The organism is Flavobacterium procerum (genome assembly GCF_042431625.1).
GTDB classification, from domain to species: Bacteria; Bacteroidota; Bacteroidia; order Flavobacteriales; family Flavobacteriaceae; genus Flavobacterium; species Flavobacterium procerum.
Genome location: NZ_JBHLYW010000003.1, coordinates 173,015 through 230,685, shown reverse-complemented (window position 1 = coordinate 230,685; position 57,671 = coordinate 173,015). Strand labels below are relative to the sequence as shown.

Below are 57,671 nucleotides of genomic sequence, written 5' to 3'. Positions count from 1 at the left end.
GCTTACTTTTAGATGAATTGCTGGCATACTTCAAATTTTTAGATTGAAGCACAAAATTCAGCCTAAATAATTTTTTATTTATTGATGTATGTTAAGAGTTTTATTCTACTTAAGGATTCTGGTTTTATTCCGAGATAAGAAGCAATATGATATTGAGAAACCTCCTGCTCTATTCCGGGATAAGTTTGATATAATGTTTGAAGTCTTTCCTTTGCTGAATTTTTCAAAAACGAAGTTTCTCTCCTACATTTTCTAATAAAAAATAAATCCGAAATATATTTTGCCAGTTTTAAAAACGCAAAATCTTCTTCAATTAATTTATCAAACTGGGAAAGCGTTATATAATGAATTTCGGCATCAGCCAAAGCTTCGATATTACAATTGGTTGGATTTTGAGTCAGATAACTTGTGTAAGCACTTACAAAACTGTGTTTCAGATAAAAATCATTATTAAATTCGGCGTCTTCATTCTGCACGTAGGAACGGAGTTTTCCAGAAACGACAATTCCAATAAAATTACATACAGAACCTTCCTTAATCAGAAATTCTTTTTTCTTCAGAACTTTAATTTGAATGTTATCCCTGAATTTTTCAAAATGATGCATCTCCAAACCCAATTCCTCAATAAAAATTTTTCTAAGAAACTCCATTGCAGTTTTGTTTAGTTCTGTCAAAGATAAAAAAGATATCCATAAAATGCTTTTGTTCATTCCTTTGAAAAAAACGGCACAATGACACATAAAAAAAGCCTCCCAGAAATTGGAAGGCTTTTGTATGATTTAAAACAGCTATTATTTTTTAGCGTGTTTTGCATATTTAGTTTTGAATTTATCAATACGTCCTGCAGTATCGATAAGTTTAGATTTACCAGTATAAAAAGGGTGAGATGTTCTAGAAATCTCCATTTTTACAACTGGATACTCAACTCCGTCAACTTCAATTGTTTCTTTTGTATCTGCAGTAGATTTAGTGATAAAAACGTCATCATTAGACATGTCTTTAAATGCAACTAATCTGTAATTTTCTGGGTGAATTCCTTTTTTCATCTTTTCTTTATATTTATTGTTTGGAGTATTTTTATTTTGAAGCTTTTTCATGATTAGAAAAAGGTGTAAACAAATGATACTCTTTTTGTTTAAAAATTTTTAATTATTTTTGAGTGTGCAAATTTACAATTCTTTTTTAATAAACAAATCTTTAGCTCACTTTTTTTTAGATAAATTCGAAATGCATTTTATATCTGTATAAAGTCGGAATTGCTATATTTGTGGATTAATTTTAAAACATATAGAAAATATGATTAATGAAGTTATAAAAAAGAATGGTATCAATTATGGTGTAATCATCGGAATTGCATCTGCATTAATAACTGCAACAATCTATGCAGTAGACCTTAGCTTATTTACCGCGTGGTGGATGGGACTTTTAGGAATAGCGATAAGCATTACAATTTCTATTATCTTAATGTCTAAAACAAAAAAGGAATTAAAGGGCATTTTCCCTTTTAAAGAAGCTTTTACTACCTATTTTATAGCTGCTGTAATTGGTATTTTAATCTCCACAACTTTTAACATTATCTTATTTAACGTTATCGATCCGGGAGCAAAAGAAACAGTAAACGAATTGATGATCAAATATACTGTCGGAATGTTGCAGAAATTTGGAACTCCGGCATCTGCAATCAATGAGACTATTGCAAAAATGAAAGCCAACAGTCCGTATTCTACAATTGAATTGATTAAAGGTTCTGTATTTGCAATTGTTTTCAGCGCTATTTTCGGATTAATTTTCGCAGCATTTTTTAAGAGCAAAACTACTCAAGAATAAAAACATAAATGAATTTATCTATACTTATACCGCTTCTAAACGAGGAGGAATCACTTCAAGAACTCTATACATGGATTATCAAAGTGATGCAGTCTCACAATTATTCTTATGAAATCATTTTTGTAGATGATGGAAGTACAGATAATTCTTGGACAATTATTGAAGGTTTTTCAAATGAGAATCCGAATGTAAAAGGCATTCGTTTCATGAAAAATTTTGGAAAATCACAAGCCCTTCACGCCGGTTTTGCCAAAGCAAAAGGCGACGTTATTATAACTATGGATGCCGATCTACAAGACAGTCCCGACGAAATTCCGGAATTGTACGAAATGATTACGGCTCAAAAATACGATCTGGTTTCGGGTTGGAAAAAGAAACGTTACGATTCTGTCGTAGCTAAAAACCTGCCATCAAAATTATTCAATTGGGCTGCCAGAAAAACTTCGGGTGTTGAATTAAATGATTTTAACTGTGGCTTAAAAGCCTACAAAAATGTTGTTGTAAAAAACATTGAAGTTTCGGGCGAAATGCATCGTTACATCCCGGTTCTGGCAAAAAATGCAGGATTTGGAAAAATTGGCGAAAAAGTGGTGATTCACCAAGCCAGAAAATACGGTGAAACTAAATTTGGAATGGAGCGTTTTATAAACGGATTTCTTGATTTAATTACCATTTGGTTTTTATCCCGTTTCGGAAAAAGACCAATGCACTTATTTGGCGCCATGGGATCTATTATGTTTATCATCGGATTTTTATCTGCCGGATATATCGGGGTTTCAAAATTATACCATTTGTACAACGGAATGAAATACACTCTTGTAACAAACAATCCGTGGTTTTATATTGCTCTTACAACAATGATCCTAGGAACACAATTATTCTTAGCTGGTTTTTTAGGTGAAATTATTTTAAGAACAAAACACAACGAAGAACGCTATAAAATAGCCCGAGAAGTTAATTTCTAATTGAAACTCCTTGACCCAACAAGGAAAACACACAAGAACTAAGCATCCTGATTAATTTTTTCAGGATGCTGATTTTTCTTCTGAAAAAATTATACCTTTAAATTAAAGATCTAAACCAAACATTTACATTTAAAAAAAGACATTTAAAATGAATATTGCTCCTAACATATTAGACACTGTAAACGAATGGCTTACACCAACATTTGACCAGGAAACACAAACAGCAGTTAAGGAATTAATGACAACCTCGCCAAAAGAACTAGAAGAGAGTTTTTACAAAAACCTTGAATTTGGTACGGGCGGTATGCGAGGCGTAATGGGAATTGGAAACAATAGAATCAATAAATATACACTGGGTAAAAACACTCAGGGATTGTCTGATTATTTGCATAAAGTTTTCCCAAACGAACCTTTGAAAGTTGTTATTGCTTACGATTGCCGTCATAACAGCAACACTTTAGCAAAAGTAGTTGCTGATGTTTTTTCAGCAAATGGAATTCAGGTTTATTTATTTTCTGATTTAAGGCCAACTCCCGAATTATCTTTTGCACTAAAATATTTAAAATGTCAGTGCGGAATTGTTTTAACCGCTTCTCATAACCCACCTGAATACAACGGTTACAAAGTTTACTGGCAAGATGGCGGACAAATTGTCCCTCCACAAGACAAAGAAATCGTTAATGTGATTGAAAGTCTAAGTTACGACAAAATCAAATTCAATGCAGACGAAAACTTAATTCAATATATTGATACCGAAATTGACAAAGCTTTTGTAAAATCATCTATCGAAAACGCAAGTTTTAATACTCCGGCCGAAGCCAAAGACAATCTGCATATTGTTTTTACTTCATTGCACGGAACTTCTATAAAATCTATTCCAGACGTTTTATCTCAAGCGGGCTACAAAAATGTACATATTGTACCTGAACAAGCTATTCCAGACGGAGATTTCCCAACTGTAAAATCTCCAAACCCAGAAGAACCAGAAGCTCTAACAATGGCTTTGGCTTTGGCAGACAAAACAAATTCTGATATCGTTGTGGGAACAGACCCTGACTGCGATCGTTTGGGCGTAGCTGTTAGAAACAACGACGGAAAAATGATTTTGCTTAACGGAAACCAGACAATGGTTTTGATGACTTCTTTCTTATTGAAACAATGGAAAAAAGCAGGCAAACTTAACGGAAAACAATTCGTAGGATCAACAATCGTTTCAACTCCTATGATGATGGAACTAGCATCTAGTTATGGTGTTGAATGCAAAGTTGGATTAACCGGATTCAAGTGGATTGCAAAAATGATTGTAGACTTTCCAGAACTTCAATTTATTGGAGGAGGAGAAGAAAGTTTTGGTTTTATGGTAGGCGATGCAGTACGCGATAAAGATGCTGTTGCTGCTACCCTATTAATCTGCGAATTTGCCGCTCAGGCGAAAGCCGCAGGAAGTTCTGTTTACAAAGAACTTCTGCAATTGTATGTAGAAAATGGTTTTTACAAAGAGTATTTGGTTTCTTTAACAAAAAAAGGAATGGAAGGCTTGGCAGAAATCAATCAGATGATGATTAATCTTCGTGAAAATCCGCTTAAAGAAATCAATGGCGAAAGAGTAATTATGGTTGAAGACTATCAATCGTCTGTTGCTTTGAATTTATTAACTGGCGAAGAATCAACAATGGACATTCCTAAATCGAATGTTTTGATTTACTATACTGCTGATGGTTCTAAAATCTGTGCAAGACCAAGTGGAACTGAGCCAAAAATCAAATTCTATATCAGCGTAAATGCTGAAATTGAATCTGTTTTGGATTTTGAGGAAGCAGAAAGTTTCTTAGATCAAAAAATACAGAATATCATTGCCGATATGCAACTGAATTAAGAAAAAAAAAAGCGAAAAATACCTAAAAATAAACACATTACGATTGTGCACAAAAGACGAGCACAATGAACAAAGTCAATATTTTAAACTCTGATTTGTATTTTACTAATCCAAATCAGAGTTTTTTTTTATAAAAAAAAGCAAAAAGAAATTGAAAACACCTCAATTGGATTAATTTTGTGCGGTGAAAAACTACATAACTAAATACTCAAAAGAGTCATTGCAATAAAAGAAATCAATATCAAAAAAATAAATGAGTAATTTCAAAAAAATAGTTCCTTTTATATATCCATATAAAAAATACGCATTCTTAAACATCTTTTTTAACGTATTGTATGCGCTTTTTAGCACACTTTCGTTTATGGCATTGATTCCAATGCTTCAGGTTTTATTTGGCAAAAGCAAGAAACTTACCACCATGCCAGCTTATGAAGGAATTACCCATATAAAAGAATACGGCGAAAACTACCTTAACTATTACATTACAAAAAACAACGACCCAAACAATCCAGGTTTTATACTTTCTGTAATGGTCGGAATAATCATTTCGATTTTCTTATTAAAAAATTTAGCAGACTATCTTGCTATGTTTTTCATCAACTTTTTAAGAAATGGGGTTTTAAGAGATATGCGAAATGCATTATACAAAAAAACACTAGAACTGCCTTTGGCCTTTTATTCTGAGAAAAGAAAAGGAGACGTTATTTCAAGAATTGCAGGCGATGTAAACGAGGTACAAACTTCATTTTTAGCCATTCTCGAACTCATTGTAAAAGAACCTTTGACGATTGTATTTACGATAATAGCAATGTTAATCATTAGCGCTAAGCTTACATTATTCGTATTTATCTTTATTCCGGTTTCGGGATACATCATTTCTTTAATTGGAAAACAGCTTAAAAAACAATCTTCAAAAGCACAAGAAGAACAAGGTACCTTCCTTTCTACTATTGAAGAGACTATAGGCGGACTAAAAGTGGTAAAAGGCTATAATGCTGAGAATTATTTCAATAATGTTTTCAGAAACTCTACAGAACGCTTTTTCAATTTATCTAACAGCATCGGTAATCGCCAGAATCTAGCCTCACCTGCTAGTGAATTTATGGGAATTACGGTTATTGCGATATTACTTTGGTACGGAGGCCAAATGGTTTTAATTGACCAAACTCTAGAAGGCGCTTCGTTTATTGCTTACATGGGATTAGCATATAACATCCTGACTCCTGCAAAAGCAATTTCTAAAGCCTCTTACGGCGTAAAAAGAGGAAATGCGGCAGCAGAAAGGGTTCTTGAAATTTTAGATCAGGAAAACACTATTACCGACAAAGAAAAAGCTTTAGACAAAACTTCATTTGATAATAAAATAGACATTCAAAACATCAACTTTAGGTATGAAGAAACAGATGTTTTAAAAGATTTTTCTCTTCAAATCAAAAAAGGACAGACTGTTGCGCTTGTTGGACAATCAGGAAGCGGAAAAAGTACGATTGCCAATTTATTGACGCGTTTTTATGATGTTAATGAAGGAATAATTGCAATGGACGGCATCAATATTAAAGATATGACATTGCATTCACTACGTGGCTTGATGGGATTGGTAACACAAGACAGTATTTTATTTAATGACACTATAAGAGCCAATATTGCATTAGGAAAATTAGATGCAACTGATGAAGAAATCCTTGAAGCTTTAAAAATCGCCAATGCTTACGAATTCGTAAAAGACCTTCCGCAAGGAATTTACACCAACATCGGCGACAGCGGAAACAAACTTTCTGGCGGACAGCAACAACGTTTGTCTATTGCTAGAGCGGTACTTAAAAACCCACCAATCATGATTTTAGATGAAGCAACTTCTAATCTGGATACCGAAAGTGAAAAATTTGTTCAGGTTGCTTTAGAAAACATGATGCAAAACAGAACATCAATTGTAATCGCGCACCGTTTATCAACAATACAAAAAGCTGATGTAATTGTAGTAATGCAAAAAGGACGCATCGTAGAACAGGGAACTCACGAAGAACTTATTGCACACAACGGCATGTACAACAAACTGGTTACAATGCAGTCTTTTGAATCTTAAGACAAAACAACATTCATAAAAAAACACAGATTAAGGAATGATTAAAACTAATTTTAACCTCTTTAATCTGTGTTTATTTTTTTAACTTTAGGCAAACAACAACTGAAAATCATTAATGCCTTAAAATGTATCTTCACAATACGAATATAAAGCTTCCTGACAATCCGGACACAATCGTTTGGAAATACTTAGATTTATCTAAATTCTTGGATTTACTGCTTTCGAAGAAACTTTTCATGTCACGATCAGACAAATTTGAAGATCAGTACGAAGGCACTTTCAGCGAACCGACTTACGAAGAGATTAAAAAACTTGCGATTGACAATCCCGACTTTTTACAATATTACAAAACACAACGCGAACAGGTTGCCGTAAGCAGCTGGCATATTAATGAATATGAATCGTATGCAATGTGGCAGATTTTTACTCAAAACAGCGAAGGAATAGCGATTCAGTCTACAATCAGCAGACTTCAGAAAGCTGTAAAGCCAGAAAATAATTTTGACCAATATATAGGCGAAGTCAATTATATCGATTACAAAAAGGAATATATTCCGTTTGACGATTTATTTTTCCCATTTTTATTCAAGCGAAAAAGCTTTCAGTATGAACGCGAAGTCCGCATTCTAACTGACACTTCAAAAAGCAATATAAAACTAAATGACGGAATAAAAATCAACGTTGACATAAATCAGTTGATTGAGAAAATATATATTCATCCAAAATCTGAAAACTGGTATAAAAAACTAGTCATAGAATTAGTTGAACGACTCGGATTTGATTTTGAAATCGAGAAATCAGATTTAGAAAGTGATATATTGATTTAAGACACTAAGGTTCTGAGTTACTGAGATTCTAAGTTTTTTTTTAGCCACAGCTTAAAGAATTAATAGGATTTCTATATGCTTTAAAAAATAAAACCTGCTAATAGATAACTTAGCAGGTTTTGTTTTTTTTCTCAAAAGTTAAAAAACTTAGTATCTCAGAATCTTAACATCTTAGCAACTTAAATAGGCTTATAACCTTTAACCTCCCATTTTTTAGAAGTCAGATCTATATAATTATAATGCAGTACGTCATTTTTATCAAATTGACCATTTTGATTGGTATCTTCAATAGTTCTGAAATACAAACGGTTTTTAGATTCAATTAAATTCCAATCTACCAATTCTTCTAAATCAGCAGAAACTTTGGTAAAATTTTCACCGCTAATATCACTTAAATACAACGTTTTTATATCGCTTGTATCAATTTTACCATCTTTATTTGTATCAGAATCTGTTAAGGTATAAACCATAACTTTGTTCTGGGTTTTGTCTGCCACTGTTTTTAAATAAGTAGCTGTAAGGATCAAAATTGGCTTGTCTGACAAAGGACGGATAGAATCTGAATCGACTTGCTGGAATTTCAAATTCTGTAGATAACCCGTTATTTCGTATTCACCCAAATTAGAGATTGTAAAACTTACATCGTTTACACTCGAAGAGCCGTAACGTGCTTTTGAGCCTCTTTCAAAAACTCTTAAATCTCCAACTGGATGAATCAAATAATTGGTTCCTTCCATTTGAATTGGCAAATCAGCAATTTCAATTTGAGTTGTATCGGTTTTGGCAACACTTACTTTATTTGACGCACCGTAACTTACTTTTGGTTTTTGAACTTCTTCACGACAGCCTATTGCTGTTGTAATAATGGCTAAGGCTATATATTTAAAATACTTTTTCATCTACACTGATTCTATTCGATTATCAAATATACTATTTTTGATTGTATTTTTGGTTTTTATTGAATTTTACTAAAGCGAAGAGATTCAGAAGCACCAAACCTAAATAGCCCGCAAACAGAATCCAATTCTTTTTAAACAAAGCGATATTGCGTTCTAATTGCGCTTTTCTTTCTTCTTCCAGAAAATATTCTTTATTCGATTCTCCGTAACCGCATGTCCATATCATTTTTGGGGTGTAGGTTTTTTTTATCTTTCTTTTCCCCAAAATATACATATCATCATCATAGTAAATATAACTTTCTCCTCCTTCTTCGATTACTGCATTTAGTGTCTCGATATAAGTATCATAATCCATTTTTGGACCGAAATGCACTTTAGCTCCATTAATCGTATCATAATTTTTCATCAATCCACGAACATAAAAACGAAACTCTTTTAATTGATTCAGTTGTTGCCATTTTTCGTTATTAAAACTGAACTCTTTATATTTTCGCAATTGCCTAACCTCTTCTTTCGTAATCGATTTTTCATCTGGCAATGAAAAACTAATAAGACTGTAAACCTTAAAAGCATCAACTTTATAAAAATGATAAAAACAAAAAATCGGAATCAAAACCAAAGAGATCATTCCGGGAACGTAAAAAATCTTTTTCCTTTTTTGAGCCATATTATCCTTTCTTCAATTTGAATAACGCAAAAATATTCAAAAGCACCAAACCAAAATAAGCTACAAACAAAACCCATTGTTGCTTAAGAAACTGAACTTGAAAAACCTGAAGCCTTTCTTTTCTTTCCTCTTCTCTCATTCGAATTGTGTTTTGTTCTGAATATTTTGAGGTGCCACAGACAAAACGACGATCTGAAGACTTCGGTTTCGGATTTCCCATTGCATATATATCATTAGAAAACAATCCCCAAATAGGCACATTTTCTTCCTCAATAATATTTAACACACTTATAAAGACATCATAATCTGTTTTGGCGCCAAAACAGATTTTTGCTCCATTACTTATATCGTATTCTTTTACTAAACCACGAACAAAAAATCTTAATTCTTTTAATTCCTGCAACCCGTTAGATTTCTTTTTATTGAAATCAAAAACTCTATACTTTCTTAAATCTTCTATTTTATACTTTTGAAAATCTTCTTGATTGGAAATCGTAAATTCTAAAGCACTATAAACCTTAAAAGCTTCTATTTTATAAAAATGATAAAGACAAAAAATCGGAATCAAAACCAAAGAGATCATTCCAGGAACGTAAAAAACCCTTCTTCTTTTTGCTTTCTCTTTTATCATAAATATTGCTGTCTATTTAATTTCACTAAAACAAAAACATTAAGAAAGACAAGACCAAGATATCCTAACGAAATCAATTTCCATTTTTCTTTAAAAAAAGTAATTTTAAATTGATAGGCTTCTTCTTCTTTTTTATGTTTGGTCTCAAAATAAGCTTGTCTTGCCATTAATTCTCCTGTCATGCAATTCATCATGGGAGCAACTAAAGTATCACTTTTAACTTTCTTTAGTGTATTCAGGGAGCCAAAAATATAAACATCATTTTCATTTATTGCCCAAGCGGGAGCTTCCTCTTCAGCCAGAAGATCTATCGTTTTAATAAAAACATCGTAATGCGTTCCAGAACCATAGTGTAGCTTTATTCCGTTAATGGTGTCTTTTTTATTCATTAAATTTCGGAGATACAACTTTACATTGTTTAGCTGTTCTTTTGCTGTAAATTCATTTTCATTAAAATTAAAAGTCTTATACTTTCTTAAAGAAGCTATTTTGTACTTAATGAAATAATCTTCCTCATAAGGCAAATGCAAGTCAAGACCTCCATAAACCTTAAAAGCATCAACTTTATAAAAATGATAAAAACAAAACAAGGGAATCAGAACGAGAGAAATCATTCCGGGAACGTAAAAAATCTTTTTCCTTTTTTGTCGTTTTTCAATCATAACCTCGCATTAAACTTAATGTTAAAAACTCTTGAAGTCATATAATTCGGAATTGCGTACTGATTTTTAGAATACACATCGCGCACCCAAGTATTCGTAATAGCATTTTGATTATTGAAAACATTAAAAATCTCCACACCAAGCGACAATTCTCTAAATTTTCTCAACCAACCTGTTTTTTCAGATTTCGTATTTTCGTCAACAAATACCTTAGCAAAACCAATATCCGCACGGCGATAATCCTTAAGACGGTTTTGATACAAATACGGATCAGAATAAGCTGGCGAACCACCCGGAAGACCTGTATTATAAACCAGATTCAAATACACTTTCACACTTGGAATATTTGGCATATAATCCTGAAACAACATCGCAAATTTTAAACGCTGATCTGTTGGTCTCGCAATGTAGCCTTTGTTTTCGTAATTTTCTTCTGTTTTTAAATATCCAAAACTCACCCATGATTCTGTTCCTGGAACAAATTCTCCGTTGAGTCTAAAATCTAAACCTTGCGCGTAGGCTTTCGCATTATTGTTTGCCGCATATCGAATCCTTACATTATCAATTGAATAAACATTGACATCAGAAAGCGATTTATAATAGATTTCAGTTACCCACTTAAACGAGCGGTTCCACATCTTAAAATTATAATCATTCCCCAAGACGATATTTACAGACTGTTGCGCTTTTACATTCGGATTGACTTCTCCCTCCAAATCTCGAAGTTCTCGATAAAACGGAGGCTGATAATACAATCCGGCCGAAAGCCTAAAAATCATATCTTTATCCCAATCAGGTTTTATAGAAAACTGACCGCGCGGACTAACAACCGCCTGAGTTTTTCCTTTTTCTGAAGTTCCAGCTACATTCCACGCCTGAAAACGAGCGCCCAAAGTGTACCAAACCTGACTTGAGCCAATCAACGTTTGTTTGTTCCATTGTGCATAACCCGAAAAGCGGTTTATTGTATTAAAATTGATTGCTCTTATATTTTGATAAGGTGCCAGCGGACCAGTGTACGGCTGATAAGGCTCATTATTCTTAGAAAGAATAACAATTGGCGGATTTATAGAAAATCCAGCAGAATCTATTACCTCCCACTCTGCAACTCGATCACGAATAGATTCGCGCGTGTATTTTAGTCCAAACTCCAGCTGGCTTTCTTTCCAATCTTTAAAACCCTTAAATTCGATATTTGCGATTAGAGCATCCAAATCATTTCTGGCGTGATTCAGTTGCGAACCGATTCCACGAGTAAACTCAACATCTTCGATTGCTGTTCCTTGGTCGGCATTTGCATTTCCAAGACGGTATTGGGCCAAAATATCAAAATGTTCTTTTTCTGTAGTATGAAATAATGATCCGATTAGTTTTACATTAAAGCTCGGAGAAACTTTATAAGTGGTTTTTAAAGCGCCAAAATAAGTATCGTATTGGTCTTTTTCCTGCCCTTCATAATAAATTCCCAAAACCATTGGTTGCTCTGCTGTTCCGAATCTCGTTTCGCGCGTAAGAGGCTGATACAAATATTTATTCTGTGAAATATTTCCAAGAAAACTCAACTGCCATTTTTCAGAAACATCATAATTAATATTCGTTTGAATATCGGCAAAAGTCGGGGTATAATTGGTCTGTGTATCTTGGCTATTCACCAAAAGACTGTTGTTCCTGTAACGAACTCCGGTAACGGCTGACCATTTTTTGTTTTTGGAAACCAAATCGACAGAAGCGCTTCCGCCGAGAAAACTTGCTTCAAAAGAAGCTCCAAAACGAACCGGTTTTCTGTAGGTAATATCTAAAACAGATGATAATTTATCGCCGTATTTTGCCTGAAAACCACCCGCAGAAAAATCTACATTTTGCACCAAATCGGTATTGGTAAAACTTAAACCTTCTTGCTGTCCTGAACGAATTAAAAACGGACGATAAACTTCGACTTCATTAACATAAACCAGATTTTCGTCGTAATTACCACCACGAACCATATACTGTGTGCTTAATTCGTTATTTGAATTTACACCGGGAAGCGTCTTTAAGATATTTTCAATTCCGGCATTGGCGCCTGGAACTTTTTTTATGGCATTTTCATCAATTGTTGTAATTCCTTGAACTCGTTTTTTATTTTTAGAAGAAACAAAAACCTCTCCCATCTGCTCCTGCGAATTATTCATTACAGGATTAAAAATAAAAACCTCTCCCGGTTTCAAATTGACTGTAAGACTCATCATTTTTAACGATACGTGTGTAAAAATCAGCGAAATCTTTTTATTTGAAGGAATTTCAATTTCAAAATAACCATTTACATCAGACTGAATCGTTATTCCCGAAGAAGAAACATTCACATTTGCAACAGCATGTTTTTCTTCATCTAAAATCACGCCTTTTACATAAGCCTTTTGAGCAGACAAAACGCAGCTAAAACATAAAAACAGAAAAGCGGATATTATTTTACTGGAATTCAACTATTTGGGGTTTTTATTTTTTTTGACTTCTAAAAAATCGAGTTTCAAAGATAGCAGTATTTCCTACATTATCAACAACTTCTATTTTTAAAACGTTTTCACCCTCGTTTAATAGAGCGTCATCAAAAACATGCGTAATCCTTCTGGCTTTGTTTTCATATTCAAACAAAACCCAGTTTCCGTTAATAAAACCGTTATATGATTTGATTCCTGACAAAGAGTCTCCAATAGTAAGGTCAATTTTCTTTTGATCGCTGATCCATTTCCCTTCAATTGGTTTTGCGATTTTTATAACTGGCGAAATCGTGTCTAGCACCAAACCGTAAGTGCCCAATATTTTTGATTTTGCGGTAAAAACATCACCTTTTCTAATGGTTCCGTAAAAACTGGTGCCTTTCGCGATATAAACTTTTTCCCTTAAAGATTCTGGATACAGCGTGTCCTTTATCGTAATCGTAAAATTGGAATGAACAGGAACGGTATCATCATGAATATAAATTTTTCTATTTTTGACATCAAAATTTAAATTAAAATCATCGTAAAAAGTGCCGGCAGGAAAAAATACCGACATATTGTCTTTTTCAAAATTATAATCCTTATTCGCTTTTATAAAATATTTTGAATTTATAGGCACTGCCTCAACAATCGGAGTTGAGCCATCAAACTCAATCGGAATTGTGATGGAATTCTGGTTTCCAAAATAATCAGAAACTTCAATTTGGTAAGATGCAGCCAGATTAGGTTCTGCTTTTATAATACCTCGAAGCGAATCTGTTTTGATAATGCTTAATGCAAAAGGAGTTTTCATGAAAAGTTTCTGCACACGCTGTCCTGTTTTTTTGTAACGCTGATAATCAATTAGTGCGTTGATGTAGCGCATTTCGTCGAACGAATATGTATTGAACTGATAGTTATAATTCTGCGTACCGTTTAAAAAAGTCGAAACATTAAAAACCCCATTTTTATTGTAAGACACATCATCGGTGTCGACAGCATTGATTCCAAAACCAATTTTTCCGTTTGTTTTTACTTTTCCGGCCAAAAATGTTCCATCTTTTTGAAGCGTCATATTTATAAGCAAAGGCTGTTTTGATTGATTGACTGTAGCATTATCAAGCGGATAAACATACAAACCTGAAATCGTTGGTTTTTTGGTATCCTTGATGTTCTGATCAAAACCAAAAAACAAAGGATTGATTACAAACTCGGTTTTAGTATCGCGAAATTCAAAATGCAGATGCGGACCTTCAGACGAACCTGTATTTCCCGAAAGTGCAATCAGCTGTCCTTTGGTAACAGGTAATTCGTTGGGTTTAGGAAACACTTCGATTTCGTAGGCTTTTGCTTTGTAATGTTCTTTTGTAACATATTCCTGAACAGCGCCGACTGTAGTCTGCAAATGTCCATAAACAGAAGTAAACCCGTTAGGATGTGTGATGTAAATACATTTTCCGTTTCCGAAAGTAGAAATTTTGATTCTTGAGATGTAGCCATCAGCAACAGCATATACATTAAGACCTTCGCGTTGATTGGTTTTTAGATCAAAACCTGCATGAAAATGATTGGGTCTAAGTTCTCCAAAATTACCTGAAAGTTGCATGGGAATATCAAGTGGAGCTCGAAAATAATCTTTAGGATATTGCGTCTGAGCAAAAATAAAATTAGAAAACAAAAGGGCAAGTACAGGAATTCTCATAAGCAACATTTTTGCTAAGATAAAAAAATAACAGGCCAAAACCGAAGATAAATCAATAAAAATACAATTAATTGAATTTCATTAGTTTGGTTATTTTTAATGTAAAAAAATCGATAAATAATTGCATTAATAAAAAGGAATACTAACTTTGTAGGATTAAGTAATGAATAGGATTTATAATGAGTGTAATTGCCGAAATAATTGATGCTCTTGAATATAAAGTCGAAAAGCTTTTTGAAAAATCAAAAGGTTTGGAGAAAAACAATGAGGTATTACAATTAGAATTAGCCAAAGCCGTGCAAATTATCCAGAAACAATCTGAAGAAATGGAGGCTTTGAAAAAGCAATATGAGACACTTAAGATAGCCAATTCGTTGCTCGGCAGCGACAATAACAAGAGAGAGACAAAGCTTAAAATAAATTCATTAATTCGCGAAATAGATTACTGTATAGCACAATTATCTGATTAGAAACATGGACGGAAAGCTTAGAATTAAAATATCAATTGCGGACCGCGTTTACCCACTAACGGTTGAACCTACTCAGGAAGAAGGACTTAGAAGTGCTTCTAAAAAAATTGATGCGATGATCAAGCAGTTTGAAGAAAACTATGCCGTACGTGACAAACAAGATGTACTGGCTATGTGCGCTCTGCAGTTTGCATCGCAGACAGAACAAAAACAGATTGATTACGCAATCGATGGCGAAGAAACTATTGAAAGAATTAAGAGACTAAATACGCTTTTAGATCAATATCTCGAAAAATAACGTTCTTTACAGAAACTAAGATACTGCCTACATTAGTTCACAATTGGTAAACTCAACACTAACAATTTAGAATGAGCGAATCATCGCTACTATAGTATGCCCTGCTCTGGCTGGGAAACTTGAACAGTGAGTTAGCTCAAAACTTGTCTTTACGAGTTTATTCAAGCAATTAATGTAGGCTTTTTTTATATATAAACCCTAAATAAACATGGACATCATAACAATCATTATTGGTATTGTAGGTATTGCGGCAGGTTTTGCAATAGCTAAAATTATCGAGAAAAGCAATATTTCGAACCTAATCAAAAACGCTAAAAAAGAAGCCGCTTCTATTTTAAAAGACGCTAATTTAGAAGCAGAAAACATTAAAAAAGACAAAATTCTTCAAGCTAAAGAGCGTTTTATAGAATTAAAATCAGAGCACGAACAAGTTATTTTAGCACGAGATAAAAAAGTAGCTGAAGTAGAAAAACGCGTTCGTGATAAAGAATCTCAAGTTTCAAATGAACTTTCTAAGGCTAAAAAAGTCAATGACGATTTTGAAGCTAAAACAGCTGAATACAATAACAAAATTGAAGTTTTAGACAAAAAACAAGCTGAAGTTGACAAATTACATAAAAGTCAATTGCAACAACTTGAAGTAATCTCTGGACTTTCTGCAGAAGAAGCAAAAGAACAATTGGTTGAAGGTTTAAAAGCTGAAGCCAAAAGCAAAGCCATGTCACATATTCAAGACACAATTGAAGAAGCTAAACTTACTGCACAACAGGAAGCTAAAAAAATCATTATCAATACAATTCAACGTGTTGGAACTGAAGAAGCGGTTGAAAACTGCGTATCTGTATTCAACATTGAATCTGACGATGTAAAAGGCCGTATCATTGGTCGTGAAGGACGTAACATTAGAGCGCTTGAAGCTGCAACCGGAGTTGAAATTATTGTTGATGACACGCCGGAAGCAATTATCCTTTCTTGTTTTGACCCTGTGCGTAGAGAAATCGCTCGTTTATCATTGCACAAATTAGTAACTGACGGACGTATTCACCCTGCAAGAATCGAGGAAGTTGTTGCCAAAACGGCTAAACAAATCGACGATGAAATTATTGAAGTTGGAAAACGTACGGTAATTGACTTAGGAATTCATGGTTTACACCCAGAGTTAATTAAAGTTGTCGGTAGAATGAAATACCGTTCTTCTTACGGACAAAACCTACTACAGCACTCTAGAGAAGTTTCTAAACTTTGCGGTATTATGGCTGCTGAATTAGGACTAAATGTAAAACTGGCAAAAAGAGCAGGTTTGCTTCACGATATCGGAAAAGTGCCGGATACTGAAAGTGATTTACCACACGCATTATTGGGTATGCAGTGGGCTGAAAAATATGGCGAAAAAGACGAAGTTTGCAACGCTATTGGGGCACACCATGATGAGATTGAAATGAAATCATTACTTTCTCCAATTGTTCAGGTTTGTGATGCTATTTCAGGAGCAAGACCTGGAGCAAGACGCCAGGTTTTAGATTCATACATCCAGCGTTTGAAAGACCTTGAAGATGTTGCTTACGGATTCAGCGGTGTAAAAAATGCTTATGCAATTCAAGCCGGTAGAGAGCTTCGTGTAATTGTAGAAAGCGAGAAAGTTTCTGATGACAATGCAGCTAACTTATCATTTGAAATTTCACAAAAAATCCAAACAGAAATGACTTATCCTGGTCAAGTAAAAGTTACAGTTATTAGAGAAACTAGAGCAGTTAATATTGCTAAGTAATCTCAGATAAATAAAAAAACAAAGGCTGCCAATTGACAGCCTTTGTTTTTTTATTTACAATTAACACCTTACACATCATTAAAAACGATTTTAAAACTCGTTCCTACTCCAACTTCACTTTCTACCAAAACAGTTCCTTTCATAGCCTCTATTTGATTTCTTGTTATATACAACCCAATACCGCGAGCTTCTTCGTGTTTATGAAACGTTTTATACATTCCGAACAATAAATCACCATACATTTTCAAATCTATTCCAAGTCCATTATCTGTAATTTTAAGCGACTTAAATCCTTCAGGCTCAATCGCAAAATCAAAAACAATTACCGGATCTCGATCTGGATGTGCATATTTGATGGCATTTGTGGTAAAGTTCAACAAAATACTTTCCATATACGCTGGGTTAAAATTTACTGTCAAATACTTTGGAACGTTATTAACAATTGTCACTTTGCGCTGTTTGTCATATCCTTTGATCGTTGAAATCGTTTTTTCAATATACTCGCACAACAACAATGGGGCAACTACAATATTAATATTGCTCTGCGTTTTTACAATCTGAGTAAGATTAGAGATTGTTTCGTTCAAATCATTAGAAACCGTTCTTAAATGCTCCAGCATTTCGGTTATTGTTTTCTTATCGACATCGGCATCAATAAAATCCAAGATCGACTTTATATTTCCTGCCTGCGTATTAAGATTATGAGAAACAATATGAGAGAAATTCAGCAAACGACTATTTTGGTCGCTGTATAATTTCATTGTTTTTAAGAGTTCGAGCTCTTTTTCTTTTTGAAGCGAAACATCAGTATGTGTACCTATTACACGCAAAGGTTTTCCGCTTTCATCGCGTTTGATTACTTTGCCTCGATCCAAAATCCATTTGTAATTACCGCTCGAAGTCATAACCCGATGATAATTCTCGTAATACGGAACCTTACTGTCAAAATGTTCCTGGATATCAGAATAATATTTTGGAAGATCTTCTGGATGAACAATTTTGTCCCACCGTTCGGGATCGTCAAAAATGTCAGCCGATTCTAATTCTAAAATTTTAAGCGAAAGCGACGAATAAAACACCTTATTTGTTACGATATCCCAATCCCAAACTCCAACTGTAGAAGCCTCAAGCGCAAATTGAAAACGTTCTTCAGAAATACGCAGTTTTTCTTCTTTATCTTTTAAATCTGTAATATCTGAAATATGACCATAGAAACTGACTCTTTTGTCTGGAGACATTTCGGTCTTCGCTGCTACTTTAAACCATCGAAGCCCTTTTTTAGGAAGAGAAGCTCTAAATTCGATTTCCCACGGAATTATCTCTTTTCTTGACCTTACTAAAGATTGAAAAAACTTTTCACGGTCTTGAATAAAAACCCTTTCATAGATAACATACTTAATATCGTCTGTGAATTCTTTGACAGAAAGCTCAAAAATATCGTCGACAGATTTACTCACTAAAGGAAAAGTGTATTGATTATCACTATCAATTACAAATTGAAAAAGCAAATCAGGCATTTCGGCAAACAATTTTCTGTAGAAATTATTCATCTCTAAGCAATCCTCGTTACTGGGCAAATCAAAAACCATATACTGCTATTTAAGTAAATAAAATTTAGACCAATCTTGCAGTTCAAACGCTGAAAAAATTTACTTATTTTGTTCTCTTTGTTCTAAAATTCTATTACCAAGGTATTACTTTTTGATTAAAAAACCACAATTTTAGTAAGAAAATTATTTCCTTGGATGATATGAATGCATCACCTCTTTCAAAAAACTTCGATCCAAATGCACGTATATTTCTGTTGTTGTTATCGACTCATGCCCCAGCATGAGCTGAATCGATCTTAAATCTGCTCCATTCTCCAGTAAATGAGTCGCAAAAGAATGACGAAGCGTATGTGGACTGATCTTTTTTTTAAGCTCAATCTTTACAGCCAAATCTTTGATAATGGTAAAAATCATCGCTCGAGTCAGTTGTCCACCTCGTCTATTCAAGAAAACTGTGTCCTCACAGCCTTTTTTAATATTCAATTTAGTCCTGATTTCTGTTTGATAAATTTCGATATAGCGTTGGGCAAATTTCCCGACTGGAACAAATCGCTCCTTATTTCCTTTTCCTGTAATTTTGACGAAACCTTCTTCAAAAAACAAATCTGAAATCCTTAAAGCAACCAATTCAGAAACCCGAAGTCCGCATCCGTATAGCGTTTCGATTATAGCCCGATTTCTTTCGCCTTCATTAGAACTGAGATCGATTGCCGCAATCAAGGCATCAATTTCTTCAACCGATAATGTATCCGGTAATTTACGACCTGTTTTGGGCGTTTCAATCAATTCCAATGGATTGTCATTGCGATAGTCTTCAAAAACGAGATAATTAAAAAAGCTTTTTAATCCTGAGATAATTCTGGCCTGCGACCTTGCGTTTACTTCTTTTGAAACCGAATAAATAAACTGCTGTACCGTTTCATCTTTAATTTTTACTGGAGAAACATCAATTTGATTGTTTTCTAAAAACAGGCATAAGCGCTCGATATCAAAACTGTAGTTTTCGATCGTATTTTTAGACAAACCTCTCTCGATACGCAGATACGATTGATAATCTTTGATATAATTATTCCATTTCATGCTTGCAAAGTAAAACATTTTCAGGCATAAAAAAACCTTCTCTTAAACAGAGAAGGTTTCAATTATTAGCTCTAAAAATTAGAACTTGTATGCTGCTGTTAAAGCTAAAACATTATTAGTACGTCTACTATCCAAATAATCACCAAAATTATCTTCTTCATAATCGTAATAAGCATCATAAATATTTGAAAGACCAATAGTATAACGAATGCCTACAGAAAAGTTTTTAGTTACATTATAGCCTGCACCTAAATTAAAACCTAAATCCACTGTTTTTTCATCTTCTATATTTTTACTAGAAACTAAAAATCCAATTTGTGGCCCTGCCTCAACAGTAAAAGCATCTGTGATATAGTACTTTGCAACTACCGGAACATTGATATAATCTAAATTAACTGTAAAATTATTACCAGGATAATCAATTTTAGCTCCTTGCGCAGAATACAAAAGTTCTGGCTGAATAAATAATTTTTTCCAAATATTGATTTCAGCAAAACCACCAACTTGAAAACCAACTAACGCATTAGCCCTGTCAGCTCCACCAATTGTTGCAATATTTAATCCTCCTTTTACTCCAAATCTAGTTTCTTGAGCATTTGCAGATGCAAACGCTATTACTGCGATTGCAGCTAAAATAATTCTTTTCATAGTATTTGTTTTCGTTAAATTTTAATTTTCACTATTCAAATATAAAAATATTCTTCTTAAAAATATGCTTTGAATTTAACAAAAAAAACAGTAATAAGAGTATGAATTGTTAAATCGGCATATCCATTACACCTTAATTCAGCAATTATTAAAACAAGTAAAAACTTATTAATTTAATTTCTTTTAGAAAATTCATGAACAAAAAGGAAATACTCAATCGCTTTTAAAAATCAGCTAAAATCAGTAAACAAGCCTATTAAAACACTTTAACTTCTATAAAAATGGGAATTTTAATAATTCGCAAACCTAAAATATAAAACAATAAAATATTGAATAAGTAGTTTTGAATTGTAAATAACATCAATTAAATACCAAACTTTAAAAAACATTTTTATGAAAAAGATACTTTTAGCAGCTGTTCTATTTATTGCTGCATCGACAGCAGTTCAGGCACAGTTTTTACAAATTGGGGTTAAGGGAGGGGTTAACTTCGCGAGCCAAACAGGAGACGCTTATATGCAGGACGTTGCATTTGACAAAGACGGAATTACCAGTTTTCATGCTGGTTTGGTTGCAGAACTTAAACTTTTAGATCGTTTTTCTGTACAACCTGAGCTTTTATACTCAACTCAAGGCGCCACTTATAAAAATGCTGTTCAAGAATTTAAAAATGAATTAGGATACCTTTCAATTCCTGTAATGGCAAAATTTTACCTGACAGATTCTTTCAGCTTAGAAGTTGGACCTCAAGCTTCTTTTTTATTGAGCGAAAAAAATAATTTTGACGTAAAAGACGCTGAAACTTTTGAATTTGGACTTAATGCCGGTTTAGGATTTAAGATTACTAAAAACCTGTTCATCCAAGGTCGTTACGGTTTAGGACTTACAGAAGCATCAAAAAATGCCGATGTAAAAAACTCAACAGTACAGCTTTCTGCAGGATTTCTGTTCTAAAAAATATCACATACTTTTACAAAAACCGTTCTATAAATTGGAGCGGTTTTTTTATTTTTACACTGCTGTGAAATGATTTTATTTGAAATCATTTCACAGCGTTTAATTAAACTTAATCATTTTATGAAAATCTGCATCATCAACGGCCCAAACCTTAATCTTTTAGGGAAAAGAGAACCAGAAGTTTACGGAAGCCAAACTTTTGAGGATTATTTTGAAATCCTTCAAAACAAATTTCCAAACATCGAATTATCCTATTACCAAAGCAATATTGAAGGAGAACTGATTGGAAAAATTCAAGATGTTGGTTTCACATTTGATGGAATTATCCTAAATGCTGGTGCCTACACCCACACCTCTATTGGATTAGGAGATGCAATGAAAGCTGTTACAACGCCGGTTATCGAAGTTCATATTTCGAACACTTATGCACGCGAAAGTTTCAGACACCAATCGTATTTATCTGGAAATGCAAAAGGTGTTATTCTTGGATTCGGCTTAAAAAGCTACGAACTGGCAATTCAGTCTTTTTTATAAAGCGTTATTTAACAAATTATTAATAAGCTCATTTTTGAGTTCTTTTATTTTTGTAGGATAAACCACTCACATGAAAAACATTATTTTATCTGCTCTTTTACTTTTTTCAATCCAAACTTTTGCACAAATAAAAGGAACCGTAACTGACGAAAAAGGTACTCCATTGCCTTTTGTTTCTGTTTTTGAAGAAAACACCTATAGTGGCACCACTTCAAATGAACAAGGACAATATCAGTTGAATGTAAAAGAGGTCGGGAAAAACAGAATCGTTTTTCAATATCTGGGTTTTAAAACTCAAAAACTTACTGTTACTTCAGGTTCAAAAAATGTGATTCTGAATGTAAAAATGGCAGAAGAAAGTTTTGCATTAAACGAAGTGGTTATTGACCCAAAAAACAATCCTGCCAATGCCATCATCAAAAGCGCGATTGCAAACAAAAAAGAAAACTCCGAAAAAACAGCCCGTTTTACTGCCGATTTCTATTCTAAAGGAATTTTAAAAGTGAAAGATCTGCCTAAAAAAATATTAGGTCAAAAAATAGATCTTGGCCCAGACTTATCTTCAAATCTGGATTCTACTGGAACTGGAATTTTATATTTATCTGAAACTCTCTCGAAAGTCTCTTTTCAGAAACCAGACAAATTGAAAGAAACAATTGTCGCTTCTAAAATATCAGGAAACAATAAAGGTTTTAGTTATAATACTGCCTCATTATCAACTTATGATTTTTACGACAATACTTTGGAGTTTGATGTAAATCTTATTTCTCCTATTGCTGGAAATGCTTTTAGTTATTATAAATATAAACTTGAAGGAAGTTTTTATGATGACGACAAACATCAAATTTATAAAATCAAAGTAATCCCAAAACGCGACAAGGAACCTGTTTTTGAAGGATATATTTACATTGTAGACGACAGTTTTGCCATTTATGCTCTGGATTTAGACATAAAAGGATACCGAATGAAAAATGAATTTACAGAAGTAATGAATTTAAAACAAAGCTTCAGCTATAATTCGAAAAACAAAATTTGGTCAAAAAATGCACAGACTCTTTCGTTTAATGCTGGCGGTTTTGGCGTTAAATTTTCGGGACAATTCAACTACATCTATTCAAATTATGATTTTCCGGATTCATTTTCTAAAAAGACTTTTGGAAACGAAATTGTCGCTTTTGATTTGAATGCCAATAAAAAAGACGATGCTTTTTGGAACGAAATCCGTCCGATTCCTTTAACGCTCGAAGAAAGTACAGATTATGCCAGAAAGGACAGCCTGCAAATCATTCGAAAATCAAAAAAATATACCGATTCTATAGATGCTAAAAACAACAAATTTAAAGTTTGGGATATTCTTCGAGGTTATGACTACAAAAACACCTTCAATAAATATTCTTTTAAATATGATGGCTTGTTAAATCTGACTTCGTTAAGTTTTAATACAGTTCAAGGTTTTAACTTAGATTCTGGTTTTTCTTTTAGAAAATGGAATGAGGAGAATGGCAAAACCACATCTTTGAGCACCACTTTTAATTACGGTTTTTCAGATGAGAGACTTCGTGTTACAGGTGATTTCAGCCACCGATTTAACAATATAAATTATGCTACGATTTATGTTTCGGGAGGAACTAAAACAGCTCAGTTTAACGGCGCACAGCCTATTACGAAATTGGTCAATTCGGTAAGTTCTTTGTTTTTTAAAGACAACTATATGAAGTTGTACAATTTGGAATTTGCGCAAATTAATTACGCTCAAGATATTGCAAACGGAATAAACTTAAACGCAAAACTAGCTTACGAGCAACGAAAACCGCTTTTTAACACAACCGATTATTCATTTTTCAAAAAAGATGATGTTTATTCGTCAAATAATCCATTGGCGCCAAATGACTTTACAACAGCTCCTTTTGACGCTCATCATTTGCTTAAGGCCGGTTTAACTGCCCGAATCAATTTTGGAAACAAATACATTTCAAGACCTGACGGAAGATATAATTTTAAAGACGAAAAATACCCAACCATCTTTCTTGCTTTTGAAAAAGCATTTGCCGGAAGTGAGAAAAAATATGAATTTGAGCGAATTGCAGCTGCTGTTCAATATGACTTGAAGCTAAACAATAAAGGCGTTTTAGGAATGAATTTTAAAGCAGGAAAATTCTTTAACGCAGAAAATATCTCATTTATAGACTACAAACATTTCAACGGAAACCAGACACATATTGGCACAAGTTCTAGATATCTAAATGTTTTTAATTTGATGCCTTATTATTCGAACAGCACAAACGACAGTTACTTCGAAATGCATTTAGAGCACAATGACATGGGATATATCACTAATAAAATCCCTCTTCTGAATCTTTTGAAATCAACTATGAATATCGGTTTTCATGCTTTAGCTCTTCCTGACAGAAATCCATATTCTGAATTTACCGTTGGTTTAGACAATCTAGGTTTCGGAAAATTCAAAATATTTAGAGTTGATTATGTGCATTCATACCAAAGCGGCATTCAACAAAACGGGGTTGTTTTTGGGGTTAAGATTTTGAATGTATTAGACTAAGATGCTAAGGTGTTAAGGTGCTGAGATACTAAGTTTTTTTCTTTTACCTCCTAAAACCTTTATATAAACTCAAAAAAACCGCTTAAATTGCAATCTATTAAAGTAGATTGCAATTTAAGCGGTTTTCTTTTTGAAATTTGAAAATCTTTGCGCGGGCTTCGACTTCGCTCAGCCTGACAAAAATTAATGTTATCATAAAACTTAGAATCTTAGCATCTCAGAACCTTAGCATCTTTATTAACAATGATAATCATCCGGTTCAATATGGATTAAAACATGTCCTAACTGCGGGATTTTTTCTTTTAAAGTATCCTGAAGTTTATGTGATAAATCATGACCTTCTTTTACAGAAAGCTGTGCAGAAACAATCGCATGGAGATCTACGTGATAACGCATTCCTGCTTTTCTGATGTAGCATTTTTCAGTTCCTAAAATTCCGTCCACTTTTGAAGCTTCAACTCGAATTTCTTCAACTAAATCGTCATTAAGATTTTCATCCATGATTTCGCCAAGGGCAGGTCTGAAAATTTTATAACTATTGTACAAAATAAAAAATGCTGCAAAAAGCGCTGCCCAGTCGTCTGCTGATTCGTAACCTTTACCCATAATCAAGGCAACTGAAATTCCTACGAAAGCAGCAACAGAAGTTATCGCGTCGCTTCTATGGTGCCAGGCATCTGCAACCAAAGAAGAACTGTTGGTTTGTTTGCTTCTTTTCATTACCACGCGAAAAGAGTATTCTTTCCAAATGATAATTGCACCTAAAACATATAGCGTCCAAGATTTTGGCAAATCGTGCGAGGTGCCAATATTGGCAATACTTTCGTAACCAATAATGGTTGCAGATGTGATTAAGAATCCAACAACCAAAAATGTGATTAAAGGTTCTGCTCGCCCATGTCCATAAGGATGATTTTCATCTGCAGGTTTATTCGAATATTTGATTCCGAACAAAACCAAACAAGACGAGAATATATCTGTCGTTGATTCTATTGCATCTGCAATTAAGGCATAAGAATTGCCAAAAAAACCTGCCAATCCTTTTATTAAGGCCAGGCAGGTGTTTCCTATTATACTAAAAATAGTAGCTTTTACAGCTTTTTGTTCGTTTGTCATTTATGACTATTTATTTTCGCCACGAATTACACAAATTACACGAAGATTAGCTTTGTGTTTAATTTCACTAATTTTTTAAAATTAAATTGGTGTAATTGAATTTCAAAAAATAAAAATTAGTGCAATTCGTGTAGTTCGTGGCTAACTTTTTTAAGCTCTCACGATTTTTGCTCCAATTGCTCTTAAACGCTCGTCGATACGCTCGTATCCACGGTCGATTTGCTCGATATTCTGGATTGTACTTGTTCCTTTTGCAGAAAGCGCCGCAATCAACAATGAGATTCCTGCACGAATATCAGGAGAAGACATTGTAGTTGCTTTTAATTGAGATTCGAAATTATGTCCCATAACCACGGCTCTGTGCGGATCACATAACATGATTTTTGCTCCCATATCGATTAGTTTATCCACAAAGAACAAACGGCTTTCGAACATTTTTTGGTGAATTAAAACATCTCCTTTTGCTTGGGTTGCTACAACTAAAACGATACTTAACAAGTCAGGTGTGAATCCTGGCCAAGGTGCATCGGCAATAGTTAAGATAGAACCGTCGATATCTGTTTTTACTTCGTATCCATCTTTATGAGCCGGAATGTAAATATCATCGTTACGTTTTTCGATAGTAATTCCCAATTTTCTAAAAGTGTTCGGAATCAAACCTAGATTTTCCCAGCTTACATTTTTGATTGTGATTTCGCTTTTTGTCATAGCCGCAAGACCAATCCAAGAACCGATTTCAATCATATCTGGTAAAATTCTGTGCTCGCAACCACCAAGGCTTTCAACACCTTCGATAGTCAATAAGTTAGAACCAACTCCAGTAATTTTGGCTCCCATAGAGTTCAACATTTTACATAACTGCTGTAAGTAAGGCTCACAAGCGGCATTGTAAACTGTAGTCGTTCCTTTTGCCAGAACCGCAGCCATTACAATATTTGCAGTTCCAGTTACAGAGGCTTCGTCAAGAAGCATATCTGTTCCTTGAAGTCCTCCTTCTGGAGATTCTACTCCGTAAAAATGATCTTCTCTGTTATATCTGAATTTTGCTCCAAGGTTAATAAAACCTTCAAAGTGGGTATCTAATCTACGACGGCCAATTTTATCTCCTCCCGGTTTTGGAATATATCCTTTTCCGAAACGAGCCAAAAGCGGTCCAACAATCATAATAGAACCACGAAGCGCTCCACCTTCTTTTTTGAAAGCTTCTGTTTCTAAATAACCAACATTAACCTCATCTGCCTGAAAAGTAATTGATCCAGGTTCGTTGCGTTGAATTTTCACACCTAAATTCCCCAATAAAGTGATTAATTTATTGATGTCTATAATATCAGGAATGTTATTAATTTTTACTTTCTCTCCTGTCAGCAGCACGGCACATAAAATTTGTAATGCCTCATTTTTTGCTCCTTGTGGAGTGATTTCTCCTTTTAAAGGAGTTCCTCCTTCGATTTTAAAAATTCCCATAGATTTCTTTTAGGTTCTTTCAAAGTTTCCAAGATTCTGAGGTTCTAAGATTCTAAGTAAAAAAACTTAGCATTTTAGAAACTTAGTGTCTAAGTAGCTTTTTTTTATTTTTGATTATTGTTTGTTTTAGTTTCTAAGTTTTTGAGACTCTAGGATTCTAAGTAAAAAACTTAGTTCCTTACAAGCTTACTTCTGATTGTTTTTTTGAAATGTCTTTTTTTGACCGCTTTTATTATTATTGTTCTTGTTATTCTGCGTTTTCGTTGGTCCGCTTTGAGCTGTTTTGTTTGACATACGCTTATTCGTACGCATTAAATCCGTTGTGTTGAGCAACTCTTCAGTACTGTGCAGTAGGTTTATTTTTCCTCCTGACAGTTCGTACAAATGCTCAAAAATCACATCGTCTTTTACGGTGTCTTTGTTCCAGCTTAGGAAAGACTTTTTCATATGGTTGGCAATTACCATTATCAAAGCATTTTTCATTTCGCCTTCTTCCCATTTATTGGCAACATCAATCATATATTTGATGTTATTGCCATAAAATCTGTATTTCGGAAAGTTCTGTGGATATTGCAAAACATCTGGTTTCAACTCCAAAACTTCTCTCGACGGAATTGGATATGGAGATTCAACATTCAACTTAAAATCAGACATGATAAAAAGCTGATCCCAAAGCTTGTGCTGAAAATCTGGGACGTCACGCAAATGCGGATTCAGACTTCCCATAACCTGAATGATGTATTTTGCAGCTTTGTTGCGCGTTTCATCGTCTTCGATTGCAGTAGCTTGATCAATCAATTTTTGCAAATGACGACCATACTCCGGAATAATTAATCGTTGTCTTTCAGAATTGTATTCTAAATTATAAACAACGTCGCTCGCGGCTTCTCTTTTATATTTTTCGATCATAAGTTATAATGAAACTATACCTTCAATTGTAGAAACTTCTTTGTATTTACTAATCACATCGTCTGAGCTGTGCATCGTAACATCTATAGAAACACTGGTAAATTTACCTGTTTTAGATTTTGTTGTTTTGATAACCGCTCCCATTCGATCAAAAGCTTTTTCAACACGCTCAACATTGTCAGCAACAGAAGGCACAATAAATTTATATAAATATTCTGCTGGCCAAGTGTTTGCGTTATCTAGCTCTAATTTTAATCTTTCGTAAAATTCGGCGGTATTTTTTTCGTTATCGTTCTCCATTCGTAATTAAAAATAAACGCAAATATACGGTTTTGATTTTAGACTTTTTATATTTTTTCTTTCGAAAAAAGGTTCAAAGCTACAAAGTTACAAAGGTGCAGAGAAAAAAGCTTTAGAAGATTATTTCTTTGTAAATTTTACGTTTATATTTGAGAAAATAATCTGCTGAAATCTCTCGCAAAGTCGCAGAATCGCAAGGAGATTTCTTTAAGTTTAAAAACTTTGCGTCTTAGCGCCTTTGCGAGATTAAAAACGTACTATAATGAAAAAAATCGTCTTCTTACTTTTTACATTTCTCACTTTTCACAACAGCAATGCACAAGAAGTCAAAACCTTAACTTATTTCCAAAACGACACTTTAAAACTGGATTTAGATTTGTACTTGCCAAAGAAGAAAGCAGGACAGAAAACCCCGTTGATTATGTTTGCTTTTGGAGGAGGATTCTCTGGAGGAGAACGAACTAGCGAAAAAGATTTTGCTTTATTTATGGCCGAAAACGGTTATGCTGTTGCCAGCATTTCATACAGCTTATACATGAAAGACAAAGATTTTGGATGTGGCGGTATTTTGAAAGAAAAGATAAAAGCCATTCAGATTGGGGTAAGCGATATGTGGATGGCAACTGGATATTTAATCAAAAACGCCGCAAAATACAATCTTAATACTTCAAAAATATTCATTTCTGGAATTAGTGCGGGTGCCGAAATTGGTTTTCAGGCCTCTTTTTGGAATTATTCTAAAATGAATCTGTATCAAAACAATCTACCGCAAAATTTAAAATATGCTGGTTTTATCGGAGGTTCTGGAGCTCTTATTGACACCAAACTTATTACAAAGACAAATGCTATTCCGATGTTGTTAGCACATGGAAGCAAAGACGCTACAGTTCCGTATGGAAAAGGCTCTCACCGTTCTTGTCCCGAAAATGCCTCCGGCTTTCTAATTCTTTATGGCTCGCAGGCCGTTTACAATCATATGTTGGGACTGCAAAAAGACATTCAATTGATTACCTTTTGTGGCGGCGGACATGAATTTTCGGGCTACTTGTTTCATGAAGGCAAAAAACAGGTTTTAGAATTCGTAAGCAATGTCATGAAAGGCAAAAAATTTGAATCGAGCATAATTGTAGCTTCAGACAAAACTGCTTTGTCTGGAAAATATTTATTTTGCGAATAAATACAGAAACAAATGAAAAGCATCTCTTTCACCTCTACATTATTATTGCATTTTCTAATATTATTATTTTTCAAACTTTTAGACAATTTCAATTTAATTATTTTAATTTTCTTCATATCGTCAGCAATAGGATTTGCAATTAAATCGCTGTCAAAAAATAAAACCTTAAAAAATTTTGGCTGGGGACTTTTTTATGGCTCACTTACGCCATTACTTTCTGCAATAATTTTCATAATTTGGTTGGGCTATAATCTCTCAAAATAAATAGTGCAGAATTAGCTCCAGCGGAGCAAAATATTTATAACAAATTCAATTTCATGCCATAAAAAAATCCAGCGGAGCGATATAAACTATTCAAACATATATCGCTCCGCTGGAGCTTTTGATTCATAACGTCAATTGTTTCTATTAATATGCCGTCCCGTTGGGACTATATAATTTTCGAATCTTTAACAAAACCATGCCTCTCCTCTAGCCCTGATGGGAACGAAAATCCTTTTGCTTTTTCCTTTAAAAAGCAAAAGATTGCAGTGGACAGCAGGAACCGATGTCAGCAAAAAATGCCAAATCTTTCGCTTCAGATAAATATTCTTTTTAATTACGAATAAGTTTCGGTAAATTTGCGCTTTATTTTTAGAATAGTGCAAAAAGAAATCATAGTCCTGCTTGGCGGTCCTGGTACAGGAAAATCTACACTTATAAACGAATTAGTCGCTCGTGGCTATTGCTGTTATCCCGAAATTTCCAGAGAAGTTACACTCGAAGCTCAAAAGAGAGGCATCGAGCAATTGTTTTTAGAACAGCCTTTATTGTTTAGCGAAATGTTGCTTGAAGGTCGTATTCAGCAATTTAAAAGTGCTCTTGAGGAACCTGATAATGTAGTTTTTATTGATCGCGGTATTCCCGATGTTGTCGCTTATATGGACTATATTGGTGATGAATATCCAGAAGATTTTACAAAAGCTTGCGAGGACTATAAGTATTCTAAAACTTTTATTTTACCGCCTTGGGAAGAAATTTATCAGAGCGATACGGAACGTTATGAAAATTTTGAGCAGGCATTGGAAATTCAGAAACATCTTATCGAAACTTACAAGAAATACGGATATGATTTAATTGAGGTTCCGAAAGATACGGTTGAAAACAGAATTCTTTATATCTTAGACAAAATTTAGCAGCCGGTTTTAAAGTTGCAAAACTAGAAACTGATTTCTAAATTTTTAACTTTAAAACTTACGCCATGCTTAATGCACAGGATATTCTTCTAAAATACTGGAAACACGACAGTTTTAGACCGTTGCAGAAAGAAATTATCGATTCTGTTTTGGAAGGACAGGATACTTTTGCGGTGCTTCCGACAGGCGGCGGAAAATCGATCTGTTTTCAGGTTCCTGCCATGATGCAGGAAGGTATTTGCTTGGTTATTTCGCCTTTGATCGCTTTGATGAAAGACCAAGTGATGAATCTGCAAAAAAGAGACATTAAAGCCATTGCGCTTACCGGCGGAATTCATACCGAAGAAATCATAGACCTTTTGGACAATTGCCAATATGGCAATTACAAATTTCTTTATCTATCACCGGAACGTTTACAATCGGACTGGATTTTGGAACGCATCAAAAATCTTCCTATAAATTTAATTGCTATTGATGAGGCGCATTGTGTTTCGCAGTGGGGTCACGATTTTAGGCCGGCTTATCTTAAAATTTCAGAATTAAAAAAATACTTTCCTAAAATCCCTTTTCTAGCGCTGACTGCTACGGCAACTCCGAGAGTTATTGAAGATATCAGAACGCAATTAGAGTTGAAAAACCCGATACATTTTCAGCAATCTTTTGAGCGCAAAAACATTGCTTACATGGTTTTTGAAGTCGAAGACAAACTGTATCGTGTGGAACAAATTCTGAAAAAAAATCCGCAACCTTCTATTATTTATGTCAGAAATCGTAAATCGTGCCTTAACACGTCTTCGCAACTGCAGTCGCTAGGTTTTACATCAACTTATTATCATGGAGGCCTTTCGGCGAAAGAAAAAGACAAAAACATGCAGCTTTGGATGTCGGAACAAGCGCAGGTGATTGTGGCAACAAACGCGTTTGGAATGGGAATCGACAAAGGAAACGTAAAAACGGTTATTCATACGCAGCTTCCTGAAAATTTAGAAAACTATTATCAAGAATCTGGAAGAGCGGGACGAAATGGCGCCAAATCTTTTTCGGTATTGCTTTATAATAATTCAGACACCATTCAGACAGAACAACAGTTTTTAAACATTCTTCCCGATAAGAAATTCCTAAAGACGGTTTACAATAAACTTTGCAATTATTTTCAGATTGCGTATGGAGAAGGTTTAGACGAATCTTTCTCCTTTAAAATGAATCATTTTTGTAATAAATATGATTTTCCGACACTCAAAACGTATAATGCATTGCAGTTTTTGAATCAGCAAGGGATTATTACAATGTCTCAAGAATTTTCAGAAAAAATCAATATTCAGTTTATAATTGAGTCTAAAGAAGTAATTCGATACATGAGCCTTAATCCGAACGATGAAGAAATATTGCTAGCCATCCTAAGAACCTATCCCGGAATTCACGAAGTAAAAGCAAATCTGAATCTGGGATTAATAGCAAAAAAATCAAATCGCACCGAAGAACAGATCATTGCGCTTTTAGAGAAATTGAAGGAAAAAGAAATAATAGAATACAAATCTAAAAATAACGACGCTACTATTTTGTTTAATGAAGTCCGCGAAGACGACCACACCATAAACAGAGTTTCGAAATATTTAGAAAAACAAAATCTGGTAAAAAAAGAACAGCTTTTATCTGTTTTGCATTACACAAAAGACAACAAAACCTGTAAAAATAGGCTAGTTTTGGATTATTTTGGAGAAGAAACCAGCGAAAACTGCGGCATCTGCTCTTATTGCATTACCCAAAAGGGAAAAATTACTGAAGCCGATTCGATTGCAGATAAGATTTTATCTTTGCTCAAAACAGCGTCTTTGAATTCGAGAGAAATTCAGAATCAAATAAAGATGGATGCCGAAGATATTATTTCGGTACTTCAGGAACTACTCGAAAACAATCATATTATCATACAAGCGAATAATAAATACACTTTAAAATCATAATGGAGAAATTGAGAATTATATTTATGGGAACTCCAGAGTTTGCCGTTGGCATTTTGGACACCATTATTAAAAACAACTATGACGTTGTCGGCGTGATTACTGCTGCAGACAAACCAGCAGGACGTGGACAAAAAATAAAATATTCGGCTGTAAAAGAATATGCTCTTGAAAACAACCTTACTTTATTACAGCCAACCAATTTAAAAGACGAAAATTTCTTAGCAGAATTAAAAGCTTTAAACGCTAATTTACAAATCGTAGTGGCTTTTAGAATGTTGCCAAAAGTAGTTTGGGAAATGCCAAGCTTAGGAACTTTTAATCTTCATGCATCTTTATTGCCAAATTATCGAGGCGCTGCTCCAATTAACTGGGCTATTATTAATGGAGAAACCAAAACTGGTGTTACTACTTTTTTTATTGATGATAAAATCGATACTGGCGCCATGATTTTAAACTCTGAAATCACAATTGAAACAGAAGAAACCGCAGGACAACTACACGATCGTTTGATGGATTTAGGGAGTGGGACTGTAATTGACACTTTAAAAGTTATTGAAGCCGGAAATGTGACAACAACAATTCAGGAAGACAACGATGATATTAAAACAGCTTATAAACTCAATAAAGAAAACTGTAAAATAGACTGGACAAAATCTGGAAAAGAAATCACTAATCTGATTCGAGGTTTGAGTCCGTATCCAGCGTCTTGGTGTTTTTTGAAGGATCAAAATGAAGAATTGAACATTAAAATATACGATGCAAAACTGATTTATGAGCAGCATTCTTATGAAGCTGGAAAACTACTGAGCAATAAAAAAGAAATCAAGATTGCAATAAAAGATGGTTTTGTTCAGTTATTAAGTCTACAATTTCCAGGAAAAAAGAGAATGCTTGCTTCTGAATTATTAAATGGAGTAAGCTTTTCTGACATTGCAAAAGTCTATTAACATCAGTAATACAGGGGTTTCTACCTAGGTTTCATCGATGAATGGATTGTTTTATGAACAAAAAAAGCAAGTTATTAACAATTTTTGCTAAAATTAAACAAAAGACTTGCACGCAACGGATTTCCTACTAAATTTGTGTATTAACAATTTTTTTTAACCAACAATTAATAACTAATTATTATGAACAAATCAGAATTAATCGATGCTATCGCTGCTGATGCAGGAATTACAAAAGCCGCAGCGAAATTAGCTTTAGAGTCATTTTTAGGTAATGTAGGGACAACTTTGAAAAAAGGTGGAAGAGTTTCTTTAGTAGGTTTCGGATCATGGTCTGTATCATCTAGAGCCGCTAGAGATGGAAGAAATCCTCAAACAGGAAAAACTATTAAGATCGCAGCTAAAAACGTTGTAAAATTCAAAGCTGGAGCTGAATTAGAAGGTGCAGTGAACTAAGTAAGAAAGTTCTCTAAACTTATAATATAATTAAAACCCTCCTTTTGGAGGGTTTTTTTGTACGCTTTGACGATTTTTTTTATGATTTTAATTTTTTTATGATTAAATTTAATAAAAATTGTAACCGTATGATTTCAGAAAAATTAAAAAAAGGACACCTGCTTATTGCTGAGCCTTCAATAATTGGAGATTTATCATTCAACAGATCGGTAATTTTATTAGCAGACCATAACAAAGAAGGATCAATAGGTTTTATTATCAACAAGCCATTAAAATACACCATTAATGACTTAATACCAGAAATTGATGCCAATTTTAAGATATATAACGGAGGACCTGTAGAACAAGACAATCTTTATTTTATTCACAATATCCCAGAACTGATTCCCAACAGCGTTGAGATTTCGAACGGAATTTATTGGGGAGGCGATTTTGAATCTACTAAAGACCTCATAAACGATGGGTCTATTAGTAAAAACAATATTCGTTTTTTCTTGGGATATACCGGCTGGGACGAAAATCAGCTCGAGAATGAAATGCAAGGAAACTCTTGGATTATTGCAGACAATAGTTATAAAAACAAAATTATAGGAAAATCGACCACTCATTTCTGGAAAGAACAGATTATTGAGCTTGGTGGCGATTACCTTATTTGGTCTAATGCGCCTGAAAATCCATATCTGAATTAATTTTCAGTTATGGATTCGTTCAGTTTTTGCACTAATAAATGAGCTAGATTACTTGTAAACTCCTTTTTCCTGTATTTTGTTATGGGCTGGATACCCATGATTACATTTGTTAGAAATAATTCGTCTGCCTTTTGAAGATCAAAGGGTGAAATTATTTCTTCAGCTATTTCTATGCCTTCTATTTTCTTAGCGGTGGCTAAAATCTGCTTGCGCATGATTCCGTTTAAACATCCTTCAGAAACTGGTGGTGTAACCAGTTTTTTACCGCTCAGCATAAAGATATTTCCTTGAAGTCCTTCAACAATATTTTTAGAATCATTGAGCAAAAGACAATTAGCCAGACCGTTCTCATGCGCAAAAATGCTTCCGGTAACATTAATCATTTTATTAGTCGTTTTAATAGACGACAACAATTGTTTGGTTACATAGAAGTCTTTATATAAATCTACTTCGTATTCTGACTTATTTATTTCGTACAAGCTATTTTCTTGAGCCGAAGCAGTAATTAAAAATGAAACTTCATTTGTCTTTGGAAGATATAAACCACCATCATTTCTAAAAACAGTAATTCTTGCCCTTGCAGAAATAGCTAAATTACTCTCATTGATTAATTTCAGTATTTGCTCTTCGAGATACTCCATCGTAAAATTCATTGGAATTTCCATTCTTACGACACGCATAGAAGCCATTAATCTAAAATAATGGTCTTCAAGATATAAAATCTTGCTGTTAACAATTTTTACTGTTTCAAAAACACCGTCTCCAAATAAAAAAGCACGATTTTGCGTAAGTATATTATCCTCGCCAGAAGTAATGTTTCCGTTAAAATTAATCATAAAAAAACCCTGAATTTTGTTCAGGGCAAATATAAGGATAAAATAGAGGTTTAACTAAACTGATCCGATAAGATGTTTAAGGTCTGAGATTTGATTCTCCCACAGCTGTTTAGCCTCTCCTAATTCTTCTTTTTCGGCAAAATCAACTACCATAAGCGATACATCTTTGGTTAATTCATCAACCAAAATGTGCAACTCAAAAAAATAGTCAGTGTCTTTACTGCTTTCGTCTACCCATTTAAATTTTACTTTCTCTCCCGATTTTTTGGAGGCCAATCTTGCTTTTTCTTGTGAATCATTCCAGATAAATGTAAAAAACTCTCCTCTAGAATTAACATTGTCAGCAAACCATTCTGATAAACCTGACGGAGTTGATATATATTGATACAATAATTGCGGCGAAGAATTGATCGGAAACTCTATTTCGTAACGTATTTTTGAATCCATGTGCTACTTTTAATTTTTTCGAAATATAAGAATATATGACCAAAAACAATGCGTTTTTAAAAATATTTTTTTTTCTTTCTTTTTTGCTTGTTCGCTTTAATATTATTTCTATATTTGCACCCGCAATCAGGAACACTTTCGGTTGCAGTCCAGGCGAGGTAGCTCAGTTGGTTAGAGCGCAGGATTCATAACCCTGAGGTCACGGGTTCAACTCCCGTCCTCGCTACAAAAGGCAAAACCCTTAAACATCAAATGTTTAAGGGTTTTTTAGTTAATTCTTGTATTTAAATAATAAAAAACACAACCGCCTTAAGTTCATTTAGCGAAGAGTTAGAAAAAAAGAAGAGAAAATATTTCCAAAAAAAATAATCAAATCGATGGAATTTCAACTGGTTTTGATGAACTTGATAACTTCACAATGGGGTTTGAAGCTGATAATCTAATTTTAAAAGAAGGAGTCATTGGTATGGCGAAAACTTATTTTTTATTGAGTTTTTGAGAAAAAACATGATGCTGTTTTCTTTTCGCTACATATGAATAAACAGAAAGTGCTTTCAAAAATTTTAAGTCAAGAAAAGACTATATCTGTCAACATTTTCAACTCTTTGAATATAAACAAAATATAAAGTTGCCACTTATTATTTAAATAATTCCACTTCAATCACAGCCTTAAACATCTAAGAAACTTTATCATATCTCCCACCCAACTTTATCAATCTGCCAGAATTGTTTTTTACATCACAACCTAAAATCAGGTAGTTTTACTTAAAAATCCAGAGAACGAAGTTATCAAATTTGCAAATATTAAGATTAAATGGTCTTATTATCAAAAAAAGCACTGTTTTACGGAAAACCGTTTTTTGCTCAATATGTTATTTCTTATTTTCACACCTACATCACTCTGCCACAAAATGACAGACTACTGATTTATTTTTGAAAAATAAAACAAACCAAACATGTCCAAATTAATATATTTCAAAAGGTACTTATATATCATAGATCGCTTAAGGAGTCACAACTGTGACTTTAAAGATTTACAAAAACATATTGTCCGTAAATTAGAAAATGAAGATATTGACACTAATTTTGAATATTCTGTTCGAACATTTGAACGTGACAAAAAAGATATAATGGATATTTTTGGGATTGTAATTAATTACAACCGAAAAGATAAAACATATAGTATTGATGAAGAAGAAATAGAAGATCAGTCGGTTACACGAATAATGGATGCCTTTTCTATTCATCATGCTTTGCAAGAAGGAAACAAGTTGTCACCTAGCGTTTTTTTAGAAAAGAGAAAATCATCGGGAACTGAAAACATTCACGGCATCATTCATGCCATACAAAATCTCTATGTAGCAAAATTTACGCACCAAAAGCATTGGGAGGATTTTAGCACTAAGCGAGAAGTTTATCCTATTGCTATAAAGGAATCCCATCAGAGATGGTATTTAATTGCCTTAGATAAAAAAGATGAAAAGGTAAAAACTTTTGGACTTGATAGAATTTCTAATTTAATTGTGACTGATACAAAGTTCAAGCCGATTAGATATAATGTAGAAAAAGAATTTCAGCATGCCTTCGGTGTAGAAACTTATTCTCCTGCCGAAAAAGTAGTACTCGAATTTGTTAACAAACAAGGAAATTACATTAAGACCTTTCCTCTTCACGAATCTCAAAAGATTATTAAAGAGAATGACGATACGCTTCTTTTAGAAATTTATATCCATACGACCAATGATATCATTATGGAACTATTGAAATACGGTGCAGATGTAAAAGTCATTTCTCCTGCTAGGCTTCAGAATGAGATGAAAAATAGAATTTCACAAATGGCTAATCTTTACATTTAATGAACACATTTACTACGATAGATTTTGAAACTGCCACAGGTTATAGAAATAGCATTTGTCAAGTCGAATTGATTAGAATCGAAAATGGAATAACTTTTCTAAAGAAATAAATTTACAAATCAAACTTGGCCAACTTATGCAAAGAACATAAGATCTTTCTAAATCATCACGATGCGTTGAGTGATGCTAAAGCTTGTGCGGAATTGTATTTGAGGAGTTTGAAGATTTAACGAATAAAAATTAAAAAGACAAAATATAGCTAAAATGAATAATAGTATTGAAGTAAGTAGTATATCTCTGATGGAGTTATTACAATACAATCTTAAAATACCCGAATATCAAAGACCTTATGTTTGGACAAAATACAACATTAACAAATTAATACACCAGATTTCTGAGCACAACAATCGGAAAGATGATAAACCTAATTTTTATTTAGGAAGTATTGTTCTTCATAAAGACGATGATGGTTACAATATTATTGATGGTCAACAAAGAATTACAACAATGCAAATTTTAGAAAAAATAAAATCAAATGTTGATTTTAATGTTACTTACAGCCATCCAATCACTTTTAAACATATAAAAGAAAATTTTGACCATTATAATTCCAATCAAGGAACCATTGAAAATTTAGAACTTAATTTCTCTAAATTGAATGTTACATTAGTTATTACCAATAGTGAAGATATGGCATATAACTTTTTTGAAACATTAAATACTGGCGGAATAAGATTGGGAGGAACTGATATTTTGAAAGCACACCATTTGCGAAGTGTTAAAGAAAAGGATGAACGAAATTCTTTTGCAAAAGAATGGGAATCAAAACAAAAAAATCTAGAAACGGTAAACAGAATGTTGAGTTTAATACGAAGAATGGATTATCTTAATAGACACAAAAATTTACCTGATAAAAATACGGACATTTCTGGTTGGAAAAATATTCTAACAACAGATTTCGCTGAAAAAGTAAAAAAAGAAAATAGAGACATTGGTTATTCATTTGTTGAAATTGAAGAAAACACCCATAAAATTACTGCGGACAAATATGCAATCCGACAACCTTTAAACGAAGGTGTTAATTACATAAATTATTTACTGAGTTTTACAGACGATTATAATTTCTTGTTTTTAGAGGAAAACCAAAAAGGGAAATATGCTGAATTCAATAGTAAAATTATAAATATAATTGATGGAACGATTGATTTGAGAAGCTATTATAAACTTGCTTTACTTTCATTTGTCGATCGTTTTGGCAGAAAAAATGTACTTGAATTTTCGTTGTATTTATTCCGGTTTATTTACAGTTTAAGATTATCTGACAAATCAAGAATTTATGAAGCAACTGTTCGAAATTTTATAGATGAAACAAAAATTTTAGACAGAATTTTAAATGCTTTTACATATGAAGAAGTCTTATTTTATCTAAAAAAGCAAAAATTACCCATCCAAACAAAAGATCTTACAGGTGTTAGAGAAAGATTTTTTTATAGAGTTAATGCTTTTTTTAACGAACCTATTTCCAAAGAAAACTTTGATTCTGACTTAAAAAAAGCGATTGAAAACTATTTAAAAAACGACTAATGAAGTTTAAAACGAAAGAAATAACACTTAAAGAAATTGTCAAAGACAAGTTAGAATTTTTAATCCCAGTATATCAACGACCTTATGTTTGGGATGCTGTTGAAATCAATAAATTGTTAGAAGATTTAGAGCATAATTTTAAAAATAATATAGTAAAAAATTTAGATAACGATTATTTTGTCGGGAATACGTATGTAGTTAAATCTCCCGAAACCAATAATCTTTTAGAAGTAATTGATGGGCAACAAAGATTTACAACTTTTTGGTTAATCTCATTTTGTTTTAAAAATTTAAATATTAATTCTGATTTGACGAACTACCTTGAAATTGAATATGATAATAACAAAAAAGACATTCGTTTTGATTTTGACATTCGAAAAGAGGTGTATGAATATTTAAAAGGATTACTTGATGGCTCTTCAGATAGAAGATTTCAAGATGTGAGTAATTTTGAATTTCTAAAAAACATTGCCTCTGGAATTGAAACAATTAAAGGTTATCTTAAAGCAAAAAGAAATGAACTAAATTTACTAGAGTATGGAAATTACATTTTCAACAATGTAAAATTCATTTTTAATGAAGCTCCAGAATACACAGACTTAAATGCCCTTTTCGTTGCTTTAGGAACAAGCGGAATACAGCTTCAACAATCCGATATTCTAAAAGCTCGGTTATTGGATAAAATCATCGAAAAAAATGAACGAATAAAGTATGCCAAAATTTGGGAAGCTTGTGAAAACATGAATAATTATTTTGAAAGTAATGTCAAAACATCTTTTCCATATAATAATGATAAAGACAAGATTAAAAGAAGCCATTTTTCTGAATTTAATGAAACCATATTTAACTTAAAAAACGACAACTATATTTCTGAAGGTAAAAGAAATCTAACGATTGATGAAATATTGAAAATCGAAGATAAAATGATTTTTAACAACACAACAGAGATAATTCAAAACTCTGCTTGTCGCTCTATTATTTCTTTTAATATCTTATTATCACATACTTATAGAATTTTCAGAAAACAAAATGGATTTACAGAAGATATAGAATCTATGGATTCTAAAAAAATCCTTGAAAATATTAAAATTGAAGAAATTAAAGAAGTTGAAAAATTCTTTTTACTCTTATGGAGGGTTCGTTATTTATTTGATCGATATGTAGTAAAATGGAGAAATGAAGAGGGAGAAGAAATAAGTAATGAAAATGAAAAATTGCTTTTGGCTTCGGTTAACAAAAATGAAAGTAAAGGCAAAATATATTTTTCAAGAAGTAACAATGAAAACTCTGAAATACAGATGCTGCAATCTGTTTTATATTTCACAGGAATATTTGCTCAACAATATTGGCTAACTCCTTTCATCGATTTCCTATTGAAATCCGAAAACTTGAATAATGAAAATTTAATATTAAAAGAATTAGAAAGAATTGACAATATTATGCTTCCTGGGGACAAAAAAGAAATTTCTTGGAAATTAATAAATGAAGAAATTGCATTGCCGAAATTTGAAGATATAAATAAAACATTATCCGAATCTTCGGGAACAGGTTTTAATCATTATTGGTTTTACAAACTAGAATATATTCTTTGGAAAAATCGAGATGTAAATGATGATAAAGTTAAACAATATAGAATCACTTCAAAAAACTCTATTGAACACATTTTTCCTCAAAATGAAGAAAATAAAAACAATCTTAATGATTTAGATGATGGAATTGATTGGTTAAATGCTTTTGGAAATTTAGCTTTGCTTTCAGTAGGTCAAAATTCTTCTTATAGCAATCAAGATGTAGCTAAGAAAAGGATTGATTTTTATAACAAATCAACCTATGATTCCTTAAAGTTAGCTAAAATCTATGCTAACAATTCTTGGAATTCAGAACAAATTAAACAACATCAAGAAGAAATGATTATACTCTTAGAAAATCATTATCAACAAGGTTAGATATTATTGTTAAAGTATAACCGCCACAGTATTGTGACGGTTATTTTTTTTTACAGTAATTTCACTCTGCCGTCTTTTGTCCTACTCTCCTTCTAATTTCGTCTTATGGGAAAGCCGAAAACCAATCTAGAGTAGGCATCAATTAGAAAACAGATATTATGTCACAGATGATTACCAAAGACAGCGAATTAATTAGAATAAATCCTAACAACAGTACTAAAATTGAATACTCAACCACTTCTGGAAGATCTTGGCATGTCAGATATTCAGGATCTTCTTACGGGAGTTTTCAGGATTTAACAGACAATGGAAAAGAAATTTTAGCGACTACTTCAAAAGGGCTTTACTATTCAACTACAAATGGAAGAAGTTGGCATAAAAGAAACTAATTCCTTTTTACGAATTAATCCAAACGACACACTTTGACCGTGTGTCGTTTTATTTTTACCCTATAACAAAAAGCAACTTTTTATATGATTTCAAATTATAATGAACTTTTAATCTGCATCAAAAAAATAGAAAAGCAAATCTTCAAACTTAAACTTGAACAGCGCATTCTCATTAATAATCGAAACTTCACAAAAACGAGACAAGTGTTTGCACAACAACAGTATTTAGAGCTTCAAATTTTAAACTACATTACACATTATCAGGAAAAAATAAAAAACAATTATCTAGAAAGTAAAGTTTACAGTCATAGCTTATGTAACTTAATAGAAAGCTATCAGCCTAAAACAAATATTAATGAGTTTATTTATTGCTTAAAACAATTAACAACCGAATACAATCATTTACTAAAAGATTTAAAGATTTTTCATAAACTAAATAGATTGGAGGATGTAAATGCAGTCAAAGAAAAAATCAAAAATCAGACTTTCCATATAGAAGAAATTTTTCTAGAATTATCATACATAGTCCTTCTGCCAAACTTAAACATTGATAATAATCAAATTAGAGATTTTAACTCGTTTGCAATCTTTTTTCAGGAATGTTATACCTCAAAAATAGGTACACTAAAAAAAGAATTACACTCAAAACAGACGGAATTAAAATCTATTAAAACAATTCTAAATTTTAAATCATTTAGAGCTATTCGGAAAGAGATAAAAACTATTAAGGCTGAATTGGAATCAATTCAGATTAGGAAAAATGACTTAAAATTTATAGATCAAATCAAGTGGGAATATAGTATTACCTAGAATTACATTGATGATTAACAGACGTATTTCTAAGTTTTTTCAAAATTAATCCACTTTGTCAATTTCCAAAAATCAAGATTGAAAAGTCTTAAAATACAATGGAAGACATCAAATTAATTCTAAAAAATTATAGTTTAGATTTTTCACAACCATTATTAAAAATAGTATTTTTGCATCGAAGTAATATACACAATATGGATATAGTTAAATTTAAAATCACATCAAAAACGATAAAAGTAGAAGTACGCAATTCGAATAATTATGTTTTTAATTTTAATACAGCCTTAGATATTGCTAAAGAAGACAAAGAGGTTTTGCTACGTCTTTACAATGCATTAGATCTTCTTTTCAAGAAAGAAACTCCCACCGAAACAAAAAACTATATTTCGCCAAATCAAACCAATATACTTGATCAGATTTCTGCAGCTAATTTAGAAGAGGAAAAATAACATCTGGTTTTGTTATTAGTTCTTACATATCTCTACCTTCCCACGCCGCTTTCGTAATCTGATAAACAAAATTCAGCTTTGGTTGTTCGCCAAAATAAGCGACTTCTTGTTCAGCATTTTTTTGGGCGCCTAATCTCGAAATTGCGATTTGCGACCTAATGTTTTCGGCTCCAATGTGAAAATTAACTTTATTCACAAATTGAAAAATATAATCCAACATCATTGTTTTTACTGCAAGATTAATGCCTTTTCCCCAACACGATACGGTATAAAACGTATAGCCAATTAATATACTTTCGTCAACTTTATCATAATCGTAAAATCGTGTGCTTCCAATTATGTTTTCCGTCTTTTTTTCTAAAATTTTAAAAGCTCCTTGACTTTTTATCGCTCCTTCAAAGAAAGTTCTAAAAACTTCGTTTTCCCAACGATTTTTATTCGGATGCTGTTTCCATATTTCAGGATCTGATGCAGCATTGTAAAGCATTTCGAAATCCTTTTCTTCTAAAGGATATAATATGATGTCATTATTTTCTAATACTGGTTGGATATCAAAAGTCATAATTATAGTTATTAATGAATCAAATTTAGCAAATCAAACAATTCCTATTACTTAAAATCATTTAAATCAGGCCTTTTTTCCGTCAAATGTTTCCAATATCTTTTTGGCATGTGCTGTACATGCAATTTTGTGTTTTTACGGGATTCAATATTGACGCTGCTAAAATAACGTCTCCATAAATCTTGGAAAAAACCTTCGTCTTCATCAAAAATTTCGGCTGTATGTGTAGAAGAAGATACTGCCGAATCAAAATGCAATTTTACAACAGCAGTGTCTTCAAGGTCGTAATAAATGCTATATTTTCGTTTTGCATCGTAAATCAGCCATCGCTGATCGGCATATCGTTTTTTAAAATGTTGCTCTATAAGCGGAAGCACATCGCAATCTGGTTCGATAAGCGCGTAATACAAGTTGTCTTTTGTGAGCTTAAAACGAATAAAAGCTTTCATTCTGTGACTTTCTCTGGTGGTGAAATGAAATGCCTTTTTAACAGCCAGAACATCATCATTACTCAAATCCTGCTCTACATTTACAGTACTTGACAACACATATTTTACAAATCGAAACAAAACCTCATCAATCTTATCTATTTCAGACTGAAAGGCGCAAAAAACACTTTGAAAACCCAAAACAGAAAGGCGTTTCTTCAATCCGTTTTCGACACGCTTTGCTTTTAAGACATCTGTCGTTACGGGGTGAATGTCTGCAAAAAGCAACGTATTGAGAGCTTTATTTTTGGCAAAAACAATATCATTCAATTTATATTCATAAATCTCAAATACAGCTGTAAGCCAGCCTTCATATGTACCGTCGTAAATTATCTGCGTCATTCTCCCTTAAAATAAAACAAGCTGATTCGAAAAATCATTTTTGTACTTGCTCTTCTGAAGATTCAAAATATAATTTTTGATTTGAATAGAAGTAAAATCCTTCTGTAATCTAAAAGGCGAAGCAAATGCCAGAAAATATTTTGCCCTGCTGTAAGCAATTCCGAATTTCTGCAAATCATAAGGTTGCAGTTTTTTGAATTGCCTAGCCTCCACAATTTTCTTTGCACTCAAAAAACCGATTCCCGGAATGCGTTTTATCAATTCTAAATCGGCGGTATTTACGTCTACCGGAAACTGATCGAGATTCCGAAGCGCCCATCCAAGTTTCGGATCAATATCCAAATCGAGATTCGGCTGATCAAAACCGACAATTTCGTTAACATTAAATCCGTAAAAACGAATCAGCCAATCGGCTTGATACAAACGATTTTCGCGTATCATCGGAACTGGAGTTCCAATTGCAGGAAGGCGATTGTCATGGCTTATCGGAACATAACCCGAATAATAAACCCGACGCATATTCATTTTTTCATAAAAATAATTGGCCATGCCCAAAATTTCAAGATCATTTTCTTTGGTCGCTCCAATCACCATCTGTGTGCTTTGGCCAGCAGGAGCAAAAAGCGGTGTTTTGTAGTTCCGTTTTTTTTCTTCTTTATATTCGGTAATTTCGTTTTTGAGATATTCCATCGGTTTTATAACATCGATGTGATTTTTATCGGGAGCCAAAAGCTTAAGGCTTTGTTCGGTTGGCATTTCAACATTTACGCTCAATCGGTCCGCATACATTCCGGCTTGCCTTAACAATTCATCACTTGCTCCCGGAATTGCCTTGAGATGAATATATCCATTAAAATTTTCTTCCAATCGAAGCTTTTTTGCAATCCGCACCAAACGCTCCATCGTATAATCTGGGTTGTCAAAAATACCCGAACTTAGAAATAATCCTTCGATATAATTTCGTCTATAAAAACCAATTGTTAAATCAACCACTTCCTGAACGGTAAAAGCGGCGCGTTTTACATCATTGCTTTTCCTGCTGACACAATAAGCGCAGTCAAAAATACAATGATTGGTAAGCAGAATTTTAAGAAGCGAAACACAGCGTCCGTCTTCTGTATAAGCATGACAAATTCCGTATCCGGCGGAATCTCCCAAACCTTTGTTTTTATTTTCGCGTTTGCTTTGTCCAGACGAACACGAAACATCATATTTGGCGGCATCGGCAAGAATAGCCAGTTTCTCCATCACTCTTTCCTGTACCATTTTGACTTTTTTTGATTTGTTTGAAATGAAAATTTATTTCTCAAAATTAGTCATACAGCATAAAAGCGACTTCAAAATCACTGTCCTAAATTGTATCATTTTTAAGACTGCCAAATTTAGAATCAAAAAATCCGGCTTGATTTCCTAAAAAAAATCAGGATACCATTCTATGATATCTTTTACATTTTTTATAAAAACCTCTGTGTCTTTACTTTCTTGTTTAATATAAAAAAGATGTTCTGTCAGCTTAAACTGTTCAATCATATCTTTTTTCAAATACTTGATCATCGATTCTGTACTTCGTGTATCATATTGCGCATTTCGCTTCAATTCACGCTGTTTGCTTTCTAGATAATTCAAAGTTTCTTGTAACCTGTGAATGTTTAATTTCCCCAATCCGATTCGTCTTAAATTTTTAACAAAAAAAAGACGATATCAGGAATGCTGCATGATTCTTTGTTCCACAAATCATTTCATTTGAATGTACCTCACCCCCGGATATCGTCTTTTACACTTACGTGAAAAATGATATGGCGGTTTGAAAAAAGATTGAAAAAAACCAGAAAAATCAAGCCTTAAAAAACAACCAACTGATTTTGAATCACTTGTTTTCAATTCAAAACAAAAAATAAATTAATAGCTATAAATAAAATCCTATTTTTAGAAAAAAACACTAAAACACAGAACCTCAAAACGTTACTGCAATCATCTGAAATTGTGAATATTTTATACTTCGAATTAAGATTTATTTCTGTGTGAAAATTTATCTTTGACATCCTTAAAACTTAAAAAGAGATGAGCGTAGTTTGGTACGAATGCAAAGTAAAATATAGAAAAACAGATGAAACTGGAGGACAAAAAGTATTAACTGAACCGTATTTGGTTGATGCTTTGTCGTATACAGAAGCTGAAAAAAGAATGAATGAAGAAATGGCCGCTTACACTAGTGAAGAATTTAAAATCACATCTATCAAAGTGGCAAATTATGCTGAAATTCATCCTTTTGAAAATGCTGACCGTTGGTTTAAATCTAAAATCACTTTAATTGCTTATGATGAAGAAAGTGGCAAAGAAAGAAAAACCAGCATGTATATGTTAGTTCAGGCAAATGATGTTCGTGAAGCATATGACAATACACTTCATATAATGAAAAATACGATGGGAGAATACTCGATTCCTGCTATTTCAGAAACACCAATTATGGATGTTTTTCCTTATTTCAGTGGTGAAGAAGGTGAAACCGCAATGTTGGAAAGATTCAACTCTTTAAAAGCTTCTAAACCGGAAAAACCAGAAACAGAAATTATCGACCATATGGAATTTGAAACTGCTTCGGAAGAATAATTTTCTCCATTAACATGTTCTTATACTATTTAAAAGCTTCAGATTTTCTGGAGCTTTTTTGTTTTTGAGGCTATTTAATTGTAAACCAAAATCCAAAATAAATGATATCTTAGCTGAAACTAAAATTTAATCTGCTCCAAACCAGACCAAAAATGACTAAGAAAACCATTATTTTAATTGGATTTATTATTTTAAAATTCGCCCTGCAGTACTTCTTAATAAGTTCTGAATACGATTTGCAACGTGACGAATATTTGCATCTTGACCAAGCACATCATTTGGCTTGGGGTTATTTGTCGGTTCCTCCTGTAACCTCATGGATTTCTTATCTGATTTTTCTTCTCGGAAATTCGGTTTTCTGGGTAAAGTTCTTCCCTGCTCTCTTTGGCGCTCTAACGCTTTTGGCAGTATGGAAAACAATCGAACATCTAAAGGGTGGCTTGTATGCCTTAATTCTAGGTGCACTTTGTGTTTTGTTTTCATGTTTATTAAGGCTGAATACGCTTTTTCAGCCCAATTCACTTGATGTTCTTTGTTGGACTGCATTTTATTATTTTTTAATTCGATATATAAAGGCTGAAAAAACAAAATGGCTTTTTGCTGCTGCAATAACTTTTGCATTCGGATTTCTAAACAAATACAATATTGCATTTCTGCTGCTCGGAATTGTACCAGCAATTTTGCTGACAAAACAGCGAAAAATATTCGCAAAAAAAGAATTGTATATCGCCCTAATTTTAGGATTAGCCATAATACTTCCAAATCTTTTATGGCAGTACAACAATAATTTCCCAATTGTTCACCATATGAAAGAGTTGTCTGAAACGCAATTGGTCAACGTAAACCGTTTTGATTTTTTAAAAGAACAGCTTTTGTTTTTTATCGGATCAATTCTGGTTATTCTTACTGGTTTTTATGCCTTGTTGTTTTACAAACCTTTTCAAGATTTTAAGTTTTTCTCCTTTTCATTGGTTTTCACTCTTTTGATTTTTATTTATTTCAAAGCCAAAGCCTATTATGCCATTGGATTGTATCCAATTTACATTGCTTTTGGTTCCGTATTTTTGGCCGATATCTTAAAAAAAGGCTGGAAGAGCTTCCTAAAACCTGTTTTAGCATTATTGCCGATCTTGTTTTTTATTCCGATGTACGACATTGCCTTTCCCAATAAAAGTCCGCAATACATTGCTTCTCATCAGGAGAAATATAAGAAATTAGGAATGCTTCGCTGGGAAGACGGAAAAGATCATAAATTGCCTCAAGATTATGCCGACATGCTCGGATGGAAAGAATTGGCACACAAAACCGATTCGCTTTACGGTTTACTGCCAAATCAAAAAGAAACTCTCGTTTTGTGCGATAATTACGGTCAGGCTGGAGCTATAAATTTTTATTCTAAAAAAGGCATAAGAGCCGTTTCTTTTAATGCCGATTATGTAAACTGGTTTGACTTTAGCATTCCTTATAAAAACCTGATTCGCGTAAAAGAATTTGACGAAAAAAGCGAAGAATTTGCTGAAACATCTCCATTCTTTGGCACTTCGTTAATCGGCGGCCAAATCACAAACCCGTATGCGAGAGAATATTTGACTACAATTTTTGTTTTTACGAAAGCTAAAATCGATATCAGAAAAAGACTCGAAGACGAGATTAAAGAAACCAAGAACTACGATGATTGATTTTACAACAATAGCTTACCTGAAAAACGGAAATCAAAAACAAAAACAGGCATTTGAGGTTCTCACCCGTTATAAAGTTTTGGAAAATCTGGCAGAATTTGACCCTCTTTTGACAGGTACAATTCCGATAGACATAGCTATTGACGGAAGCGATTTGGACATTATTTGTTGCTGGAAAAACAAAGCTGACTTTATTAAAAAAGTAACATCCGTTTTTCAAGAACACAGTGGCTTTTCGATAAAAGAAATTGAAATTGATGCTCAGGAAAGTATCGTGGCGGTTTTTAAACTTGATGAATTTGAAATCGAAATCTTTGGACAAAGTATTCCAACTCAAAACCAAAATGCATACAAACATATGTTGATTGAAGACAGAATACTTCGCTCAAAAGATGAAAATTTCCGTTTAGAAATCATCAAACTAAAGCAAAAAGGATACAAAACAGAACCTGCATTTGCTTTATTATTGGGTTTAAAAGGAGATCCATACCAAGAATTACTATCATTTGAGGCTCAAAACTCCCTTCCAGACACCCGATAACACACTAAAAAACAAACGATTGAACTAAAAAAGCAAAAATAAAGCATAAAAATTGTTGTAAAACTGTATTTAGTGTGTATCTTTGCACCCGAAACATCGCGGGATAGAGCAGTAGGCAGCTCGTCGGGCTCATAACCCGAAGGTCACAGGTTCGAGTCCTGTTCCCGCTACTAAGACAAAAAGCTTCAGAGAAATCTGGAGCTTTTTTTGTTTATCTAATACATTCACGAACTAGGCGCTTGTTAGCAGGCGAAATTATAGCAAACCCATAAACTGAATTCTTTTATGATTTCATCTTTCCTAAACTAGTCAATTTCAAATTCAAAAATGTCATTTTTTTGAAGTTAAACCTAACGGAATCATTAGGCTGTCTCTATCATACATATTTATATAAATCTCTAGAGTGTCTTTTATATCTTCATAATATACGTTATAGATGTCAAGCGAGCCTTTCATCCCTTTTTCCACATTCGGGGTTTCAAAAAGACAGCAGCTTCCTACTCTATAAAATCTTACTGTTTCGCCATTTGGACCTCTCAATACACTCAAAAATCTGCGTTCATTTTTTGGCCCCATACCTTCGGAACGACCACCAACCTTAATCGGATTTGATTCAGTAAAACCATAACTTTTATCAGAACTTTGCGTAGTTAGATGAAAGTAGTCCATTTCAACTGGTCCTTCTTTTTCTAAAAGTGCTTTTTCTAATTGTTTTTGTTTATTATTACAGGAAAGAAATAATAATAAAATTAAGGAAAGATACATTTTCATTAGCGTTTTTTTAAATGTTACTCAATGCTCTGATACTACAGCGGGTTTGGAGTTAAATTAAACCGTTTAATCGGATTTATCATCATACCTAAAAAAACAATTTTCCTTTAAGGCAATTGCCTAAATTTGCTGTTGGCTGCAACTTTTATTTACAATATTCTTTTATTCCCTTTTCGGCATCAGGTTCGCCGTGTTTTTTTGCACTGTAAAAATCTTCACAGAAATCTGATATTCCGATTTGTTGTTTTGCTTGGGCTAGAACCATGTAACCATAACCGTATTGGGGATTTATTTTAATTGATTTACTAGCATCTTCCAATGATTTTTGATATTGACCTAATTCTAAAAATAAAAAGGCACGATAGCCAAATGCTCTAAAAAAATCAGGTTTCAACTCTAAGGACTTATTAAAATCTTTTTCAGCATTGGCGTAATTTTTTAATTTTCGGTAGCTAAGCCCTCTGTCAATATACGGGACGTGGTTATTTGGATTTAGATCGATACGTTTTGTTGAGTATTCTATTGATTTTTCAAAATTCTTCATATCAAAATACAGCAAACTTAAATTATCATAAATTTGATCGGCCGATGCTTTCGAAAGTGACAAGGCTTTAAGATAATCCTTTTCTGCGTTTACATAGTCTTTCGTTTGAAAATAGCAGTAACCTCGATTTAAAAAATTATCTGATTTTGTGGCCTTATTGTTTATTAACATGGTGTAAGCAACAATGGCTTGTTTGTATAATTTATTTACAATAAATACCTCTGAAGCAAATTGTAGCTTTTGATTTAAAGTACCATTACAAATTGAATCTGGAAGCAGAAAAGGGTTTCTATGTCCTAATTTTACAGCATATTTTCCGTCTTTACAAGCCATGTCAAAATCTAGCAACGAGAAGTTAATTTTTGCTCTTGCAGAATAGGCTTCTGGATATTTGTTATCAAGAGCAATAGCTTTATTAATCATCACCAACGCTTTTTGGTTTCTTCCGCTTTCTGCCAAAAGAATTCCGAAGTTGTTAAATAATTCTGGGGTTTCAAATTTATTTTCAATAGCCGCTTGATAATCATTTTCTGCACTCTCTATTTTTCTCAATTGTTGGTTGACAATACCTTTCCAATAAAAATATTTACCCATTTTTTTAATCTCTATAGCTTTTCCAAATGCTTGCAACGCTATTTCAAGCTTATGAAGTTTATTGTTTAGCAAACCTTTTTCAAAATACAACTCTGAGTCGTTTGTACTTAATTTAATCGCTTTATCAATGCTGGATGAAGCATCTTCATATCTGAAAAAAATATAAGAAGCTTTTGAATATCTAAGCCAATAATTTGAACTAATCGAATCTTTTGCAAAATCTTCTTTAAGTTTTGTAATTGCGCTCATCGAGTTAATCATTGAATTACTCTCGATTAAAGAATCAATTTCCTTGTATTTATTATCTGTTTGTGCTTGTACTGTAATACTAAATAGAATTAAAATTATGAATAGATTTTTTTTCATTTTTATGTTTTATCTGAAATTTGCAACTAATTTTTTGTTCTTGTATCGGATTTCTTTATTTCCTATTTGTACTATTTGTTCTATAAAATTGTGCTTAAATACATTTATTCAAAGGACGAATTTATTAAAAATTCCATACTTTTTCTTATTCGAAATTAACGGATAATTTCGTATGATTTTAGTTAATCATTTCTTAATCTGTTAAGGAAATCATTTGCATTACTATAAATTCGTCCTGTTGATTCGTCTGAAATAAGCTATATTTTAATTGCCATAATATTCTGAAACAAATCGTAAAATAACTTTTATCTTAAAAAATTGATTTATACAACACTTTTAAATATTGCGATTTTTCAGGGAATCGTTTTAGGCTTTGTTATTTTAAAATCTTCCTTATTCAATAGCAATTCAAATAAATATCTTGCGTACTTACTTTTTACGCTTTCTATTGTTTTACTAAACTATGTTTTTGAACTTCAAGAGGTATTCAAATCCTATCCTTTATTATGTTTTATAGATGCTTTCGATTGGATATTTCTATTACCAGTTTTCACATTTCTGTTTATTATAAACCGCATTGATGATACCGTAAAAAACAGACAAAAAACGTATCTGTATTACATTCCATTTTTCTATAACAGCATTCTTAGTATTGGCGTATATCTTGACATTAAAGCAGGAATTTATAAAATTCCTGAGTCTTTTATGTATCTCATCAATATCCTTAGGATGGTTCAGCTTTTATTGGCCGTTATCATCGTCTTGTTTTTACCTCTTTACTCCTATTTTATGATAAAACATTTAAAGGATCCTCAAGAGAAAAAATGGGTCATTACTTTGTTAACTTTCATGTATATGCTGTTAGTTTTTTGGTTAACGACCTATATGGTCGGCTGGTTTTTTCAATTAGATGTTTCTTCGATTATGAGTGTTCTAGGTTTATCTGCAACATTTGTAATTCACTGGACAGCTTATATCGGTATTTACAAATACAAATTGGCCAAAAACAAAGAAGCTATTTTTAATTTTCTAAACAACGATTTGGCTATTTCGCCTTCCGATTTTCAAATTATAGACAACAATACAATAGAAGAATATCGAGAAACTATAACGGCAGATAATCTTTATTTTCAAAAATTAGAACTTCTTTGTAGAAATGAACATATTTATACGGACAGTACATTAAACAGAGAAAAAGTGGCAGAACAACTAGACATAAGCGCTGGATATCTTTCACAAATTGTAAACATCATAACTGGAGACAACTTTGCCAATTATATAAACAAATATCGAGTTGAAGCTGTAAAAGAAATGATTTCGAATCCGGAATACGAAAACTATAATTTGCTCGCCATCGGATTAGAATCTGGGTTTACTTCTAAAACGACTTTTTACAAAGCCTTTAAAAAAGTTATGGGTCTTACGCCAAATGAATATAAAAACACCAGTAAATAAGTGCCAATTTATCCACTTTTAAGGTTTTGAAACCTTTTCTATTTTTTATATCTGAATTTTGGGGTCAAATAATTCAAATCACTTTTTATGAAAAAAAATCACTTACTGCTTATCATTTTGTTTGCTTTTTATTCTGTCAATGCTCAAAATGAAATCGAATCAAATCCTTTTGAGAGAAAAAATGACATTACCATAAATGCAATTGCGGCCTTTAACAAAACTCTAAACGTAAGCTACGAAAGACATTTAAACAACAGATCATCATTAGGTATTTATTATTTTCATGTATTAACAACTGACACAAGCAATGACATGAATTATTCCATTTCTCCCTATTATAGAAGATATTTTGGTAAAAAATACGCATCAGGCTGGTTTGTGGAAGGGTTTGGAATGCTGGCTTCAACAGATGGCAAAAAAATATACGCTTCAGAAGATCGTTCGATATATACCGAAAACCCAGATGTAATTAATTTTGCTCTCGGTGCTGGCGGAGGCTGGAAATGGATAAGTAAAAGCGGATTTCTTTTTGAAGCAAATGTTGGTTATGGCGGTATATTAATCAATGCAGATAAAACGGACCATACTATTGTGGCAAAATTCGGATTGAGCGCTGGATATAGATTTTAATCTCCAAAAAGAATTCGCCAAACTTAGTTGAATATTTTGAATACTGATTGCAAAAAGCTTCGGAGAAATCTGAAGCTTTTAAAAAATTTGAAATCTTTTTTGTTCATTTTCTTCATCATCTGGAACATAGGTTTTCATTATTCTAAACGCTCCATTACCTTCTTGACCAGGGTATTTTAAACCAAAATTTGACCAACCTGAATTCCAAATCAACATTAATTCCTTCCAATACGGAATGTTTTTATTTTCATCAAACTTATAATCTTCATCAAAAATTGCCTGTACTTCATTAATTAATTCAGTACAATAACATTGATCTTCTTCATCATAAACATCTACTTGAATATCTAAATGCTCTCTAAGTTCATTTAGCAGATAACTTCTTAAATTCCATCCACGGACATTAATATCAGAACCCCAAATTGACAAAACAGGCTTAAATTGTAGGTCAGGTCCACTAACTACAAACATACACGAATGAATTGGAATTAATTTAGGTGTTTTTTGATACCATTCTTCAAAAATGTTTTTTATTTGATTTCAGATTTTGGCCTTTTTCCCCAAGATTTTAGCCAAACTCTATTTACTCCAACAATATCTTGATAAATGCTATCGTATGCCCATTTTTCAATTTCTGTAATTTCCTTTTCATCACGAAGCCAGTTATAAAAAAAAGGACTTTCTTCGACTATAATTTCAGAATCTTCTTCAAATGTTTCCGTATACTCAAATCTTTCTTTTCTATCAATCGTGTGCAAAATCCTCAAAAATTCTCGATGCTCAAATATGAATTTAATAGAATACTTTTTTTCTATTTCATCAATTTCAGCTTCAGAAAGTCCAATCCATTTTGCACCGTAAGCCCAATCTGCACAAACAAAAACATTTGATGAAGTTTTGGGATTGATACTCCAAAACAATTCTGTTCTTTCTTTTACCCAATACAAAAAATCGGTTATGTTTTCTGGAATATTCATTAGTTTTTTTATTTAAACTTTCTGATATCTGTAACGTTTATACCTCCAAGATTATCAATCTTTATTTTTCTGCTTTTTATAAACTAAAAATTCATTTACCTGAATCCATTTGTCGCGTGCATCTCTAGCCCATTGATGTGATTTTTGAACTGTAAACGTACTATCAGTCATTTCAATAACGTCTAAGTTTTCGCAATCTTGAAAAACAGTATCCTTTTCCATAATCATTTTATCTGGAATTAATGATAATGTCGTTCCAAATCTATTTTCATTTCTATTAAGGTAGAACTTTCCGTTTGAGTGCACTCTAATATCATCACTGCTGTATTGTTTAGTGTAATTTCCATCCTTAAAACTGATTTTTTCGGTGTAATGTCTTTCTTTTAAAATCCAAGTTCCGTTGTATTTATTCTTTTCAATAATTTGATTACAACTAAAAACAAAAAACAAGAACACACAAAAAAATGACAGAATAAAAACTCTGTTTAGATGAATTGGCTGTCTTTTTTGCATAATAATAGCATTTGGAATCTGAATTAAGATTTGTCTAAAATAACAATAAAGGTCTATTTAAACCTAATCAAAATTTATTGCTTATTTAGAGGTCCACCAAGCATTGGGAACTTTGTACTTTTCTGGTTGTGTAATTCTTCTTTCGTAATAATAATCCGAATATTGACGAGGGCTTCCCGCTTTTTCCTTTGTTAAGAAAACCATTCTTTCTTCTTTGGTATTCAAATCTTTAAAATAAAGAACAACCGTATTTTCATTATAATTTACAACATCATACACAAAACCATTAAATCGCAAAATACTATCTTTTGAAACGCTCCATCTTTGCGATACCTCAACAACATGGCCAGAAGGCTTATATTTTAGAAAATTATTTATAGAATCTCTTACATATCGTTCCGTAAATTTATTTTCATTAAACTTATAATAAGTAAAATCACCAGAATTAGGATTGTAGTACGTCCAATATTCATCTGGATGAGCAATTAAGATTTCTTCTATCGTTTTTTCATTATTACAACTTGCTAAAAGCGTCAAAATAAACAGAAAGTAAAGCTTAGTTTTCATTTAGAAAAAGTTTTAAATATTGAAATAATTTCATGCGTTTTATGCATTTCCAGACAAATCTAATTGCTTTAAAAAAAATATACTAAACTAAATAAACATATAAAACCTATACATGTGTCTTTGCTACTATTTTATCAAAATAACATAATAAAACATCATGACAGATTGGTAAAACTGAATTTCAGTTATCTTCTTTCTTAATCTGACGTTTTTGATTTCTAAAAATTATCTCTAATAGAAAAATCTCTTATCTTTAATTTCAAATCTCGTATATCGTTGAATCTATAACAACAAAAAACAGGAATGCAAAAACGGACTAAATTCTTAATCATCATTATTATGCTATTCGTTTGCGGTTTAGCATTACGAGGAAAAATATCTGGAGAAGAATTTGATTCCCAGAAATGGAAAAACTCAGATCTAAATCTTGAAAATAATTGGTCTATGCGTTGGGATATGATGAATAGTTTACGAAATAATTATAAACTAGTTGGAATGTCTAAAAGCGAAATTATCAATTTACTTGGGAGACCCGACGGCAATTTTTCTACAGATAACGAATTTAAATATTATCTTGGATATAGTAAAACTGGAATAAACACTGGAAGTTTAACGATCTCATTTGAAAACGAAAAAGTAACAAAAATAAATGTGTGGCAAGGCTAAATTGCTCAAATTACCAATTATTCACAGATCTAAATTAATTGTATGATAGTTTTAGCGTCAAACATAATAAAGAAAAGTTTCATTCTTCTTTTTAGTTTTCTATTAATTGCAAGCTGTCAAAACAAGCCTATTGAATCTGCAATTGCTGATCCTTCATTAAGAGTCGAAAACGGGTTTCGCCGATATTGCAGTTTTTTGGAAACTCCTACTTATATCGTCAACAAAGACTATGTAATCTATCAGGATTGTTATACTCATAAAATCTTAAAAACCGATTTAGCTTCTTTCGGAACAAAAACAGTTGGAAAAGAAGGTTTTGCATTTGATAAAAACGGAGTTTTCGTAAAAGGAGAATTTGTGAAAATTGACACTACCGGTTTTACCGTTTTAGCAGATAATGCAGAAATGGATCTTTGGTGGAAAACCAACACAAAGTTTTTTAAAAACACGACCGAATTAAACAGAACCGATGCAGACACTTTTCCGAGCGGTAGAGGCAAAAGACAAAAAATTGTTTTTGAAGATGACGATTCGGACAAAACTATAATTGATTACAATTTTTACAAAAAGAATAATCGCATTTACTATCATAAAAAACGAACTGATTTTGATGCTGAAACGTTTACACCAATAAATAAAAGCCTAAAATATTACAAGGATGAGGATGTCGTGTTTTATCTTAACGATAAAGGAATTCTGGAATTAAACGATGTAGATGTAAATTCTGCCAGAGTTTTTAACAATTTCCTGATGGATAAAAATTATTTATATCATGAAAACATCAAAATCATTAAAAGTAACGGAATTGAACTTTTGGCCATTTTTCCGGGCTACAGAAAAGGCTGCGGTTTAGATTCGCAACCAGGTTCTAATTTTTATCTGTTTAAAAATGACGAAGGCTTTTGGCTTGTTAAGATTTCAAATACGATTTCGTATCGATTTCTCGGAAAAACATTTGACCGCAAATGGGATGTTGCTTTTCAAGTAATTGATCTTCCTAAAAAGTATAACAATCCTAGAACCGTTTTACCTTTTAAACCTGAAGAAAAAAAATTAAAAGAAACAGAAAATTATGTATATAACGCTCGGGATCTTGAAGAACTTCCTCAATACCCTGGTGGCATAGAAAAATTATACGCTTTAGTACAGAAAAATTTTGTGATGCCAAAAGCAGCAGTTAAAAACAAAGTGGACACTGGCGCTATTTTTTTAGGTTTTGTTATCGAAAAAGATGGAACTATATCTGACATAAAAGTTTTGCGTGATTTTGGTTATGGCTCCGGAAAAGAATTGGTAAGAGCTTTTAAATTATCATCAAACTGGAAACCAGCTACAATTAAATGTAAACCCGTGCGATGCTATTTTACTTTTCCGTATCATATAGTCAAAACGGATTAA

General features: G+C 32.8%; 58 protein-coding genes and 2 tRNA genes (1 of these 60 cut by a window edge). 32 read left to right on the top strand and 28 right to left on the bottom strand.

Going from position 1 to position 57,671, the window contains the following annotated elements:
- The 3 genes from ACFFLS_RS03230 to ACFFLS_RS03220 all read right to left on the bottom strand — a co-directional run.
- Positions 1 to 27, bottom strand: the 5' portion of a protein-coding gene (locus tag ACFFLS_RS03230; protein WP_379683240.1) for a tautomerase family protein. 381 nt of this gene lie to the left of the window's left edge; only the first 27 of its 408 coding nucleotides appear in the window; its start codon is at positions 25 to 27; its stop codon lies beyond the left edge, outside the window.
- Between the two features lie 47 nt (positions 28 to 74).
- Positions 75 to 650, bottom strand: coding sequence for a Crp/Fnr family transcriptional regulator (locus ACFFLS_RS03225; protein WP_379683241.1), 576 nt, complete (start codon positions 648 to 650; stop codon positions 75 to 77).
- A 141-nt stretch (positions 651 to 791) separates the two neighbouring features.
- A complete protein-coding gene (locus ACFFLS_RS03220; protein ID WP_011921626.1) occupies positions 792 to 1,046 on the bottom strand; it encodes a type B 50S ribosomal protein L31 in 255 nt (84 codons plus the stop codon).
- 250 nt (positions 1,047 to 1,296) lie between these two features.
- Here ACFFLS_RS03220 and ACFFLS_RS03215 point away from each other — a divergent pair, with 250 nt between their 5' ends.
- The 5 genes from ACFFLS_RS03215 to ACFFLS_RS03195 all read left to right on the top strand — a co-directional run bounded on the left by ACFFLS_RS03215 (position 1,297) and on the right by ACFFLS_RS03195 (position 7,578).
- The gene (locus ACFFLS_RS03215) at positions 1,297 to 1,827 is read left to right on the top strand and encodes a DUF4199 domain-containing protein (RefSeq protein ID WP_379683242.1); all 531 of its coding nucleotides are present in this window, start codon (positions 1,297 to 1,299) and stop codon (positions 1,825 to 1,827) included.
- 8 nt (positions 1,828 to 1,835) lie between these two features.
- Positions 1,836 to 2,792, top strand: a complete 957-nt coding sequence (locus tag ACFFLS_RS03210) for a glycosyltransferase family 2 protein (RefSeq protein WP_379683243.1) — start codon at positions 1,836 to 1,838, stop codon at positions 2,790 to 2,792.
- Between the two features lie 148 nt (positions 2,793 to 2,940).
- On the top strand, positions 2,941 to 4,668 hold the full coding sequence (locus ACFFLS_RS03205; protein WP_379683244.1) for a phospho-sugar mutase: 1,728 nt from the start codon (positions 2,941 to 2,943) through the stop codon (positions 4,666 to 4,668).
- Positions 4,669 to 4,921: 253 nt separating this feature from the next.
- Positions 4,922 to 6,751 carry an ABC transporter ATP-binding protein gene (locus ACFFLS_RS03200; RefSeq protein ID WP_379683245.1) on the top strand — a complete coding sequence of 610 codons (1,830 nt, stop codon included), beginning with the start codon at positions 4,922 to 4,924 and terminating at the stop codon, positions 6,749 to 6,751.
- Between the two features lie 125 nt (positions 6,752 to 6,876).
- Positions 6,877 to 7,578, top strand: coding sequence for a DUF2971 domain-containing protein (locus ACFFLS_RS03195; protein WP_379683246.1), 702 nt, complete (start codon positions 6,877 to 6,879; stop codon positions 7,576 to 7,578).
- Positions 7,579 to 7,757: 179 nt separating this feature from the next.
- On the opposite strand, the gene ACFFLS_RS03190 is transcribed toward ACFFLS_RS03195, so the two are convergent.
- Genes ACFFLS_RS03190 through ACFFLS_RS03165 form a run of 6 tightly spaced genes read right to left on the bottom strand, consistent with a single transcriptional unit; the run spans position 7,758 to position 14,595 of the window.
- Positions 7,758 to 8,477 (bottom strand): CREC-EF hand family protein, encoded by a 720-nt coding sequence (locus ACFFLS_RS03190; protein WP_379683247.1) that lies wholly within the window; start codon positions 8,475 to 8,477, stop codon positions 7,758 to 7,760.
- 31 nt (positions 8,478 to 8,508) lie between these two features.
- Positions 8,509 to 9,144, bottom strand: coding sequence for a hypothetical protein (locus ACFFLS_RS03185; RefSeq protein ID WP_379683248.1), 636 nt, complete (start codon positions 9,142 to 9,144; stop codon positions 8,509 to 8,511).
- 1 nt (position 9,145) lies between these two features.
- On the bottom strand, positions 9,146 to 9,775 hold the full coding sequence (locus ACFFLS_RS03180; protein ID WP_379683249.1) for a hypothetical protein: 630 nt from the start codon (positions 9,773 to 9,775) through the stop codon (positions 9,146 to 9,148).
- Positions 9,772 to 10,437: a hypothetical protein gene (locus ACFFLS_RS03175; protein WP_379689159.1), complete on the bottom strand. Its 666-nt coding sequence runs from the start codon at positions 10,435 to 10,437 to the stop codon at positions 9,772 to 9,774. Before ACFFLS_RS03175 ends, ACFFLS_RS03180 begins: the two co-directional genes overlap by 4 nt.
- Complete coding sequence (locus ACFFLS_RS03170) at positions 10,434 to 12,899, bottom strand: TonB-dependent receptor (protein ID WP_379683251.1); 2,466 nt, start codon at positions 12,897 to 12,899, stop codon at positions 10,434 to 10,436. Before ACFFLS_RS03170 ends, ACFFLS_RS03175 begins: the two co-directional genes overlap by 4 nt.
- Before the next feature lie 13 nt (positions 12,900 to 12,912).
- Positions 12,913 to 14,595 carry a M23 family metallopeptidase gene (locus ACFFLS_RS03165; protein WP_379683252.1) on the bottom strand — a complete coding sequence of 561 codons (1,683 nt, stop codon included), beginning with the start codon at positions 14,593 to 14,595 and terminating at the stop codon, positions 12,913 to 12,915.
- 179 nt (positions 14,596 to 14,774) lie between these two features.
- Here ACFFLS_RS03165 and ACFFLS_RS03160 point away from each other — a divergent pair, with 179 nt between their 5' ends.
- The 3 genes from ACFFLS_RS03160 (at position 14,775) to rny (ending at position 17,131) form a co-directional block, all read left to right on the top strand.
- Complete coding sequence (locus ACFFLS_RS03160; protein ID WP_379683253.1) at positions 14,775 to 15,065, top strand: coiled-coil domain-containing protein; 291 nt, start codon at positions 14,775 to 14,777, stop codon at positions 15,063 to 15,065.
- Positions 15,066 to 15,069: 4 nt separating this feature from the next.
- Complete coding sequence (locus tag ACFFLS_RS03155) at positions 15,070 to 15,363, top strand: cell division protein ZapA (RefSeq protein ID WP_379683254.1); 294 nt, start codon at positions 15,070 to 15,072, stop codon at positions 15,361 to 15,363.
- Between the two features lie 208 nt (positions 15,364 to 15,571).
- A complete protein-coding gene (rny, locus tag ACFFLS_RS03150) occupies positions 15,572 to 17,131 on the top strand; it encodes a ribonuclease Y (protein ID WP_379683255.1) in 1,560 nt (519 codons plus the stop codon).
- Positions 17,132 to 17,199: 68 nt separating this feature from the next.
- Here the strand turns inward: rny and ACFFLS_RS03145 are convergent, their stop codons facing one another.
- The 3 genes from ACFFLS_RS03145 to ACFFLS_RS03135 form a co-directional block, all read right to left on the bottom strand.
- Positions 17,200 to 18,681, bottom strand: a complete 1,482-nt coding sequence (locus tag ACFFLS_RS03145; protein WP_379689157.1) for a sensor histidine kinase — start codon at positions 18,679 to 18,681, stop codon at positions 17,200 to 17,202.
- A 183-nt stretch (positions 18,682 to 18,864) separates the two neighbouring features.
- Positions 18,865 to 19,761 (bottom strand): site-specific tyrosine recombinase XerD, encoded by an 897-nt coding sequence (gene xerD / locus ACFFLS_RS03140; RefSeq protein ID WP_379683396.1) that lies wholly within the window; start codon positions 19,759 to 19,761, stop codon positions 18,865 to 18,867.
- A gap of 78 nt (positions 19,762 to 19,839) precedes the next feature.
- Positions 19,840 to 20,409 carry a porin family protein gene (locus tag ACFFLS_RS03135; RefSeq protein ID WP_379689154.1) on the bottom strand — a complete coding sequence of 190 codons (570 nt, stop codon included), beginning with the start codon at positions 20,407 to 20,409 and terminating at the stop codon, positions 19,840 to 19,842.
- A 393-nt stretch (positions 20,410 to 20,802) separates the two neighbouring features.
- Between ACFFLS_RS03135 and ACFFLS_RS03130 the strand changes: the two genes are divergently transcribed.
- The 3 genes from ACFFLS_RS03130 (at position 20,803) to ACFFLS_RS03120 (ending at position 24,460) form a co-directional block, all read left to right on the top strand.
- Positions 20,803 to 21,363 carry a porin family protein gene (locus ACFFLS_RS03130; RefSeq protein WP_379683258.1) on the top strand — a complete coding sequence of 187 codons (561 nt, stop codon included), beginning with the start codon at positions 20,803 to 20,805 and terminating at the stop codon, positions 21,361 to 21,363.
- A gap of 123 nt (positions 21,364 to 21,486) precedes the next feature.
- A complete protein-coding gene (gene aroQ / locus ACFFLS_RS03125; RefSeq protein ID WP_379683398.1) occupies positions 21,487 to 21,900 on the top strand; it encodes a type II 3-dehydroquinate dehydratase in 414 nt (137 codons plus the stop codon).
- A gap of 70 nt (positions 21,901 to 21,970) precedes the next feature.
- Positions 21,971 to 24,460 carry a DUF5686 and carboxypeptidase regulatory-like domain-containing protein gene (locus tag ACFFLS_RS03120; RefSeq protein WP_379683259.1) on the top strand — a complete coding sequence of 830 codons (2,490 nt, stop codon included), beginning with the start codon at positions 21,971 to 21,973 and terminating at the stop codon, positions 24,458 to 24,460.
- Positions 24,461 to 24,697: 237 nt separating this feature from the next.
- On the opposite strand, the gene ACFFLS_RS03115 is transcribed toward ACFFLS_RS03120, so the two are convergent.
- The 4 genes from ACFFLS_RS03115 to ACFFLS_RS03100 all read right to left on the bottom strand — a co-directional run bounded on the left by ACFFLS_RS03115 (position 24,698) and on the right by ACFFLS_RS03100 (position 28,249).
- The gene (locus tag ACFFLS_RS03115; protein ID WP_379683260.1) at positions 24,698 to 25,576 is read right to left on the bottom strand and encodes a cation diffusion facilitator family transporter; all 879 of its coding nucleotides are present in this window, start codon (positions 25,574 to 25,576) and stop codon (positions 24,698 to 24,700) included.
- Between the two features lie 150 nt (positions 25,577 to 25,726).
- Positions 25,727 to 27,040, bottom strand: a complete 1,314-nt coding sequence (murA, locus tag ACFFLS_RS03110; protein WP_379683261.1) for a UDP-N-acetylglucosamine 1-carboxyvinyltransferase — start codon at positions 27,038 to 27,040, stop codon at positions 25,727 to 25,729.
- Between the two features lie 186 nt (positions 27,041 to 27,226).
- Positions 27,227 to 27,949: a DUF4290 domain-containing protein gene (locus tag ACFFLS_RS03105; protein ID WP_379683262.1), complete on the bottom strand. Its 723-nt coding sequence runs from the start codon at positions 27,947 to 27,949 to the stop codon at positions 27,227 to 27,229.
- A 3-nt stretch (positions 27,950 to 27,952) separates the two neighbouring features.
- Entirely contained in the window at positions 27,953 to 28,249 is a 297-nt protein-coding gene (locus ACFFLS_RS03100; RefSeq protein WP_109190434.1) for a DUF493 family protein, read from the bottom strand.
- Positions 28,250 to 28,511: 262 nt separating this feature from the next.
- Between ACFFLS_RS03100 and ACFFLS_RS03095 the strand changes: the two genes are divergently transcribed.
- From ACFFLS_RS03095 to ACFFLS_RS03070, 6 genes are all read left to right on the top strand, one after another.
- Positions 28,512 to 29,426: an alpha/beta hydrolase gene (locus ACFFLS_RS03095; protein WP_379683263.1), complete on the top strand. Its 915-nt coding sequence runs from the start codon at positions 28,512 to 28,514 to the stop codon at positions 29,424 to 29,426.
- A 641-nt stretch (positions 29,427 to 30,067) separates the two neighbouring features.
- Complete coding sequence (locus tag ACFFLS_RS03090; RefSeq protein ID WP_379683264.1) at positions 30,068 to 30,601, top strand: AAA family ATPase; 534 nt, start codon at positions 30,068 to 30,070, stop codon at positions 30,599 to 30,601.
- A gap of 65 nt (positions 30,602 to 30,666) precedes the next feature.
- Positions 30,667 to 32,562 (top strand): RecQ family ATP-dependent DNA helicase, encoded by a 1,896-nt coding sequence (locus tag ACFFLS_RS03085; RefSeq protein ID WP_379683265.1) that lies wholly within the window; start codon positions 30,667 to 30,669, stop codon positions 32,560 to 32,562.
- On the top strand, positions 32,562 to 33,509 hold the full coding sequence (gene fmt, locus ACFFLS_RS03080) for a methionyl-tRNA formyltransferase (protein WP_379683266.1): 948 nt from the start codon (positions 32,562 to 32,564) through the stop codon (positions 33,507 to 33,509). The genes ACFFLS_RS03085 and fmt overlap by 1 nt, the downstream gene beginning before the upstream one ends.
- A 180-nt stretch (positions 33,510 to 33,689) precedes the next feature.
- Positions 33,690 to 33,962: an HU family DNA-binding protein gene (locus tag ACFFLS_RS03075; RefSeq protein WP_008464760.1), complete on the top strand. Its 273-nt coding sequence runs from the start codon at positions 33,690 to 33,692 to the stop codon at positions 33,960 to 33,962.
- A 128-nt stretch (positions 33,963 to 34,090) separates the two neighbouring features.
- On the top strand, positions 34,091 to 34,651 hold the full coding sequence (locus ACFFLS_RS03070) for a YqgE/AlgH family protein (RefSeq protein WP_379683267.1): 561 nt from the start codon (positions 34,091 to 34,093) through the stop codon (positions 34,649 to 34,651).
- Here ACFFLS_RS03070 and ACFFLS_RS03065 read toward each other — a convergent pair.
- On the bottom strand, positions 34,648 to 35,487 hold the full coding sequence (locus tag ACFFLS_RS03065) for an aminotransferase class IV (RefSeq protein WP_379683268.1): 840 nt from the start codon (positions 35,485 to 35,487) through the stop codon (positions 34,648 to 34,650). The two genes, ACFFLS_RS03070 and ACFFLS_RS03065, sit on opposite strands and share 4 nt — an antisense overlap.
- A gap of 54 nt (positions 35,488 to 35,541) precedes the next feature.
- Positions 35,542 to 35,934 (bottom strand): START-like domain-containing protein, encoded by a 393-nt coding sequence (locus ACFFLS_RS03060; RefSeq protein ID WP_379683269.1) that lies wholly within the window; start codon positions 35,932 to 35,934, stop codon positions 35,542 to 35,544.
- A 152-nt stretch (positions 35,935 to 36,086) separates the two neighbouring features.
- Here ACFFLS_RS03060 and ACFFLS_RS03055 point away from each other — a divergent pair.
- From ACFFLS_RS03055 to ACFFLS_RS03025, 7 genes are all read left to right on the top strand, one after another.
- A tRNA-Met gene (locus ACFFLS_RS03055) sits at positions 36,087 to 36,160 on the top strand.
- A gap of 730 nt (positions 36,161 to 36,890) precedes the next feature.
- Positions 36,891 to 37,790, top strand: a complete 900-nt coding sequence (locus ACFFLS_RS03050; protein ID WP_379689152.1) for a helix-turn-helix transcriptional regulator — start codon at positions 36,891 to 36,893, stop codon at positions 37,788 to 37,790.
- Positions 37,791 to 38,054: 264 nt separating this feature from the next.
- Positions 38,055 to 39,374, top strand: coding sequence for a DUF262 domain-containing protein (locus ACFFLS_RS03045; protein ID WP_379683272.1), 1,320 nt, complete (start codon positions 38,055 to 38,057; stop codon positions 39,372 to 39,374).
- Positions 39,374 to 41,320 carry a DUF262 domain-containing protein gene (locus ACFFLS_RS03040; protein ID WP_379683273.1) on the top strand — a complete coding sequence of 649 codons (1,947 nt, stop codon included), beginning with the start codon at positions 39,374 to 39,376 and terminating at the stop codon, positions 41,318 to 41,320. The genes ACFFLS_RS03045 and ACFFLS_RS03040 overlap by 1 nt, the downstream gene beginning before the upstream one ends.
- Positions 41,321 to 41,478: 158 nt before the next feature.
- Complete coding sequence (locus tag ACFFLS_RS03035) at positions 41,479 to 41,709, top strand: beta propeller repeat protein (protein ID WP_379683274.1); 231 nt, start codon at positions 41,479 to 41,481, stop codon at positions 41,707 to 41,709.
- An 84-nt stretch (positions 41,710 to 41,793) separates the two neighbouring features.
- The gene (locus ACFFLS_RS03030) at positions 41,794 to 42,519 is read left to right on the top strand and encodes a hypothetical protein (protein ID WP_379683275.1); all 726 of its coding nucleotides are present in this window, start codon (positions 41,794 to 41,796) and stop codon (positions 42,517 to 42,519) included.
- A gap of 194 nt (positions 42,520 to 42,713) precedes the next feature.
- Positions 42,714 to 42,968, top strand: a complete 255-nt coding sequence (locus ACFFLS_RS03025) for a hypothetical protein (protein ID WP_379683276.1) — start codon at positions 42,714 to 42,716, stop codon at positions 42,966 to 42,968.
- Between the two features lie 22 nt (positions 42,969 to 42,990).
- On the opposite strand, the gene ACFFLS_RS03020 is transcribed toward ACFFLS_RS03025, so the two are convergent.
- The 4 genes from ACFFLS_RS03020 to ACFFLS_RS03005 all read right to left on the bottom strand — a co-directional run bounded on the left by ACFFLS_RS03020 (position 42,991) and on the right by ACFFLS_RS03005 (position 46,022).
- Positions 42,991 to 43,530: a GNAT family N-acetyltransferase gene (locus tag ACFFLS_RS03020; protein WP_379683277.1), complete on the bottom strand. Its 540-nt coding sequence runs from the start codon at positions 43,528 to 43,530 to the stop codon at positions 42,991 to 42,993.
- Between the two features lie 47 nt (positions 43,531 to 43,577).
- The gene (locus ACFFLS_RS03015) at positions 43,578 to 44,360 is read right to left on the bottom strand and encodes a TIGR03915 family putative DNA repair protein (RefSeq protein ID WP_379683278.1); all 783 of its coding nucleotides are present in this window, start codon (positions 44,358 to 44,360) and stop codon (positions 43,578 to 43,580) included.
- Positions 44,361 to 44,366: 6 nt separating this feature from the next.
- Positions 44,367 to 45,626, bottom strand: coding sequence for a putative DNA modification/repair radical SAM protein (locus ACFFLS_RS03010; protein ID WP_379689149.1), 1,260 nt, complete (start codon positions 45,624 to 45,626; stop codon positions 44,367 to 44,369).
- Positions 45,627 to 45,770: 144 nt separating this feature from the next.
- Positions 45,771 to 46,022, bottom strand: coding sequence for a hypothetical protein (locus tag ACFFLS_RS03005; RefSeq protein ID WP_379683279.1), 252 nt, complete (start codon positions 46,020 to 46,022; stop codon positions 45,771 to 45,773).
- Between the two features lie 399 nt (positions 46,023 to 46,421).
- On the opposite strand from ACFFLS_RS03005, the gene ACFFLS_RS03000 reads away from it, so the two are divergent.
- From ACFFLS_RS03000 to ACFFLS_RS02985, 4 genes are all read left to right on the top strand, one after another.
- The gene (locus tag ACFFLS_RS03000) at positions 46,422 to 46,970 is read left to right on the top strand and encodes a DUF4494 domain-containing protein (protein WP_379683280.1); all 549 of its coding nucleotides are present in this window, start codon (positions 46,422 to 46,424) and stop codon (positions 46,968 to 46,970) included.
- A gap of 152 nt (positions 46,971 to 47,122) precedes the next feature.
- Positions 47,123 to 48,649 (top strand): glycosyltransferase family 39 protein, encoded by a 1,527-nt coding sequence (locus ACFFLS_RS02995; protein ID WP_379683281.1) that lies wholly within the window; start codon positions 47,123 to 47,125, stop codon positions 48,647 to 48,649.
- The gene (locus tag ACFFLS_RS02990) at positions 48,642 to 49,190 is read left to right on the top strand and encodes a DUF4269 domain-containing protein (protein WP_379683282.1); all 549 of its coding nucleotides are present in this window, start codon (positions 48,642 to 48,644) and stop codon (positions 49,188 to 49,190) included. The genes ACFFLS_RS02995 and ACFFLS_RS02990 overlap by 8 nt, the downstream gene beginning before the upstream one ends.
- A 97-nt stretch (positions 49,191 to 49,287) precedes the next feature.
- Positions 49,288 to 49,360: transfer RNA gene (locus ACFFLS_RS02985), tRNA-Met, on the top strand.
- A 160-nt stretch (positions 49,361 to 49,520) separates the two neighbouring features.
- Here the strand turns inward: ACFFLS_RS02985 and ACFFLS_RS02980 are convergent.
- The gene (locus ACFFLS_RS02980; protein ID WP_379683283.1) at positions 49,521 to 49,961 is read right to left on the bottom strand and encodes a 2-dehydro-3-deoxyphosphooctonate aldolase; all 441 of its coding nucleotides are present in this window, start codon (positions 49,959 to 49,961) and stop codon (positions 49,521 to 49,523) included.
- 145 nt (positions 49,962 to 50,106) lie between these two features.
- On the bottom strand, positions 50,107 to 51,465 hold the full coding sequence (locus ACFFLS_RS02975) for a tetratricopeptide repeat protein (RefSeq protein ID WP_379683284.1): 1,359 nt from the start codon (positions 51,463 to 51,465) through the stop codon (positions 50,107 to 50,109).
- Between the two features lie 318 nt (positions 51,466 to 51,783).
- On the opposite strand from ACFFLS_RS02975, the gene ACFFLS_RS02970 reads away from it, so the two are divergent.
- Both ACFFLS_RS02970 and ACFFLS_RS02965 read left to right on the top strand, forming a co-directional pair.
- Positions 51,784 to 52,920 (top strand): helix-turn-helix domain-containing protein, encoded by a 1,137-nt coding sequence (locus ACFFLS_RS02970; protein ID WP_379683285.1) that lies wholly within the window; start codon positions 51,784 to 51,786, stop codon positions 52,918 to 52,920.
- An 87-nt stretch (positions 52,921 to 53,007) separates the two neighbouring features.
- Entirely contained in the window at positions 53,008 to 53,550 is a 543-nt protein-coding gene (locus tag ACFFLS_RS02965; protein ID WP_379683286.1) for a DUF3575 domain-containing protein, read from the top strand.
- 78 nt (positions 53,551 to 53,628) lie between these two features.
- Here ACFFLS_RS02965 and ACFFLS_RS02960 read toward each other — a convergent pair whose 3' ends face one another.
- The 4 genes from ACFFLS_RS02960 to ACFFLS_RS02945 all read right to left on the bottom strand — a co-directional run bounded on the left by ACFFLS_RS02960 (position 53,629) and on the right by ACFFLS_RS02945 (position 55,607).
- Complete coding sequence (locus tag ACFFLS_RS02960) at positions 53,629 to 54,021, bottom strand: hypothetical protein (protein ID WP_379683287.1); 393 nt, start codon at positions 54,019 to 54,021, stop codon at positions 53,629 to 53,631.
- Positions 54,022 to 54,080: 59 nt separating this feature from the next.
- Positions 54,081 to 54,527, bottom strand: coding sequence for a hypothetical protein (locus ACFFLS_RS02955; RefSeq protein WP_379683288.1), 447 nt, complete (start codon positions 54,525 to 54,527; stop codon positions 54,081 to 54,083).
- 54 nt (positions 54,528 to 54,581) lie between these two features.
- A complete protein-coding gene (locus tag ACFFLS_RS02950; RefSeq protein WP_379683289.1) occupies positions 54,582 to 55,040 on the bottom strand; it encodes a hypothetical protein in 459 nt (152 codons plus the stop codon).
- An 81-nt stretch (positions 55,041 to 55,121) separates the two neighbouring features.
- Complete coding sequence (locus ACFFLS_RS02945) at positions 55,122 to 55,607, bottom strand: hypothetical protein (RefSeq protein ID WP_379683290.1); 486 nt, start codon at positions 55,605 to 55,607, stop codon at positions 55,122 to 55,124.
- 303 nt (positions 55,608 to 55,910) lie between these two features.
- On the opposite strand from ACFFLS_RS02945, the gene ACFFLS_RS02940 reads away from it, so the two are divergent.
- Together ACFFLS_RS02940 and ACFFLS_RS02935 are read left to right on the top strand one after the other, a co-directional pair.
- The gene (locus ACFFLS_RS02940) at positions 55,911 to 56,273 is read left to right on the top strand and encodes a hypothetical protein (RefSeq protein ID WP_379683291.1); all 363 of its coding nucleotides are present in this window, start codon (positions 55,911 to 55,913) and stop codon (positions 56,271 to 56,273) included.
- A 42-nt stretch (positions 56,274 to 56,315) separates the two neighbouring features.
- Positions 56,316 to 57,671, top strand: coding sequence for an energy transducer TonB (locus ACFFLS_RS02935; RefSeq protein WP_379683292.1), 1,356 nt, complete (start codon positions 56,316 to 56,318; stop codon positions 57,669 to 57,671).

Bases quoted from the DNA above. Each gene is read 5' to 3' on its own strand.
- ACFFLS_RS03225 (WP_379683241.1), bottom strand. From the start codon at position 650: ATGGAGTTTCTTAGAAAAATTTTTATTGAGGAATTGGGTTTGGAGATG.
- ACFFLS_RS03220 (WP_011921626.1), bottom strand. From the start codon at position 1,046: ATGAAAAAAGGAATTCACCCAGAAAATTACAGATTAGTTGCATTTAAA.
- ACFFLS_RS03215 (WP_379683242.1), top strand. From the start codon at position 1,297: ATGATTAATGAAGTTATAAAAAAGAATGGTATCAATTATGGTGTAATC.
- ACFFLS_RS03210 (WP_379683243.1), top strand. From the start codon at position 1,836: ATGAATTTATCTATACTTATACCGCTTCTAAACGAGGAGGAATCACTT.
- ACFFLS_RS03205 (WP_379683244.1), top strand. From the start codon at position 2,941: ATGAATATTGCTCCTAACATATTAGACACTGTAAACGAATGGCTTACA.
- ACFFLS_RS03200 (WP_379683245.1), top strand. From the start codon at position 4,922: ATGAGTAATTTCAAAAAAATAGTTCCTTTTATATATCCATATAAAAAA.
- ACFFLS_RS03195 (WP_379683246.1), top strand. From the start codon at position 6,877: ATGTATCTTCACAATACGAATATAAAGCTTCCTGACAATCCGGACACA.
- ACFFLS_RS03190 (WP_379683247.1), bottom strand. From the start codon at position 8,477: ATGAAAAAGTATTTTAAATATATAGCCTTAGCCATTATTACAACAGCA.
- ACFFLS_RS03185 (WP_379683248.1), bottom strand. From the start codon at position 9,144: ATGGCTCAAAAAAGGAAAAAGATTTTTTACGTTCCCGGAATGATCTCT.
- ACFFLS_RS03180 (WP_379683249.1), bottom strand. From the start codon at position 9,775: ATGATAAAAGAGAAAGCAAAAAGAAGAAGGGTTTTTTACGTTCCTGGA.
- ACFFLS_RS03175 (WP_379689159.1), bottom strand. From the start codon at position 10,437: ATGATTGAAAAACGACAAAAAAGGAAAAAGATTTTTTACGTTCCCGGA.
- ACFFLS_RS03165 (WP_379683252.1), bottom strand. From the start codon at position 14,595: ATGAGAATTCCTGTACTTGCCCTTTTGTTTTCTAATTTTATTTTTGCT.
- ACFFLS_RS03160 (WP_379683253.1), top strand. From the start codon at position 14,775: ATGAGTGTAATTGCCGAAATAATTGATGCTCTTGAATATAAAGTCGAA.
- ACFFLS_RS03155 (WP_379683254.1), top strand. From the start codon at position 15,070: ATGGACGGAAAGCTTAGAATTAAAATATCAATTGCGGACCGCGTTTAC.
- rny (WP_379683255.1), top strand. From the start codon at position 15,572: ATGGACATCATAACAATCATTATTGGTATTGTAGGTATTGCGGCAGGT.
- ACFFLS_RS03145 (WP_379689157.1), bottom strand. From the start codon at position 18,681: ATGAATAATTTCTACAGAAAATTGTTTGCCGAAATGCCTGATTTGCTT.
- xerD (WP_379683396.1), bottom strand. From the start codon at position 19,761: ATGAAATGGAATAATTATATCAAAGATTATCAATCGTATCTGCGTATC.
- ACFFLS_RS03135 (WP_379689154.1), bottom strand. From the start codon at position 20,409: ATGAAAAGAATTATTTTAGCTGCAATCGCAGTAATAGCGTTTGCATCT.
- ACFFLS_RS03130 (WP_379683258.1), top strand. From the start codon at position 20,803: ATGAAAAAGATACTTTTAGCAGCTGTTCTATTTATTGCTGCATCGACA.
- aroQ (WP_379683398.1), top strand. From the start codon at position 21,487: ATGAAAATCTGCATCATCAACGGCCCAAACCTTAATCTTTTAGGGAAA.
- ACFFLS_RS03120 (WP_379683259.1), top strand. From the start codon at position 21,971: ATGAAAAACATTATTTTATCTGCTCTTTTACTTTTTTCAATCCAAACT.
- ACFFLS_RS03115 (WP_379683260.1), bottom strand. From the start codon at position 25,576: ATGACAAACGAACAAAAAGCTGTAAAAGCTACTATTTTTAGTATAATA.
- murA (WP_379683261.1), bottom strand. From the start codon at position 27,040: ATGGGAATTTTTAAAATCGAAGGAGGAACTCCTTTAAAAGGAGAAATC.
- ACFFLS_RS03105 (WP_379683262.1), bottom strand. From the start codon at position 27,949: ATGATCGAAAAATATAAAAGAGAAGCCGCGAGCGACGTTGTTTATAAT.
- ACFFLS_RS03100 (WP_109190434.1), bottom strand. From the start codon at position 28,249: ATGGAGAACGATAACGAAAAAAATACCGCCGAATTTTACGAAAGATTA.
- ACFFLS_RS03095 (WP_379683263.1), top strand. From the start codon at position 28,512: ATGAAAAAAATCGTCTTCTTACTTTTTACATTTCTCACTTTTCACAAC.
- ACFFLS_RS03085 (WP_379683265.1), top strand. From the start codon at position 30,667: ATGCTTAATGCACAGGATATTCTTCTAAAATACTGGAAACACGACAGT.
- fmt (WP_379683266.1), top strand. From the start codon at position 32,562: ATGGAGAAATTGAGAATTATATTTATGGGAACTCCAGAGTTTGCCGTT.
- ACFFLS_RS03075 (WP_008464760.1), top strand. From the start codon at position 33,690: ATGAACAAATCAGAATTAATCGATGCTATCGCTGCTGATGCAGGAATT.
- ACFFLS_RS03070 (WP_379683267.1), top strand. From the start codon at position 34,091: ATGATTTCAGAAAAATTAAAAAAAGGACACCTGCTTATTGCTGAGCCT.
- ACFFLS_RS03065 (WP_379683268.1), bottom strand. From the start codon at position 35,487: ATGATTAATTTTAACGGAAACATTACTTCTGGCGAGGATAATATACTT.
- ACFFLS_RS03060 (WP_379683269.1), bottom strand. From the start codon at position 35,934: ATGGATTCAAAAATACGTTACGAAATAGAGTTTCCGATCAATTCTTCG.
- ACFFLS_RS03050 (WP_379689152.1), top strand. From the start codon at position 36,891: ATGTCCAAATTAATATATTTCAAAAGGTACTTATATATCATAGATCGC.
- ACFFLS_RS03045 (WP_379683272.1), top strand. From the start codon at position 38,055: ATGAATAATAGTATTGAAGTAAGTAGTATATCTCTGATGGAGTTATTA.
- ACFFLS_RS03040 (WP_379683273.1), top strand. From the start codon at position 39,374: ATGAAGTTTAAAACGAAAGAAATAACACTTAAAGAAATTGTCAAAGAC.
- ACFFLS_RS03035 (WP_379683274.1), top strand. From the start codon at position 41,479: ATGTCACAGATGATTACCAAAGACAGCGAATTAATTAGAATAAATCCT.
- ACFFLS_RS03030 (WP_379683275.1), top strand. From the start codon at position 41,794: ATGATTTCAAATTATAATGAACTTTTAATCTGCATCAAAAAAATAGAA.
- ACFFLS_RS03025 (WP_379683276.1), top strand. From the start codon at position 42,714: ATGGATATAGTTAAATTTAAAATCACATCAAAAACGATAAAAGTAGAA.
- ACFFLS_RS03020 (WP_379683277.1), bottom strand. From the start codon at position 43,530: ATGACTTTTGATATCCAACCAGTATTAGAAAATAATGACATCATATTA.
- ACFFLS_RS03015 (WP_379683278.1), bottom strand. From the start codon at position 44,360: ATGACGCAGATAATTTACGACGGTACATATGAAGGCTGGCTTACAGCT.
- ACFFLS_RS03010 (WP_379689149.1), bottom strand. From the start codon at position 45,626: ATGGTACAGGAAAGAGTGATGGAGAAACTGGCTATTCTTGCCGATGCC.
- ACFFLS_RS03000 (WP_379683280.1), top strand. From the start codon at position 46,422: ATGAGCGTAGTTTGGTACGAATGCAAAGTAAAATATAGAAAAACAGAT.
- ACFFLS_RS02995 (WP_379683281.1), top strand. From the start codon at position 47,123: ATGACTAAGAAAACCATTATTTTAATTGGATTTATTATTTTAAAATTC.
- ACFFLS_RS02990 (WP_379683282.1), top strand. From the start codon at position 48,642: ATGATTGATTTTACAACAATAGCTTACCTGAAAAACGGAAATCAAAAA.
- ACFFLS_RS02980 (WP_379683283.1), bottom strand. From the start codon at position 49,961: ATGAAAATGTATCTTTCCTTAATTTTATTATTATTTCTTTCCTGTAAT.
- ACFFLS_RS02975 (WP_379683284.1), bottom strand. From the start codon at position 51,465: ATGAAAAAAAATCTATTCATAATTTTAATTCTATTTAGTATTACAGTA.
- ACFFLS_RS02965 (WP_379683286.1), top strand. From the start codon at position 53,008: ATGAAAAAAAATCACTTACTGCTTATCATTTTGTTTGCTTTTTATTCT.
- ACFFLS_RS02960 (WP_379683287.1), bottom strand. From the start codon at position 54,021: ATGTTTGTAGTTAGTGGACCTGACCTACAATTTAAGCCTGTTTTGTCA.
- ACFFLS_RS02955 (WP_379683288.1), bottom strand. From the start codon at position 54,527: ATGAATATTCCAGAAAACATAACCGATTTTTTGTATTGGGTAAAAGAA.
- ACFFLS_RS02950 (WP_379683289.1), bottom strand. From the start codon at position 55,040: ATGCAAAAAAGACAGCCAATTCATCTAAACAGAGTTTTTATTCTGTCA.
- ACFFLS_RS02945 (WP_379683290.1), bottom strand. From the start codon at position 55,607: ATGAAAACTAAGCTTTACTTTCTGTTTATTTTGACGCTTTTAGCAAGT.
- ACFFLS_RS02940 (WP_379683291.1), top strand. From the start codon at position 55,911: ATGCAAAAACGGACTAAATTCTTAATCATCATTATTATGCTATTCGTT.
- ACFFLS_RS02935 (WP_379683292.1), top strand. From the start codon at position 56,316: ATGATAGTTTTAGCGTCAAACATAATAAAGAAAAGTTTCATTCTTCTT.